Source organism: Intestinirhabdus alba (assembly GCF_009711095.1).
Lineage (GTDB): Bacteria > Pseudomonadota > Gammaproteobacteria > Enterobacterales > Enterobacteriaceae > Intestinirhabdus > Intestinirhabdus alba.
On sequence record NZ_WMJZ01000034.1, the window covers coordinates 1 to 40543 of the forward strand.

Here is a 40543-nt window from a genome sequence, read left to right on the forward strand (position 1 = left end):
CCGCCGCCTTCACGATAAAATGCCCCTGCGTGCCGTGCTCTTTTCCGCTGCCGTTCAGCTTCAGGTACGAGCCGCCGCCGGGCAGGTGACGGTGATATCGTACTGCCAGGGCTGGCTGAGCGACTCGCGGCCGCGAAAGCGCAGCACGTCAAGAAACCAGGGGCACTCATGCACGCGGAGTCCGTAGCGCGACTGGCTCAACTGCTGCTGCGCCAGCGCCCCGGTCCTCAGGATAAGGGCATCACTCATTTTGTCTCTCCTTCAGGGCGAGCTTGTGAAGCAAAAATTGCGCTAAGCGCTTGTGTTGCGCAGTTTTCCCTCCGGGCAACCTTTTCGGTGCCCTTCGCCCCCGCCCGAAAAATTTTCCCGGTCAAAAACAGATTTAATACAACCTCTTTTATTTCTGCCCCCCCTGATAAATTCTTTGGTTTTATTCTGCGTTCGCTTTCATTCAGATAAATATTCAGGTGCCAGAGCCAATTGTTTTCATCCTGTCGGTGTACCCTTACCGCATTTCCCGATCCTTGCGCACTTAAAGCGCATGGACTCATATAATAACGGATGCACATTCTATTTTGCCTTTCATCATATCTGTTCTTGCTAAGTGATAATATTTTATATATACCCGTCATACTTCAGGCTGCATGAGTATCGGCCAAACCGTATTCATTCCGTTCACATAGTTCGCCATGCTCCCGGATATGTGCACGCTTGCCGCGTGATTCGGATCTGAGGGTCTCTCCCTACTGGGCCAACGCTACAGCTGTTCAAAATGCGCTGCGTTTTGTCCTGCGGCTCGAAATATTCAGGATACAAGTTTAATAAAATAAAGGTAAATCAATCTGTTTACGTTTTACCATAGCAATATTTTCCACTCATTAACCCCCTCCGTTCCAATCCTTGGTTGAATAACACCGCTATTAATATTTCAATGAATTATCTACAGGAGAGAAGCACGCATAAATAACCCCTCTGGAAGTTATTTTATATTATTTAAAGCATTAACCATCGTTAATCGCAACCCGCCAATGATTCAATTAAGCGGATATATTTGTTTCCGTTAAAATTAAATATAACGGTTTTACAAACAGGAGCCTCCTCCGTTTTATTCATTGCTGGTATGGATTGCCCGGTTATCGCAATCATTGAACTATTTTTAAAGGCGTCCATTTGAAATGGCAACCCTGTCGGGGTACCATTATCAGCGATGTCAGCATAAATACTACTTCCATTATCATCAGCAGGAAGTGTTGCAACAACTTTACCCGTTTGTTTATCAAGGACCCAGCCACATACCCAATTATCGTTTTTGCATTCTTCACCATGCCCACCAAAGATAGTATAGATTCTGTAATGTCCGGCAAAGTTAACAGATCTGGTTAATTGTTCTTGTGTTTTATTTTTCCAGTATAAAGAATATTTGCCCTGTAATTTTGTCAAATGAAGTTTTTCTTCAAACGGTCCTTGACTTACAGGGACCTGGTAATCAGAGAATTGAGGATTGGGAATATTGTTAGCAGAGGACTTAGACGATAAAATCAGAGCTAACATAAAAAATGGAAATTTATTTAGTATTTTATTATATTTCATTTTTAGAATCCTCTAAAGACTTCACCATTTCATCAGGTAATATGTGTGCTTTGTTCAACCCATCACCAGCATAGTAAGACTCACCTTCAACCTTAGCCTTTCTGGGGATAATTTTATACTTCTTTTTGCCATTTTCATAAACTGGACGACCTTTTTCATCCAGAACCGCCACTTTTTTAGGGCTTATTGGTTTCCCTTTTCGCACACCGGCTGAAGCGAACTCTTTTGCCCATTCATAAATGGCATCTTCGACACTTCCATTGCCTTCAAGATAATTATTAATCGCAGGTCTCTTTATTTTAATCAGATAATCCTCAAAAATTTTATCCTGCATTTCAGCATCATAAAGCGCTGTTTTATCTAGTTCAAGTATTTTTACAGCACTTTTAAGCGTACCAGGGATAATCTGGAACCGCCCAGTTGCAAACATTTGTCTTTCTTTTTGAGCATCCATAACTTCCTGTAATGTCATATTTGTGAGATTGGTTTTGTAATGTGGGACAGATGCACCTGTCTTAGTGACATTATAGGCTGAATAATCATTTTTTGACTCTACTTTCCCTAAAAGATTTGCAAATGGACTATGTGCCCAACCGGTTCTTTTCCTCCTGAACGTGGACAGAAACATAATAGGATGCATATGCCATAATGATGGCCCCAATTTTTCTGTTGTCACCTCTCTCATCCAGGTCATTTTTTCGATAAACTCTTCACTGTACCTCTTCCATTCCGGAGCTTCTTTCTTCAGAGCATCCAGAAATGATTGCCAGATGGTATCTTCTTTTTTGAAGTACCAATCGCTTGGATGTTTGACAATAGTTTTGAGTATGACATCGCGATAGTCAGGATTGTGAAACGCACTTCCATATTCCAGAGATGAATAGTTAGCACTTTCACTGTCAACTTTTTTCAATAGACGTTGATAGTTATGTTTTACCAGCGCATGACTGGTACGGTTATCTTCCTTTGCTGCATTGTAAAGCCATTCCATTACACTGCGGAAAAAACCAACAGGTTGGGTTTTGCCATTCAGATAATCAAAACTTGACGGTTCTGAAATTTCAGTTCTGAACCCCTGTTTCGCCAGATCGTACTGAGACAAAAGTTCAGGTTGAGCCAGACCTTTTGGCACATAAGCATTTTCTGACCTGAGCAGCCAGTATTCCTGCTTTGTTGATTTATCTATTTCTGTCGGGACATGGCTTAGCGTCAGAAGTCCTGCCCGGGTCGTCACCCTTGTATCCTTGACAAAGGTTTTCGTCGCGACATCTTTTTTATACAACTCAAGGCCAGGAGAATACTTCAGCCAGAGCGGATTATTTTTACCCACGTTTTCCGGATTGGTTAGAAATTTCTCCAGATTATCATCCATACTTATACACTCTATGTGTACCTGATAGCGGGCTTCATAGCCACCGTCTTTTGCTGCCTGATAATACCCTAAATGACCTACTGAGTCTCCGGCACTAATAGCATAGGGAGTCGGGCATACGACCTCGTTAAATTTCATGACATCTTTCGCCGGAGGCATAAGCTTTCTCCACCACGACGGGCCAATATCGGGGGCTGGTTTAATATTATTATTATCTATCACCACCCAATAACGTTCACCAATATTTAATGTGGTTAACTTCTTATCATTCTTATCGCCTTTGTCTATATCTGGTAAGCCTTTAAGCGTCACAAGACCATATCGCCGCTTATTGAACCCCATCGAAGTAAGACTGGTATCAGATGCGTTCCATTCAATTCTTGCTCCCTCAGGCATATTTCCTACAGACTGAGGTTGTAACTTTTCTGAAGTCAGCTTTGCCATGAGCCAGTCTATCTCGGAATACGCCTTAAGCGTATCTTTAGTAATCCATTGATTTTCCATTGCTAATTCATAAGCTGAATACGGAGCCAGATGCATATACAGCGTATAGAAATGCAAACCGCTTTCTTTACCCTCACCCGGCTGAATATAGTGCTTCACCAGCACGAATGAACCGGACACACTTAGCGGACCTATTTCCCACGGCAATTCTATATAATCTTTACAGATACGGTATGCAACGACTTCCCCGTCGGCCATACAACGTACTGACTGCTCACCTTTATACGCTATCGGAAAATCAATGATTTCAGATGCTGCTTTACCACTCAAAGCGCACCACGGGGTTGTGGCATTTGTAATATGGATACCACCGTGCCACATACCGTTTCGACCAATCATATAAAGTCCGGTTGATTCCCCTCTCAGGTGAGAAAGAATCTCGTCCCGGTTTGCAAACTCCCTTCCCCGGTTATTGGCAGGGATCGGCCAGACAATGTTGATAAGATGATTATTGCCCTTGGCATTTCCTTCAGAAGCATCAGGCTCTGAATAACGATAGAGGGTATAAGCAGGCTTTACGCTTCTGTATTTTTTCCCCGGATAAAAACCTTTTAACTGTATAAAGTCAGAAACCCAATTGGTTCCATTAAATAAAGCAATATGTCCATGTGGATGACCATCAATGGGTTGGATTACAACAATATCTCCTGTTTGTTGCCCAGGAATAGCTGCAGTATCGGTAGCGCCGGTTCCTGGATAGGTATAGATGGCTTTAAAGCCAACGGATTCAAATGAAGATCCATAATCACATGCTGAAGCTGAATTCCCTATTCTTGGGCGAGGAATCCGGATTTTTACCCCACCTGCCTCCACCGCTCTTCTTACATAATTAGCACATTTGCCAATACTTTTTGGCTCCACATGAGAATTTATATAACTTACCGCTTCATCTTTATTCCACATAATTATAGCCTTCTCAATCCGTTACGCTTTTAATTTTCCATTGTCCATCTATTTTTTCCAGAGAAACTGTTAGTGGGGATGTAACCTCTTCACCCTCACCCAAAACCACGGCAATGACAGACTCGTACTCTTCTTGTTTAACGATACTGGTTTTTATACTGCCCCTCCAGGAAGGATATGTATCTTGTGACTTCGTAAAATAGTTTACATCGGTTTCTATTCCGATACCGTACCAGTCGCAAATATAATTTCCTTTATATTCTTTGCATTCGCGCTTTGCAGAGCATATTTTCTCCGTTTCACCATCAGAAGCGGAAATAACAGTGTCGTAATTGCATATAGTAGAATCCTGAATGCTTTTCAAGAGGTTTCCGGACACATATTCCTCGATCACTTCGCTCATTTTTTCTGTATCTGAATTTAAAAGAGCTTTATAAAAGCCCACAACAGTGTTTGTAGGTGTTACTAATTCAGTACAGAAGCCACTTTGTGAAAATATGAACAAAAGGACATACAAGAAATTATTGCAAATCCTGGCTACTAATGATTTCATGCTCTTACCTCAGTCGTTAAGTGATTTACTGATGATGCGATTCTGCAAGGTAATATCAGTCAAATCAAAATTTGGTGCTTCAATTGGCATGTCAGCCCCGCTCCCCGGCACCAGGTAATCCGCCGCCTTCACAATAAAATGCCCCTGCGTGCCGTGCTCTGTTCCGCTGCCGTTCAGCTTCAGGTACGAGCCGCCGCCGTTCAGCGTCAGCGTTTTCGGCGTGCTGATGACTATCTCGTCTTCGCTGCTGGTTATCGTCAGCGCCTGCTGCGCATACAGCGACAGCCTGTTGTGCTGCGCCTGGAGCTCCACCTCTCCCTGATTCGCCACCACCCTCGCCTCGCCTTTATGCACAAACAGCCCCAGCCCCTTCTCCACCGCCACCGTCAGGCTCTTCATCGCCCCGATGTCCAGCTGCTGACCCGCATTCACCATCGTGTTCTTCGCGCTGCTCAGCTGCAGATGCTCTCCTGACGTCAGCGCTATCCCCTGCGGCGCACTTGCCAGCAGCACCGCCGAGCGCAGATTTTTCAGCCGCTCCGTCAGCAGATTTATCTGCTCGCTGATATCGCTGACCAGCGCCCCCGCCGCTTCCGCCGCCCCGTTCAGCGCCTCCATCTGCCCGTTCGCCTGACTCAGCCGCTGCTCCGCCGCGCGCATCTCCGGCACCTCGCCCTGCGCCTTCGCCTGCCGGTCCGCGCTCAGGAACAGCCCTTTTCCCGCCCGCAGCGCCCCGTGCTCGTCGGTGCGCAGCTCAAAACCGCTCCCCCGCTGCTGCCGCTGCGCATCCACCAGATGCCCCAGGTTCAGCTGACTCTTCCCGTACTCCGTCGCCAGCTTGATATGCTCCTCCTGCCGCCGGTCCTCCATCCGCAGCTTGTTGTTCGCCGGCGTGCGCAGCACGTTGCGCGTGTGATTGTCCCGCGTCACCGGGTCCGGGTGCTCTGAGTCATGCTGCGCATACGCAATATACGGCCTGTCCGGATCCCCGCCGTCGAACATCACCGACACCTCCGTGCCGTCCGGCAGCGGCGCGTGCCAGCCATACGTCTCCCCGGCGTAGGGCTTCGCCATCCGCAGCCACAGGTACGCATGGCCCTGCCCGCTTTCGCTGCGGTCGAAGTCCAGCCTCACCCGGTAACGGCCGTACTCGTCCAGCCAGGCGTAGCGGTCACCCTTCTGCACGCTCTCCACCCGCGCCGGCAGCGAGCCGCTGATGACCGGTCGCTCCGTCAGCGGCGGCCGGTAGCAGACGCTTTCGCTGTACGGGATACCCTCAAACTCCAGCCGGAAGCTGCTCCGCCGCGAACCGCTGCTCTGCACCCCGGTGATGACAATCCCCTCCCTGACCGTCTCCGGCAGCCCGCCGTCGCTCTCCAGCACCTGCCCGGGGGTCAGCAGCGGGCTGGTGGCGCGCCCGCTGACCCTGTGCTGCCCGTTGAGCAGCCGCTCGTGCCGCAGACGGGCATAAAACGCCCCGCTCTCCGGCGTCTCTGTCTCCCCCGCCGTCAGAAACGGCTCCGCATAGTGATACACCTCCCCGGTGGTGAGCCCTTCTCCGGCGTCAGCCCCCACGCTGCTCTCCTGCGGCGTCAGGGCCTGACGGTAGTTGTAGTCCCGGGTGGTGACGCTCCCCGCCACCACGCTGCTGACGGTGCGGATATCCCAGATACTCTCCTGACCGCCGTCGCTCATCCCCGACGGATGGCGCAGCGGCAGCCTGACCGCCGCCGGGTACTGCGCCTGCGTGTCCTGGAAAATGACTATGTCCCGCTCAAGACGGGTGTCCATCTCATAGCGCCAGAATATCCCCACCTCCGCCAGCAGCCGCTGCACAAACGCCAGGTCCGTTTCCCGCCACCGGGTTATCAGCTCCCGGGGCGGATAGTCGCGGGAGAGGCGAAACTCAAAGTCCGGCCCCTCCAGCCCGTGCCGGCGCAGTATCTGCTCCACCACCTCCGTCACCGACTGGTTCAGCCAGACGTCGCAGCCGCGGGTATGCTTCAGCAGCGCCATGCGCGGCACCAGCCGCAGGGCATAGCAGGTCTCGTCGGCAGAGCCGGAGATGCGCCGGAACGACTCAATTACGCCGTATACCGTGCGCAGCGGCAGGGCGGGCGCGCCGCTGAACGTCGGGGTAAGGAAGGTAAAGGCGGCGGGCTTCAGCAGCAGCGACCCGCCGCTGAGGTCCGCCGCCGGGCAGGTGACGGTGATATCGTACTGCCAGGGCTGGCTGAGCGACTCGCGGCCGCGAAAGCGCAGCACGTCAAGAAACCAGGGGCACTCATGCACGCGGAGACCGTAGCGCGACTGGCTCAGCTGCTGCTGCGCCAGCGCCCCGGCCGTCCGTATAAGGGCATCACTCATTTTGTCTCTCCTTCGTAACCGTCATTAAAGTTCATCCCGATCCCGGTCTCTCTTGTCAGTAACTGGCCCCTGCCGCCATTAGCTTCTGTAGAAGCTGCTGGCACAACAGGCTGCCGGCGCGGCGTCGCAGCCCCTGACCACCAGAAGATGGTGGCTGTGGCTGAACAAGAGTGGTGTCAGACTGGCTGTCATGTGTTTCCCTGATTAATTATCCGTAAAATACTTTCCGCACTTTTCATTCGGGGCAAAAAGTTCAGGCTGTCGTTATTCTGGCGTCGGAAGAGACAATATCGTTTTTAACCTGATACCGTACCTTAATACATATACCGACAGGAAATCACGAAACTTCAAACTAAAAAAAAGACTTTTTAAAATGAAAAATACTAAGCAACGCCACCAGACAACAGCGCTATTTAGTGAGTAATAAAATGATAATTACAATTGTTATACTCGTCATACTGCAGATTGCAGAACAACACGCAGCGTGGTTTAAATCGCCCCAGGGCTGGCCCCAATGAGCCGGGTAAAACCGACGCACAGGTAGCCTGAAATATAACGGCCATAGTCCTGCAATATCCATTATGCTTCAGATCTAACCCTATATTAACCGTCTTATGCGAAGCTGTCTAAAATAGCGCAGGAGGCAGCACATCATATTATTCAATCATTCGCCGGCGGCAATCGTTAATTATTACCAGATAGTGTAATAATAACGTCTCTACAGGAGAGATACCGATCCAACGGCTAATTTATACCCAAAATAATTCAAGTTGCATGAAGGCGGCAAGCGAATGAATCCCCGGGAGCATAGCGAACTATGTGACCGGAGTGAGTGACAAATCTGTCGGGAGCAGATTTGAACGCCGCGCAGCGGCGGCCCGGGGGCTGTTCAAAACGCACCAGGTGTTGTCATGTAACTCGAATTATTTAGGGTATAGAGACTCAAACGTCCGGCTTCAGACTCCTCTCCGGTGAAACCAGTTTGTGCCGCCGAAACCGCCTGTCATACAGGCTCCGCGCGGTTATCCCCAGACCTGGACCTTATTTAACATTTGTCAAGAGTCGTAACGAAACTTTTCGGCTCATCATGACACTTTCTTGACAGCCATTGATTTTATATAACCATCTGAAAATAAGAGAATATTTTCTTGAGACGGCTTTCGCGTCAATTCAGCCGCAGGCCGCGTATTCTCTCGCTTGCCCCACGTTTTCTAACTCTAATGCACAAGGTTATCCACAGGAATAGTGGATAACTGTCTGCAGCCCCTATGGCGTGCCGCCTGGCTAAATCGCCTTTTTGTCGGCGGGCGAAGCGTGAAAAAAAATTTATCGCTTAATTTTGCTTTTTGATGCCTGCCGAAGCGCGGGCCGCAAAGGCGATCCGGCCCGCCGCTTCTACAGATTTAGCCACCGTTCAACAGGGAGAGTTCGAGATATTGTTCTGTTCCCTCCCCCATCGCTCCCCCTTCCAGCCAGGGGATCTCCCCCAGCAGCGGTGCCGGGACGACGCGCCTCAGCGTCGCCAGATACTCCTGATGGCGTTCTCCCGGCGGCACCACGCCATTGGCCACCCACCCGGCCAGCCGCAGCCCCGCCTGACGCACCGCCAGGGCGGTCAGCATGGCATGGTTGATGCAGCCCAGCTTCACGCCCACCACCAGGATCACCGGCAGCCCCTCGGCCTGCACCCAGTCGGCGAAGGTCAGCGTCGCGGAAAGGGGGGTAAACCAGCCTCCCGCCCCCTCCACCAGCACCCAATCGGCCTGCGCCTCCAGCGCTCGCAGCCCGGCGGAAAGCGCCGCCCCGTGGATCGGTCTCCCCTCGGCGGCGCTGGCGATATGCGGCGAGGTCGGCTCGGCGAAGGTAAAGGGATTTACGGCTCCGTAGGGGAGCGCCAGGCTGGCGCTGCGCCGCAGGGCCAGCGCGTCGCCGTTGCGCAGCCCCCGCGCCGTCATTTCGCTGCCGGAGGCGACGGGCTTGTAGCCCGCCGTCCGGTAGCCCCGCCGCGTCGCCGCCCGCAGCAGCGCGCAGCTGGCGACGGTTTTACCCACTTCGGTGTCGGTGCCGGTCACAAAATAGCGTTCAGTCACGTTCAATCACTCCTGAAAAGATATGCCAGGTCAGCGGATATTTACCCTGCCGTCGGGGCCAGGCCAGCCGCAGCTGCTGCAGCTGGCCGCGCGTCAGCCCCCGCGCAGTGCGCCCCGCGTGCAGGTGGGTGGCTCCGGTTCCCTTCAGGGAGCGCATGGCGCTGAGCGGATCGTCAAACCACAGGGTGAAGGTTTCCAGACATCCCGCGCCGCGCCGGACGGTGGTTGCTTCCCGCAGCGCCTCCTCCGTTAAAAAACGGTTAACGTGCGGCCGATCGTCCACCGCCCGCCAGGCCTGGCGCAGCTCCGGCAGCGATCCGCAGGCCAGGGTGCTAAAGGCCACCGTGCCGCCGGAGCGCGCCACCCGGCACAGCTCCCCCAGCGCCGCCTGCAGGTCGTCGCACCACTGCACGGCCAGGCTGCTCCAGACAAGATCGAAGCTCCCGGTTGCCAACGGCAGTGCCTCGATATCCCCCATAACGTAGCGGTGGGCGGCCTGTTGCCGTCGCGCCTCGTCGAGCATCGCCGCCGACAGATCCAGCGCGGTAACCCGGCTGCCGCGCTCGCGCCAGTAGCGGCTCATACGCCCCGGCCCGCAGCCTGCGTCCAGCACCTGCGGAAACGGGCCATCCGGCAGCCGCGACAGCAGCGTCCCGGCGCTCAGGTGCTGCAGCGCGGCGTGCCGCTCATAGCGGGCGGCAGCGCGGCCAAAGGCGGTGGCGATGGCCCGCTTATTGACCGGCGTCATGCAGCGCCTCCAGCAGGCGGTCAATATCCTCTGTCCGCTGGGAGCAGGTGAGGGTCAGACGCAGCCGGGCCGTGCCGGCGGGCACCGTGGGCGGGCGGATCGCCGTCACCCAGCAGCCCCGATCGCGCAGCGCCTGGGCCAGCGCCAGGGCGCGAAGGTTATCACCCACCCACAGCGGCTGAATGGCGCTGTGCGAGGCCGTCGGCGCAAAGCCCGCCCTGCGGACGCCGGCGCGAAAACGCGCCACCCGCGCGGCCAGCGCGGCCCGTCGCTCATCCCCTTCCGCGCTGCGCAGGATCGCCAGCGAAGCCCGCAGCGCCTGCGCCTGGGCGGGCGGCATACTGGTGCTGTAGATCAGATGCCGGGCAAACTGCAGCAGGTACTCCGCCACGTCGTCAGCGCAGAGGATCGCCGCTCCGCTGACGCCGAAGCCTTTGCCAAAGGTGACCACCAGCAGCTCCGGCTTCACCCGCTGGTGCCAGCAGCTGCCGCGCCCCTGCTCGCCGGTAACGCCGATGCCGTGGGCGTCATCCACCAGCAGCCAGGCGTCACCGTCGCGGGCCGCCCGGGCAATCTCCGCCAGCGGCGCGCCGTCGCCGTCCATACTGAACACCCCTTCGGTCACCACCAGCCGCCGCCCCGGGCAGGGCTGGTCAAGCAGGCGCGCCAGATGCCCCACGTCGTTATGGGCGAAGCGGCGAAGCGACGCCGGGTTAAGGCTGGCGGCCTCCTGCAGCGAGGCGTGGCTGAGCCGGTCGGCAATGATCCGATCCTCTTTCGTCATCAGCGCGGCAATCAGCGCCTGATTGGCCGCAAAGCCGGAAATAAACAGCAGCGCCCTGGCGTAGCCCAGCCAGTCGGCCAGCGCCGCTTCCAGCGCCCGGTGCGCGGTGGTGTAGCCGCTGACGTGGCCCGATCCGCCGCTGCCGACGCCATAGCGCTCCGCCCCCTGCTGCCAGGCGCGGACAACCTGTGGATGCTGGCTTAAGCCGAGATAGTCATTGCTGGAGAAGTTGAGGTAGCGACGCCCGCTAAACGTCAGCCAGCGCCCGGTGCCCTGGTCCACCGTCGTCCGGCGGCGCAGGGCGTTGGCCGAACGGCGCGCCGCCAGCGCCGCGTCAATTTTTTGCTGCCAGCTCATTGTGCCGCCGCGTTGTAGTAAGCGTCGGTATCCGGTGTCGCCAGCACCTGCTCCAGCCGCCGCTGCTGTTCACTGTTGCCGGCCGCCACCGCCGTCTGCTGCGGATTCAGCCCCAGCCGGCGGAACAGGTGTAAATCCTTATCCTCCCCGGGGTTCGGCGTAGTCAGCAGCCGACAGCCGTAAAAGACAGAGTTGGCCCCGGCCATAAAGCACATCGCCTGGGTCTGCTCGTTCATCTGCTCGCGCCCGGCGGAGAGGCGTATCCAGGAGGTCGGCATGACGATCCGCGCCGCGGCGATAGTGCGGATAAAATCAAAGGCGTCCACGTCATCATTGTCCGCCAGCGGCGTCCCTTTTACCTTCACCAGCATATTGATCGGCACACTCTCCGGCGGCGTCGGCAGGTTTGCCAGCTGCAGCAGCAGCCCGGCGCGATCTTTCGCCGTCTCCCCAAGGCCGACAATACCGCCGGAGCAGACCTTAATCCCGGCGTCGCGCACCTTCTCCAGAGTCTCCAGGCGCTCCTGATACGAGCGGGTGGTAATGATGTTGCCGTAGAACTCCGGCGAGGTGTCGAGGTTGTGGTTGTAGTAGTCCAGCCCTGCACGGGCCAGCCGCTGCGCCTGGGATTCGCTGAGCGCGCCAAGGGTCATACAGGCCTCCAGCCCCATCGCCTTCACGCCCGCAACCATCTGCTCAAGGAGCGGCATATCGCGCTCATGGGGATTTTTCCACGCCGCGCCCATGCAGAAGCGGGTGGAGCCAGCGGCCTTCGCCCGCCTGGCGGACTCCAGCACCTGCTGTACCGCCATCAGCTTTTCCGCCCGCAGCCCGGTGCTGTAGCGGGCGCTCTGGGGGCAGTATTTACAATCTTCCGGACAGGCTCCGGTTTTGATCGACAGCAGCGTGCTGACCTGCACCTGGCGCGGATCGAAGTGACGACGGTGGATCTGCTGTGCCTCAAACAGCAGCTCCAGCAGCGGTTTTTCAAAAAGTTCGGTAACTTGCGACAGTGTCCAGCGAGAAGAAAGAGCCATAGGGGTATATGCTTCATTATCAGTTCGTGTAGACTCGTAAACCTAAATACTTTTAATTTGGTTTACAAGTCAATTATGAACGCGGATGATCTCGCCTTTGACCAGCGCCATATCTGGCACCCTTATACCTCCATGACCACCCCGCTGCCGGTTTACCCGGTCGCCCGCGCCGAGGGGTGCGAGCTGACGTTGACCAGTGGCGAGCGGCTGGTGGACGGCATGTCCTCATGGTGGGCCGCCATTCACGGCTACGGGCATCCGCAGATCGGCGCGGCGATGAAGGCGCAGATCGACACCCTGCCGCACGTCATGTTCGGCGGTCTGACCCACGCGCCGGCGGTGGATCTCTGCCGCAAACTGGTGGCGATGACTCCTGCGCCGCTGGAGTGCGTGTTCCTGGCCGACTCCGGCTCGGTGGCGGTGGAGGTGGCGATGAAAATGGCGCTCCAGTACTGGCAGGCCAGGGGCGAGAGCCGCCGCCGCTTTCTCACCTTTCGCCACGGCTATCATGGCGATACCTTCGGCGCAATGTCGGTCTGCGATCCGGACAATGCCATGCATGCCCTGTGGCAGGGCTATCTGCCGGAAAACCTCTTCGCTCCCGCGCCCCGGAGCCGTTTTGACGGCGAGTGGGACGAGCGGGACATGGCGGGCTTTGCCCGCCTGATGGCGGCCTGCCGCCGTGAGATCGCGGCGGTGATCCTGGAGCCAATCGTGCAGGGGGCGGGCGGGATGCGCTTCTATCATCCCGAGTGGCTGCGGCGTATCCGCAAAATGTGCGATCGGGAGGGTATTCTGCTTATCGCCGATGAGATAGCCACCGGCTTTGGCCGCACCGGCAGGCTGTTCGCCTGCGAGCACGCCGGGATCGCCCCAGATATACTCTGTCTCGGCAAGGCGCTGACCGGCGGGACGATGACCCTCTCCGCCACCCTCACCTCCCGCCGGGTGGCGGAGACTATCAGCAACGGCGAGGCGGGCTGCTTTATGCACGGCCCGACCTTTATGGGCAATCCGTTGGCCTGCGCCGCCGCCTCCGCCAGCCTGAGCCTGCTGGAGAGCGGCGAATGGCGTCGGCAGGTCGCAGCCATTGAGGCGCAGCTGCGCGCGGAGCTGGCCCCGGCAGGCGAGGCCGGGCGGGTGGCGGAGGTGCGGGTGCTGGGGGCCATCGGCGTCGTCGAAACCACCCATCCGGTGAATATGGCGGCGCTGCAGCGCTTCTTTGTGGCGCAGGGCGTGTGGCTGCGCCCGTTCGGCAGGCTAATTTACCTGATGCCGCCCTATATTATCTCCCCGGCACAGCTGCGTCGCCTGACCCGGGCGGTGAACGACGCCGTGCGCAACGACGCCTTTTTTACTGTCTGAACGGTGGTATTCTGCTTACACTTTTTCAGCAACAGAGGAGCCATCATGAAACTGATCAGCAGCGATCTGCGCGACGGGGAAAAACTGCCCCATCGTCACGTTTTCAACGGCATGGGCTATGACGGGGATAACCTCTCTCCGCAGCTGGCCTGGGACGACGTGCCCGCAGGCACCAAAAGCTTTGTCGTCACCTGCTTCGACCCCGACGCCCCCACCGGCTCCGGCTGGTGGCACTGGGTGGTGGTCAATCTGCCCGCCGATACCCGCGTGCTACCCCAGGGCTTCGGCTCCGGGCTGGTGGCCATACCGGAGGGCGTTATCCAGACCCGCACCGACTTTGGCAAGGCGGGCTACGGGGGCGCTGCGCCGCCGAAAGGGGAAACCCACCGCTATATCTTTACCGTGCACGCCCTCGACGTGGCGCGGCTGGAGGTTGACGAACAGGCCAGCGGCGCGATGGTGGGCTTTAACGTCCATTTCCACTCCCTCGCCAGCGCCTCGATTACCGCCCTGTTCAGCTGACGCGCGCTGCCGGACGCCTCCCGTCCGGCAGCGATTCACCGCCGCGCAGGCCCGCGCGGGTCTATAAATGAACTTTTTGCCATTGTCGCTTCCCGTTTCGCTCAACTTAGTATAAAAAGCAGGTCTCAACGGATTTTTATTTAACTTTCAATGCCCGGAGCAACCTGTGAGCACATTCTCAGTTTCCCGTCTGGCGCTGGCACTGGCTTTTGGCGTGACGCTGACCGCCTGCAGTTCAACGCCGCCCGATCGGATCCCCTCCGATCAAAAAGCGCCCGGCACCCCGTCACGGCCGATCCTGTCGGCCAGCGAGGCGCAGAACTTTACCACAGCGCACTATTTTTCCTCCCTGACCCCCGGGCGCGAGCCGTGGCAGCCGTCGGCCATCGCAACGCCCGCGCAGCCTGACTTCGTCGTCGGCCCGGCGGGCACGCCGGGCGTCACCCATACCACCATTCAGGCGGCGGTCGACGCCGCCATCGGCACCCGCACCAGCCGTCGCCAGTACATCGCCATTTTGCCGGGCGACTATAAGGGGACGGTCTATATTCCCGCCGCGCCGGGCAGCCTGACCCTGTACGGCACCGGGGCGAATGCCATCGACGTAAAAATCGGCCTTGCGCTGGACGGCGTGATGAGCGTCGCCGACTGGCGTCGCACCGTCAATCCGGGCGGCAAATATATGCCGGGCAAACCGGCATGGTATATGTTCGACAGCTGTCAGAATAGACGTGGTGCCGGGATCGGGATGCTCTGCTCCGCCGTATTCTGGTCGCAGAACAGCGGTCTGCAGCTGAAGAACCTGACCATTGAGAACAACCTGGGCGACAGCGTGGACGCGGGCAACCACCCGGCGGTGGCGCTGCGCAGCGACGGTGATAAGGTGCAGATCGATGAAGTGAATATCCTGGGCCGCCAGAACACCTTCTTCGTCAGCAACAGCGGCGTGCAGAACCGTCTACAAAACGATCGTCAGACGCGCACCCTGGTGACCAACAGCTATATCGAAGGTGACGTCGATATGGTGGTCGGCCGCGGAGCCGTGGTCTTTGATAACAGCGAATTCCAGGTGGTTAACGCCCGCACCCGGCAGGAGGCGTATGTCTTCGCGCCGGCCACCCAGGCAAATATCCCCTGGGGGTTCCTGGCTATCAACAGCCAGTTTAACGCCGCCGGCAGCGGCGTGGCGCAGCTGGGCCGCTCGCTGGACGTCGACGGCAACGTCAACGGCCAGGTGGTGATTCGCGACAGCGTTATTAACGAAGGCTTTAACGCGGCGCAGCCGTGGGCCGACGCGGCGGTCTCAAAGCGCCCGTTCACCGGTAATACCGGCGTGCTGGATGATAATAAGCAGGTGCAGCGCAACCTGAACGACGTCCGCTTCAACCGGCTGTGGGAGTATAATAACCGCGGTCCGGGCAGCAGAGTGGTCGCCGAACCCGCGCCTTCGCGCTGAATGATAATAGGGTCGCCAGGCGACCCTTTGAGACTGATGACAAACCCCAGGCCGAACTCGTTCGGCCATAATCACCACAAAAATAAACAAGGAAAATCAATTGATTGATTTTCGGCTGCTAACCACAAAGAGGGAAAAACCACGTTTTCCTTCTTTGTCATCAACCTGAAAAGGGTCGCCAGACGACCCTTTTTTAACGCCCGCCGGCTAACGCCGTGGCTTATCCCGCCTGCCGGGCCTTGTTGAAGTTAATCAGGCTGCCTGCCTTAATAATTTCACGCTCTTCGGCGGTCAGATTCTCCATATAGAGGGCGATCTCCTCAACCTCTCCCGACGCGCGAATCACCCAGGCGGCAATCGGCTCGCCGCAGCGGTCCAGCGCCGCGCGGATACCGGGAATATAGATATGGTCGCCTACCTCGAAGGTCGGATCGTCCACCATCTGCAGCGGCAGCATTCCCCAGTTGATCACGTTAGAGCGGTAGCGCTTGGTGGCGTACTGGCGGGCGATATTCGCCAGGCCGCCGATGACGCGCTGGCAGCTTGCCGCCTGTTCGCGCGCCGAGCCGTCGCCGGGTTTGATGGCGTAAATCATACTGCCAATTTCTGTCTTCAGCGGATCAACCTGCTGCTGACCGGGGATCTGGCGGATACGCTCAAAAACCGGTGCCAGCTCGCTCACCTCGCCGGCCTGCCGCTTTTTCTCCAGCGCGGCGACGGCTTTGCTTCTGCCAACGTAGCCCGGATCCCGGCGCGAAAGGGTAAACTCCGCCAGCCCCAGCGGGTTAGAACGGTATGAAGAGGTTTCGCCGGAGGGGATCAGCTCATCGGTGGTGGTAACCTCATCAAGAATTTTTGACGAGACGCTGAGCAGGATATTTTCGGTCAGCGCGCCCAGCTCCGGCCAGTCGCGGATGTTGGGGCCGTAAATCAGCGCCTGCTGCGTCGCCCCCTTCACGTAGCCCTGGTAAACGCGGTGGCGATAGGAGGTCGGGTCGAAGGCGTAGTCAGGCACCCGCTCCTCGGCGGTCGCCGCCGTAAGGTAGCCGCCGTTCGCCGCTGTGGCGGCAATTGAGCGGGCGTCCATCAGCGCCACGGCGGACATCTGTCCGTTACCCGGCTTCGAGCCTTCGCGGTTAGGGAAGTTGCGGGTGGTGTGGCGGATGCTCAGCCCGTTGTTGACCGGGGTATCGCCAGCGCCGAAGCACGGCCCGCAGAACGCCGTTCTGACAATCGCCCCCGCGCCGATCAGATCCGCTATCGCCCCCTGCTGCGTTAAGTTCATAAACACCGGCTGTGACGAGGGATAGACCGCCAGCGAGAAGACGTCGTCGCCGCAGGATTTACCGCGCAGCGCGTTGGCGGCGGCGATCACGTTCTCATAGTTACCGCCGGAGCAGCCGGCAATAATGCCCTGCTGGACCTTTAAGCGCCCGTTTTCAACTTTATCCAGCAGGGAGAGGCGGGCCTGGCCGTGGCCGATGCGCTCGGACTCTTTTTCAACTTCGCGCAGAATATCGGTCAGGTTCTCGTACAGGGCGTCGATGGTATAGACATTGCCCGGATGGAACGGCAGCGCGATCATCGGCTTAATGGCGCTGAGATCGACATAAACGCAGCCGTCGTACCAGGCCAGCGGCTGCGGGCTAAGGGCGCGATAATCCGCTTCCCGGCCGTGCAGCGCCAGCCAGCTGCGGGTCTCGTCGTCCGTCTGCCAGATGGAGCTAAGGCAGGTGGTCTCGGTGGTCATCACGTCAATGCTGTTGCGGTAGTCGGTGGAGAGGTTTGCGATGCCCGGTCCGACAAACTCCATCACTTTATTTTTGACGTAGCCGTTTTTAAACACCGCGCCCACGATGGCCAGCGCCACGTCGTGTGGGCCAACGCCCGGAGCGGGCTTGCCGGTCAGATAGACCGCTACTACGTCCGGATAGTCGATATCCCAGCTGTCGTTCAGCAGCTGTTTCACCAGCTCGCCGCCCCCTTCGCCGACGGCCATCGTTCCCAGCGCACCGTAGCGGGTATGGCTGTCGGAGCCGAGGATCATCTTGCCGCCGCCGGCCATCATTTCGCGCATGTACTGGTGAATAACCGCAATATGCGGCGGCACAAAAATACCGCCGTAGCGCTTCGCGGCGGACAGGCCAAAAATATGGTCGTCGCTGTTAATCGTTCCGCCGACGGCGCACAGCGAGTTATGGCAGTTGGTTAACACGTAGGGTAAAGGAAAGCGCTCCATGCCGGAGGCTTTGGCGGTCTGAATAATGCCCACATAGGTAATATCGTGCGAGGTTAAGGCATCAAATTTTATTTTAAGCTTATCCATATTACCGGAGGTATTATGCGCGGCGAGAACCGACCATGAAATAGTGCCTTTTTTCGCCGCCTCTTTTTGCCCGCTATCCGCAAAATCTTCCCCGGCAATAATCTCTTTTCCTGCACGAAGATAAACGCCATTCTCATAAAGCTTAATCATCAGAAACTCCATCTATGCCGCGCGCTAACCGACGCGGGCGACCAGTAAAAATAGTCTTGTTATCTACCCGACCTGCCGCAGGCTATTCGACTTGTCTGTATGCCTGGAGCCGGGGTTGTGCAGGCGCTGTTGAAAAGCGCCCGCGGGGTTGTGCGCCTTATATCCGTAATAGCAGGGATTAAGGCGCGAATAGCGTGTTACAGCAGATTCCAGTTAATTAACATCTTCCACCACCAGACGCCGACGGTAATATGAATCAGGAAGGTCACCAGCGTCAGCACCGCCCCGACCGTCCACCAGGATTTAATATCGTTATAGCCCACGCCGAAAATAACCGGGCCGGCCGCCCCGCCGTAGTGGGTCACCATGCCGCCGTAGGAGTTGGAGAACAGCAGCGCCAGCGCGGTTAACATCAGCGGCGCGCCGGAGACGTTTGCCAGCATGGCGAATACCGGCATCATCGCCACAATATAGGCACTGCCGGAGGCAAAGAAGTAGCGAATAATAATGCTGAGGAACAGGATTACGAAAAAGGCGACGTTGCTGTGGTTGCCAAAAGAGATATTATTTCTGAACAGCTGCGCCAGCCAGTCGAAGAATTCCACTTTCGACAGCAGCGAGCTCAGGCCGATAATCCCGCCGTACCAGATTAAGGTATTCCAGCCGCCCTTGTTTTTAACCACGTCGTCCCAGGTGACAACCCCGAGCAGCAGCATGGCCCCCATGACCACGATAGCCACCGTGGACTCGTTGATCCCAAGGCTGCTGCTGAAGATCCAGCCCAACAGCGCCAGAACAAAGATCCCCAGCAGCATCTTTTCCCGGCCCTTCATCGGCCCCAGATCCTCAAGCCCGGCTTTGGCGATGATTTTATTGTCCACCTTTTTAATTTCCGGCGGATACATAATGTAGATGGTCAGCGGTACCAGCAGCAGCATGATCAGCCCCGGCGCGCTCGCCGCCAGCGCCCAGCCGCCCCAGCTCAGCTGCAGGTGGCAGATATCGTTGATCATCTTCAGCGCCAGAATATTTCCCGCCATTGCGGTGAAGAACATATAGCTGGTGGTTTTGGTCACCATGTAGACCGTTATCATTAAATAGCGGCCGACGCGGCGCGGGCTTTTTTCCGGCTCGGAGCCGAGCGCCACCGCCACGCTGTTGATGATGGGCAGGACGATGCCGCCCGCCCGCGCCGTGTTCGACGGAGTCGCCGGGGCGAGGATCAGATCGAGAAACGCGGTGACGTAGCCCAGCCCGAGGGTGGTGCTGCCGATTTTACCAATCAGAATGTAGGCGATGCGCTTGCCCAGCCCGGTGGTGACAAACGCGGCGCTGAGGGTAAAGGCGGAAAACACCAGCCACGTGGTCCCTGAGGCGTAGCCGCTCAGCACGCTGGTCGTTTTAAACGCGCCGTCGGAGAGGTTGCCCACCACTACCATCGAGGCGGCAACCGCGACGAGCAGTACCACCGGCTCAGGGAAGGGCTTGATCACCAGGCCGACAATCGCCGCCAGATAGATACCAAACAGCACCCAGGCCAGCTGGCTTAATCCGGCGGGTGCCGGTATGACGCCGATAATACAGGGGATCGCTAATATAGCGATGAGTTTCCATAACGCTTTTTTATTCATTTTTTTATTCCGTTTGTCCGTATGTTGTCATCCTTCACTTCTGCATTTATCGCGCAGAGGCGATGAACCGGCTCAGGGCAGATAAACCTCTCCGGAAAAAATCTTTCTGGCAGTGCGAATAACGGAGGCGCGCAGAGCGGCGGGATCGGTTCCCTGGCGAGCCAGCGCGATGTCCAGGCTGCCGCCGGGATGCTCAATAGTGATTTTGTCCCCCCCTTTTGGCCGCGCCACAGGCTGGCTCACCGTGCCCTCAATGGCACAGCTGCTGGCGATCGCGATGGCACCGGTGATCGCCAGCGCTTTATGGCAGGCGTGGGGCATAAAGTAGCGGGCGCAGATCGAGCCGCCGTCGGCGGGCGGGGAGATCAGCACCGGCTTCGGAATCACGCTGTTGCGCACGTCGCCCAGTCCCATGGCTTCGCCGGCCTGCAGACGAATGGACTCAAGGCGACGCAGGAATTCCGCATCGCCGTCCAGCTCGGCCGGTTTTTCATAGCCGCTTTTGCCCAGCGACTGCGCCGGGATCAGCACGACCGGCATCGCCATATCGATGCAGGTCACCTCCACGCCGTCAAAGCAGTCGATACGCCGACCGGTGGGAAAAATATGCCCGGTTTTCGCCCCGGCAGCGTTCAGAAAGGTCAACCCGACCGGGGCGGCGGTTCCCGGCACGCCGTCAATTCTGGCCTCGCCGTCATAGGTCACCGCGCCGTCCGGCGTCTGGACGTCGGCTTCAATATAGGTATTGGTGTTTACGTTACGGATGCGCACCCGGGTAACCGGAGCGGTGGCATTGACCAGGCCGTGCTCGATGGCGAACGACCCGACGGCGGAGAGCATATTGCCGCAGTTGGGCGTGGTATCAACCCGCTGCTCATGCACCAGCACCTGGGCGAACAGGTAGTCGACGTCGGCGGCGGGGTCCGCCGAGCGGTCAACAATCGCCACCTTGCTGGTCAGCGGATTGCCGCCGCCGATGCCGTCTATTTCCAGCTCGTTGCCCGATCCCATAATCGCCATCAGGACGTTATCGCGCTGGCGCGGCTCCTGGGGCAGGTGCTGCGCCAATAAAAACGCGCCGCGGGAGGTGCCTCCTCGCATCATGACACAAGGTATTTTTTTCATCGCCATTCCCTCAATATTAAAAGCTTATTTTTATTGGGGTTATAGTTGCACGCCGCCAAAAAGGAGACTAATGACTTCAGGGCAGAAACTGATAACTTAAGAGCATTAATCTGCGCTTCACGCCGGTAATAGGGTTAGTATGCTTTTACAGGGAAACGCGATCGCTGAGTGGAGAAGTAATGAAAAATGAACTTTCGGGTATGAAGGCCTTTGTTACGCTGGCCGACGCCTCTTCTTTTAACAATGCCGCTAAATTACTTAATATTACGCAACCTGCATTAACACGTAAAATAAAAAAGATGGAGGATGATTTACATGTTCAGCTATTCGAAAGAACAACCAGAAAGGTAACATTAACAAAAGCGGGAAAAATGTTATTGCCCGAAGCCAGGGAGCTGGTCAGAAAACTGGAAGAAACGCTGTTTACTATTCGCGAACTCAATACTTATCACCACGGCATCATTACGCTGTCATGTATTCCCACCGCCGTGTTCTATTTTTTACCGGCCGCCATTGGAAAATTTAATCAGCTCTATCCCAATATAAAAATACGAATTATTGAGCAAGGTACCAATGACTGCATGGAATCGGTCCTCTGCAACGAGGCTGACTTCGGCATAAATATGAACAACGTCACAAATTCCGCTATTAACTTCACCCCGCTGGTCAATGAACCCTTCGTTCTCGCCTGCCGACGGGATCATCCGCTGGCCCATAAACAGCTGGTGGAGTGGCAGGAACTGCTGAATTACACGCTGATTGGAGTTCGTTCATCCAGCGGCAACCGGCTGCTTATTGAACAAAACCTGGCGGATAAGCCGTGGAAGCTGGAGTGGTTTTACGAGGTGCGTCACCTTTCCACCTCCCTGGGGCTGGTGGAGGCCGGGCTGGGGGTCTCCGTGCTGCCGGGGCTGGCGATGCCGCAAAGCCCGCATCCAACCCTGACGGGTATTCCGCTTATTGAGCCGGTGGTCCGCCGCACGCTGGGGATTATTCGCCGCAAGGATGCCCTGCTCTCCCCTATCGCCGAACGTTTTTTCACCCTGCTGCTCAACCTGTGGGCCGACGACGGCAACACGCTGTGGGCTCCCCTCTCTGGGGACTGCGCGGCTGCCCCGTCGGAGAGCGACTGAAACCTCACTCTTCGACGGGAAAGATCCGGCCTAATCCGGCAGGGCGTTGATGGTTACCCACATCGGCCCCTGCCCCACCGCATAGCGGCCTTTTTCACTCAGCAGCCCCTGGGCACCGGTGATTTCATAGACCGCAATATGGTGTGATTTCTGCCCGGTGGCAATCAGATATTTACCGCTGTGGTCAATATTGAAGCCGCGTGGCTGAGTTTCCGTCGGCTGGAAGCCCTCCACGCTCAGCACGCTGCCGTCTTCTGAAACGCTGAAAAGGGTAATCAGGCTGGCGGTGCGGTCGCAGGCGTACAGGTGGCGACCGTCCGGCGTAATATGGATATCCGCCGCCCAGCGGGTATCGGCGAAATCGGCGGGCATCATATCCAGGGTCTGCACCCGCTCAATATGGCCGTGGGCATCCCGTAGCGCCCAGACGTCCACCGAGCCGTTAAGCTCGTTAACGCAGTAGGCGAACGGCTGATTCGGATGAAAGACCATATGACGCGGACCGGCCCCCTCAACGGTGGTCACCTCCGCCGGCGTTCTGGCGCGCAGCGTGCCGTCTTCGCCAGGGGTAAACAGGCAGATGCGATCCTGCTTCAGGGCCGGCACCCACAGGGTGCGGTTATCCGGCGAGATATTGGCGGAGTGGCAGCCTTCCAGCCCTTCCACCACCTCCACGACGCCAACCGGCAGGCCCTCCTCCAGGCGGGTGACGCTAACGCTCCCGGCATTATAGGAGCTGACGAACAGAAAACGCCCGTCACGATCGGTAGAGATATGGGTCGGGCTGCCCGGCAGGGCGGATTCGGCGGCCAGGGTCAGCGTGCCGTCCTCCGGCGCAATGCGCCAGGCCAGCACGCGAAACGCCGGCCGTACGCCGACGTACAAATAGCGCTTATCCGGGCTGACCACCATCGGCTGAACCTGCCCCGGCACGTCAACCACCTGCCGCAGCGCCAGCTCCCCCTGCTGGCTCAGGCTCCAGACGTGGATCTGCTGACTTTCCGGGCTGGCGATATATACTGTCTGTTTCATGTTTGCTCCTCTGCTTTCGGCGAACGGCGGTAACCATCGCACAGCTTAATGTAGTCGCGTTTAACGGTGAATGCGGTAAGTTATGCGGAGACGTTTTCCCGACCGCCCGGTCGGTGTACCATTCCGACGGCCCCTTCAACGTTAATTCGGAAATCGTTATGACCACCCGCGTGATTGCCCTTGATTTAGACGGTACGCTGCTTACGCCCAAAAAGACCCTGCTCCCCTCCTCCCTTGAGGCGCTCTCCCGCGTCAGGGAAGCCGGCTATCGGCTGGTCATCGTCACGGGCCGCCATCACGTTGCTATCCACCCTTTTTATCAGGCGCTGGCGCTGGATACACCTGCAATCTGCTGCAACGGCGTCTACTTGTATGATTATCAGGCGAAAACCGTCCTGGAATCCGATCCCATGCCGGTGGATAAAGCGCTACAGCTGATCGCGCAGCTCGAAGAGCAGCAGATCCACGGTCTGATGTACGTGGATAACGCCATGCTCTATGAGCGCCCGACCGGCCACGTGATCCGCACCGCGGGCTGGGCGCAAACCCTGCCACCGGAGCAGCGCCCGACCTTTATCCAGGTGCCCTCGCTGGCGCAGGCGGCGCGCGAAGCGGACGCCGTGTGGAAGTTTGCCCTTACCGACGAGGATCTGCCTAAGCTGCGGCAGTTTGCCCGGCGCGCCGGGCAGCAGCTCGACCTGGCGTGCGAATGGTCATGGCACGATCAGGTGGATATCGCCCGCGCGGGCTGCAGCAAAGGGAAGCGCCTGAGCCAGTGGATCGCCGCGCAAGGAGGCTCAATGGAGGACGTCATCGCCTTTGGCGACAACTATAACGATATCAGCATGCTGGAGGCGGCGGGCGTCGGCGTGGCGATGGGCAACGCCGACGACGCGGTGAAGGCGCGGGCAAACGTCGTGATCGGCGATAACACCAGCGACAGCATCGCGAAGTTTATCTACGGCCATCTGCTGTGATCAGGCGGTGATCGACACGCTTTTGATCTGCGCGTAGAGCCACAGGCCAGGCCTGATATTCAGCTCATCCCTGGCCCAGGGGCTGATGCGCGCCCACAGGGTTTTGCCGCCTACCTCAAGCCGCACCTCGACCTGGCCGTTATCATCATAGCACTCGGCCACCTTCCCCCGCAGCACGTTGCGGATGCTGCTCTGCTGCGGCGGCTGCAGTACCAGCGATACGTCGGAGGACTGAATGCGAATGCGCAGCGCGGCCTGCAGCGGCTCCTCCAGCCGGTTCACCCACAGATGCTGATCGCCGAGGGCCAGCGCGGTCATCGCGTAGTGCGGATGGTGTTCCAGCACGCTGACCTTCAGGATGCTGCTCTGCTGCTCTCTCGGCAGCCACGGATGCATTACGCTGCTGCTCCACACCTCCTCCAGCGGCCCGAACGCTCTGACCTGGCCGTTTTCCAGCACCATCACGCTATCCGCCAGGTGCAGGATTTCGTCGAGCGAGTGGCTGACGTAGAGCATGGGAACGTTGATTTCGCGCGCCAGGCGCTGCAGCCAGGGCAGCAGTTCACGCTTGCGCGGGATGTCCAGCGAGGCGAGCGGCTCGTCGAGCAGCAGCAGCTCCGGCGCGGTCAGTAGCGCCCGGCCTATCGCCACGCGCTGTTTTTCACCGCCGGAGAGGTTCCCCGGCAGGCGGTCAAGCAGCGGTTCAATGCCGAGCAGGGCCACCAGTTTATCAAACTGCCCGGCCATGCTTTTCGCCATGCCGTAGCGCAGATTGCCGCGTACCTTGTAGTGGGGGAAGAGGCGCGCATCCTGAAAAACGTAGCCGACGCGGCGCTTTTCCGGCGGCAGGCAGAGGCCCTTTTCCGCGTCGCTAAGCGTCCGGCCGTTGAGCACAATGCGCCCTTTCTGCGGCCGCGTCAGCCCGCTGATGGCGTTGATAAGCGAGGTTTTTCCTGCCCCGGAGACGCCAAAAATGGCGGTGATCCCGCTGGCGGCCAGGGTTTCGTTAAGGGTCAGGCAGTGGCTGCCCAGGGTCTGGGTAAAGTTAAGTTCCAGCACGATCAGCCCCCCATCCGTCGACGGCTGAGGCGCGCCAGCCATTCAGAAATCAGCAGAGAAATCAGCGCCAGCACGATGGAGATAACGCACAGCCGCGCCGCCGCCCCTTCGCCGCCCGGCGTCTGGATCAGGGTATACATCGCCGACGGAATGGTGCGGGTTTCACCGGGAATATTCGACACAAAGGTAATGGTCGCGCCGAATTCACCAAGCGATCGGGCGAAGGCCAGCACCGTACCGACGATAATGCCCGGCAGGGTCAACGGCAGGGTAATGGTAAAGAAGACCCGCCAGCGGCCCGCGCCCAGGGTTCTGGCGGCCTGCTCCAGCCTGACGTCCACCCCCTCCAGCGCCAGGCGGATCGCCCGCACCATCAGGGGGAAGGACATCACCGCCGCCGCCAGCACGGCCCCCCGCCAGCTGAAGGCGAAGGTAATGCCGAACACATCATATAGCCACTGGCCGATAACGCCGCGCCGCCCCATGGCCACCAGCAGCAGATAGCCGACCACCACCGGAGGCAGCACCAGCGGCAGGTGCAGCGCGCTGTCGAGCAGGGCTTTGCCTGGAAAGGTGCAGCGCACCAAAAGCCAGGCAAAGAAGATCCCAAACGGCAGGCTGAACAGCACGGCCAGGGAAGAGACTTTCAGGCTGAGCAGAACCGCCTGCCATTCTGGATCGGTGAATATCATTACCTGGTCGTAAATCCGTAACGTTTAAAGATTTCCGCGGCCTGCGGTCCCTTCAGATAGTCATAGAAGGCTTCAACCGTGGCGTTTTTATGCCCGTCAACAATCGCAACCGGGTACTCTACTTTTTTATGGGAATCTTCCGGGAAGGTTGCCACCACCTTTACGCCCTTGCCGGCGACGGCGTCAGAGCCGTAAACAATGCCCAGCGGCGCTTCGCTGCGCTCTACCAGCGCCAGCGCGCTGCGCACATCCTCCGCAGGGGCCAGCTTCGGCGAGAGGGTATCCCATGCGCCAAGCTTTTGCAGCGCCTCTTTAGCGTAGATGCCCGCCGGAACGTGCTGCGGATCGCCGACCGCCAGACGGCCGCCGTTCAGCAGCGGGAGCCAGTTCGTCTTCGCGTCGATCGTGAACGCCTTCTGTTCGCTGGCCTTCGGTGCCACCACCACCAGGCTGTTGCCAAGCAGCGTACTGCGCGTGGCGGTGTCTATCGCTTTTTTATCTACCGCGTAGTCCATCCACTTCTGGTCGGCGGAGATAAACAGATCCGCAGGCGCGCCCGCTTCAATCTGGCGGGCAAGCGTTGAAGAAGAGGCAAAAGAGGAGACCACCTCAACGTTTTTCTCTTTTTTCCACGCGGCGGCGATATCCTGCATCGCGTTGGTCAGCGAAGCGGCTGCAAATACGGTAATTTTGCTTTCATCTGCCAGCGCCTGCCCGGCCAGCGTGAAGGTTAATGTCGCCCCTGCGACCAGGCGTAACCATGTACGTGCCATTTGTAACTCCTTTGAATAGCGTTATGCAGGCGCAAATATAACGATAAAACGCGGCGATGCCCAGCGGGAATTGCCTGTCTTTAGCAGTGGTACAAAAAAATATCGGCAGGCAGGGGAAGATCTTGAGAAAAACAAAAACGCCCGGCTTACCGGGCGTTTGAGACTGATGATAAACCTCAGGCCGAGCTCGTTCGGCCAATCACCACAAAAATAAACAAGGAAAATCAATTCATTGATTTTCGGCTGCTAACCACAAAGAGGGAAAAACCACGTTTTTTCCCTCTTTGTCATCAACCTGAAACGCCCGGCTTACCGGGCGTTTGGGAAAATCAATCAGCGCTGCTGTCCGGGCTGTTTTTTCTGGCTGCTGGCGGAAAAAGCGTTAAACACTTCGCCCAGGCCATAAATCAGCCCGAGAATAACGACCATCACCACGGGAACCATGATTACGGCAAATCCCAGACTTTTCAATAACTCTAACATGGTCAACTCCAGTTTTAATCCATTAGGCTGTGTCCCTTAGCGTTGCCCGATTATGGGACATAGCTTGACTATTTTAACGCTATCCTCCAGAAAAACACGCCCCTTTTGTGCGGTCGACTTTGCGGCGGCGCGCTTTTCCGTCACAATAGCCCTTTTGCCAGGAGCCTATTATGCAGGCCGAAATCCTCCTTACTCTGAAACTTCAGCAGAAGCTGTTTGCCGATCCGCGTCGCATCTCTCTGCTGAAGCATATCGCGCTTTCCGGCTCTATCAGCCAGGGGGCAAAAGATGCGGGCATCAGCTACAAAAGCGCCTGGGACGCCATCAACGACATGAATCTGCTCAGCGAGCATACGCTGGTAGAGCGTGCCACCGGCGGCAAGGGCGGCGGCGGCGCGGTGCTGACCCGCTACGGCCAGCGGCTGATTGAGCTTTACGATCTGCTGGCGCAGATCCAACAGAAGGCGTTTGACGTACTAAGCGACGACGATGCGCTGCCGCTTAACAGCCTGCTGGCGGCCATCTCCCGCTTCTCGCTGCAGACCAGCGCCCGCAACCAGTGGTTCGGCACGATTACCGCCCGCGATTGCGATGGGGTACAGCAGCACGTAGAGGTACTGCTGGCCGACGGCGAAACGCGGCTGAAGGCGGCGATCACCGCCCAGAGCGGGGAGCGCCTCGGCCTTGAGGAAGGCAAAGAGGTGCTGATCCTGCTGAAAGCCCCGTGGGTGGGCGTCACCCGCGACGCCAGCAGGGCGCAGAGTGCCGATAACCAGCTGCAGGGCACCATCGGCCATATCGCGCGCGGCGCGGAGCAGTGTGAGGTGTTAATGACCCTGCCGGACGGCCAGACCCTGTGCGCAACCGTGCCGCTCAGCGAGGCTGAATCGCTGGAAGAAGGGGCCAGCGTCACGGCTTACTTTAATGCCGATCGGGTGATTATCGCCACCCTGTGCTGAGCCGATTGACAACCGCCGCTGAAACACGTATCCCTGTTATTTATCGCTGCAATAAACGGGATATAAAATGGCATCGTTGCATATTTCGCAAGGCACGTTTCGTCTGAGCGACACCAAAACGCTCCGGCTCGATACGCTGTCCCTGAACGCCGGCGAGAGCTGGGCGTTTGTGGGCGCTAACGGCAGCGGGAAATCCGCGCTGGCCCGCGCGCTGGCCGGAGAGCTGCCGCTACTGAATGGCGAACGCCGCTGCGGCTTTACCCGCATCACCCGCCTCTCATTCGAGCAGCTGCAAAAGCTGGTCAGCGAAGAGTGGCAGCGCAATAACACCGACCTGCTCGGCCCGGGCGAAGAAGATACCGGACGCACCGCCGCTGACATCATCCAGGACGACGTGCGCGCTCCACAGCGCTGCGCCGGGCTGGCGCAGCGGTTCGGCATCACCGCCCTGCTCGATCGGCGCTTCAAATATCTTTCCACCGGCGAGACGCGAAAAACCCTGCTCTGCCGGGCGCTGATGGCCGGGCCTGATTTATTAATACTCGACGAACCTTTTGACGGGCTGGACGTTGCCTCACGCCACCAGCTGGCGGCGCTGCTCGCCGACCTGCACCGCTCCGGCATAACCCTGGTGCTGGTACTGAACCGCTTTGATGAGATCCCCGATTTCGTCCAGTTCGCCGGCGTCCTCGCCGACTGTACCCTGAGCGAAACCGGCACCCGAACCGGGCTGCTGCGGCAGGCGCTAATCGCCCAGCTGGCCCACAGCGAACGGCTTGAGGGCCTCCGGCTGCCGGAGCCGGACGAACCGCCCGCCTGCCGCGCGTTAACCGACGGCGAACCGCGTATCATCCTCAACGACGCGGTGGTGTCGTACAGCGATCGTCCGATCCTTAATCACCTGAGCTGGCGGGTCAATCCCGGTGAACACTGGCAGATCGTCGGCCCCAACGGCGCGGGAAAATCCACGCTGCTCAGCCTGATTACCGGCGATCACCCGCAGGGCTACAGCAACGACCTGACGCTGTTTGGCCGCCGTCGCGGCAGTGGCGAAACCATCTGGGACATCAAAAAACACATCGGCTACGTCAGCAGCAGCCTGCACCTTGACTATCGCGTCAGCACCACCCTGCGCAACGTTATTCTTTCCGGCTACTTTGACTCCATCGGCATTTACCAGGCGGTATCTGACCGGCAGCGGAAGCTGACCCAGCGGTGGCTGGCAACGCTGGGAGTGGACGACCGCACCGCCGACGCGCCGTTTCACAGCCTTTCCTGGGGGCAGCAGCGGCTGGCGCTGATCGTCCGCGCGCTGGTTAAGCATCCGACGCTGTTAATCCTCGACGAGCCGCTGCAGGGGCTGGACCCGCTCAACCGCCAGCTGGTTCGCCGCTTTATCGATGTGCTGATTGGTGAAGAAGAGACCCAGCTCTTGTTCGTTTCCCACCACCCGGAAGACGCGCCGGCCTGCATTACGCACCGGCTGGAGTTTATTGTGGACGGCGAAAGCTACAGGTACGTTTCCGGGCCTTGCAATGCTTAAACTTTTTTCAGAATGGCCCGAACCTCCCTTTCTGGAAAAATAACGCGCGGTTTTTGAAATAGTTTCTCAAAATCAGTTCGCAGGTATGCCGCCGCGTAAAGCTATTCCCGCGGCGTTGGCCAACCGGAGCGGCATGTTATAAATCCACCATCGTTTTCAGGCGCGGCATGTGCCCTTTTTTAGGTTCATCACAGATTAGCGTGGACCTTTTTTAAAGCCGCTATCCAGGCCGGGATCGCGGAGTTACCGCCGGTGTAAACGATTCCACTAATTTCGGACATATCACACTTTGTGCCTCTTTGTTATGCTATGTTTATTTCATACCTCAGGCTTAATGGAGCGAACTATGAGAGTTCTGGTTACAGGTGGTAGCGGTTACATAGGCAGCCATACCTGCGTACAGCTGCTGCAAAACGGCCATGACGTGGTCATCCTGGATAATCTTTGCAACAGTAAGCGCAGCGTACTGCCGGTGATTGCACGTCTCGCCGGCCGCCATCCAACCTTTGTCGAGGGCGACATCCGCAATGAGGCGCTGCTGGCCGAAATCCTGCACGATCGTGCCATCGACACCGTGATCCACTTTGCCGGGCTGAAGGCGGTGGGCGAATCGGTCGCGAAGCCGCTGGAATACTATGACAATAACGTTAACGGCACCCTGCGGCTGATCGCCGCGATGCGCGCCGCCGGCGTTAACAATCTGATCTTCAGCTCCTCCGCCACGGTCTACGGCGACCAGCCAAACATTCCCTATGTTGAAAGCTTCCCCACCGGCACGCCGCAAAGCCCGTACGGCAAAAGCAAGCTGATGGTGGAGCAGATCCTCACCGATCTGCAAAAGGCCCAGCCAGAGTGGAGTATCGCCCTGCTGCGCTACTTCAATCCGGTTGGCGCGCATCCGTCGGGCGATATGGGGGAAGATCCACAGGGTATTCCCAACAACCTGATGCCCTATATCGCCCAGGTTGCCGTGGGCCGCCGCGAGTCGCTGGCCATCTTCGGCAACGACTACCCGACGAAAGACGGCACCGGAGTGCGCGATTACATCCACGTCATGGATCTGGCCGACGGCCACGTCGCGGCGATGGAAAAGCTGGCGGGCAAAGAGGGCGTACATATTTATAACCTCGGCGCTGGCGTCGGCAGCAGCGTGCTGGACGTGGTCAACGCCTTCAGCAAAGCCTGCGGCAAGCCGGTCAGCTACCATTTCGCGCCGCGTCGCGAAGGTGACCTTCCCGCCTACTGGGCGGACGCCGGCAAGGCTGACCGCGAGCTGAACTGGCGCGTAACCCGCACGCTGGACGAAATGGCCGCGGATACCTGGCGCTGGCAGTCGCGCCACCCGCAGGGCTACCCGGATTAAGGAGCAACCATGAGTCACTTTAACCCCGTCGACCATCCGCACCGCCGCTTTAACCCGCTGACCGGTCAGTGGGTGCTGGTTTCGCCCCATCGCGCCAAGCGCCCCTGGCAGGGGGCGCAGGAGACACCGTCCCAGGAGGCGCTGCCCGCCCACGATCCTGACTGCTTTCTCTGCGCGGGCAACACCCGCGTCACCGGCGATAAAAACCCCGATTACAAAGGCACCTGGGTCTTTACCAACGACTTCGCCGCGCTGATGGCCGACACGCCGGAGTCGGCGGACGATAGCGACCCGCTGATGCGCTGCCAGAGCGCGCGCGGCACCAGCCGGGTGATCTGCTTCTCGCCCGATCACAGTAAAACCCTGCCGGAGCTAAGCCTGCCGGCCCTGACGGAAATCGTCAAAACCTGGCAGGCACAGACCGCCGAGCTGGGACAGCGCTATCCCTGGGTGCAGATTTTTGAGAACAAAGGCGCGGCGATGGGCTGCTCCAACCCGCATCCCCACGGCCAGGTCTGGGCTAACAGCTTCCTGCCGAACGAGGCCGAGCGCGAGGATCGTCTGCAAAAAGCCTGGTTCGCGGAGCAGGGATCGCCGATGCTTCTCGACTACGTTCGCCGCGAAATGGCGGACGGCAGCCGCACCGTTGTAGAGACCGAACACTGGCTGGCGGTGGTTCCCTGGTGGGCGGCCTGGCCGTTTGAAACGCTGCTGCTGCCAAAGGCGCACGTGCTGCGTATGACCGATCTAAGCGACGACCAGCGCGCCGACCTGGCGCTGGCGCTGAAGAAGCTGACCAGCCGCTACGACAACCTGTTCCGCTGCGCGTTCCCCTACTCAATGGGCTGGCACGGCGCGCCGTTTAACGGCGAAGAGAACGGGCACTGGCAGCTGCACGCGCACTTTTACCCGCCGCTGCTGCGCTCCGCCACCGTGCGTAAATTTATGGTCGGCTATGAAATGCTGGCGGAAACCCAGCGCGATCTGACCCCGGAGCAGGCGGCAGAGCGTCTGCGTGCGGTCAGCGATATCCATTTTCGCGAATCCGGAGAGTGACATGAGTCTGAAAGAGAAAACGCACGCGCTGTTTGCCGATACGTTCGGCTATCCGGCCACCCACACCGTCCAGGCCCCGGGGCGCGTCAATCTGATCGGCGAACATACCGACTACAACGACGGCTTCGTGCTGCCCTGCGCCATTGATTACCAGACCATTATTTCCTGCGCCGCCCGCGACGATCGGCTGGTACGGGTTATCGCCGCCGACTACGACAACCAGTCGGACACCTTCTCCCTCGACGCCCCAATCGTTGCCCACGACGGCCAGCAGTGGTCCAACTATGTGCGCGGGGTGGTTAAACATCTGCAGCAGCGCGACGACAGCTTCGGCGGCGCGGACATGGTAATAAGCGGCAACGTGCCTCAGGGCGCGGGGCTGAGTTCCTCCGCATCGCTGGAGGTGGCGGTGGGCACCGTCTTTCAGCAGCTTTATCACCTGCCGCTGGACGGCGCGCAGATCGCCCTTAACGGCCAGCAGGCGGAAAACCAGTTTGTCGGCTGCAACTGCGGCATCATGGATCAGCTGATTTCGGCGCTGGGGAAAAAGGACCACGCCCTGCTGATCGACTGCCGTACGCTCGGTACAAAAGCGGTGTCGATGCCGGAAGGCGTGGCGGTGGTGATTATTAACAGCAACTTTAAGCGCACCCTGGTGGGCAGCGAATATAACGCCCGCCGCGAGCAGTGCGAAATCGGTGCACGCTTCTTCCAGCAGCCCGCCCTGCGCGACGTCAGCCTTGAGGCTTTCAACGCCGTCGCCCACGAGCTGGATCCGGTGGTGGCCAGCCGCGTTCGCCACGTGCTGACCGAAAACGCGCGCACCGTTGAGGCGGCCAGCGCCCTGGAAAAAGGCGATCTGCGACGGATGGGCGAGCTGATGGCGGAGTCCCACGCTTCGATGCGCGATGATTTCGGGATCACCGTACCGCAGATCGACACGCTGGTGGAGATCGTTAAGGCCACCATCGGCGACGGCGGCGGCGTGCGCATGACCGGCGGCGGCTTCGGCGGCTGCGTGGTGGCGCTGCTGCCTGAGGCGCTGGTCCCCGCCGTCAGGCAGGCCGTAGCCGAACAGTACGAGGCCAGAACCGGTATTAAAGAAACTTTCTACGTGTGCAAACCTTCACAAGGAGCAGGACTGTGCTGAATGAAACGCCCGCCCAGGCACCCGACGGCCAGCCGTACCGCCTGTTAACCCTGCGCAACGACGCGGGGATGGTGGTCACGCTGATGGACTGGGGTGCCACGCTACTCTCCGCCCGCATTCCGCTGTCCGACGGCAGCGTGCGCGAAGCGCTGCTGGGCTGCGCCAGCCCGGAGCAGTATCACGAGCAAACCGCCTTTCTCGGCGCGTCAATTGGCCGCTACGCCAACCGCATCGCCAACGGCCGCTACGCGCTCGCCGGCAAAACCGTCAGCCTGACGCCGAACCAGGAGACACACCAGCTGCACGGCGGGCCGGAGGGCTTCGACAAGCGCCGCTGGCAGATAGTCAGCCAGAACGACCGTCAGGTGCTGTTCGCCCTCTCCTCCGACGACGGCGACCAGGGCTTTCCCGGCAACCTCAGCGCCACCGCCCAGTACCGCCTGACCGACGATAACCGGATCGCCATTACCCTGCGCGCGACGGTGGACAAGCCCTGCCCGGTCAATCTGACTAACCATGCCTATTTCAACCTCGACGGCGAGCAGTCGGACGTGCGCCGGCATAAGCTGCAGATCCTCGCCGATGACTATCTGCCGGTTGACGAGAGCGGCATCCCGCGCGGGGGGCTGAAGGCCGTCTCCGGCACCGCGTTTGATTTCCGCCATGCAAAAACCATCGCCGACGGCTTCCTCGCGGACGACGATCAGCGCAGGGTCAACGGCTACGATCACGCTTTCCTGCTGCAGGCGAAAGGCGATACCCAAAAGCCGGTCGCCAGGCTCTGGTCGGAGGATGAAAAGCTGCAGATGGAGGTCTACACCTCCGCTCCGGCGCTACAGTTCTATTCCGGCAACTTCCTGGTCGGAACCCCCTCCCGCGGCCCTCAGCCCTACGCCGACTGGCAGGGGCTGGCGCTGGAAAGCGGTTTTCTGCCGGACAGCCCGAACCATCCGCAGTGGCCGCAGCCGGACTGCATCCTGCACCCCGGCGAAGAGTACGCCAGCCTGACGGAATACCGTTTTATTCCCACCTGACGCGCGGCCTGCGCTCCTCTATGGCACGCGGTGCGTTGAGGAGCGCGGCCTTCAGGAGCGGATATCTGCCGCCCCTCCGGCGGACAGCAGCAAAACCGCAACCCTTAATTCACAACTACCTTACACTGTATCGCTATTTTCGCTATGGTTAAGCGTAAGCGTTGCCGCCGTGGCCCGGCGGCAATACAATGAGAATGATTATTATTTAACAAACACAGGCACGAAATCCTTCCGGCGGCATGACGACAATAGCAAAGCGAGGCTCCAACAGGTTCGGGGGCCGGCAAAAAGCGCGTTGCCAGCGCCGCCTGTCGGGTGACGTGTACAGAGGAGTAAGAGTATGGCCGTAACTAAGCTGGTTCTGGTACGCCACGGCGAAAGCCAGTGGAATAAAGAAAACCGTTTCACCGGTTGGTACGACGTCGACCTGTCTGAAAAAGGCGTTGATGAAGCCAAATCCGCAGGCAGGCTGCTCAAAGAGGAGGGCTACAGCTTTGACTTTGCCTACACCTCGGTGCTGAAGCGCGCCATCCACACCCTGTGGAACGTGCTGGACGAGCTGGATCAGGCCTGGCTGCCGGTAGAGAAGTCCTGGAAGCTGAATGAGCGCCACTACGGGGCGCTGCAGGGGCTGAACAAAGCGGAGACCGCAGAGAAATATGGCGATGAGCAGGTGAAACAGTGGCGTCGCGGCTTTGCCGTCACGCCTCCGGAGCTGACTAAAGACGACGAACGCTATCCGGGCCACGATCCGCGCTACGCGAAGCTTACCGAACGGGAGCTGCCGCTGACCGAAAGCCTGGCGCTGACCATCGATCGCGTGATCCCCTACTGGAACGAAACCATTCTGCCGCGCATGAAGCGCGGCGAGCGGGTGATCGTCGCCGCTCACGGCAACTCCCTGCGCGCGCTGGTGAAGTACCTGGACAACATGAGCGAGGAGGCGATCCTGGAGCTGAACATCCCGACCGGGGTGCCGCTGGTCTATGAGTTTGACGAAAACTTCAGGCCGGTCAAACACTACTACCTGGGCAACGCCGACGAGATCGCCGCCAAAGCCGCCGCCGTAGCGAACCAGGGGAAAGCGAAGTAATAAACCTCATGCCGCTCCCTCTGAGAACCGGGGGAGCGGTTTTTCGTCAGTGGCGCTTATACGCCAATCACCCCATCGAGCACCACCTGCGCCCTGCCCTGAGAACAACGCTCCACCCGACCGCGCACGTTATAGACCTCCGCCAGGCTTTCTGCGGTGATAACCTCCTCCGGCGCGCCGCTGGCCACCAGCTGCCCCTCTTTGAGCATCAGCACATATTCACCGTGGCGCAGCGCAATGTTGATATCATGCACCACCACCACCGTGACCCTATTCCGCGCCCGGGTATCCCGGCGAACCAGGTCCATGACGTGGAACTGATAGTTCAGATCCAGCGCGCTCAGAGGTTCATCCAGCAGCAGCAGCTCAGGTTGGCGAATCAGCGACTGCGCCAGACCCACCAGCTGCCGCTGGCCCCCGGAGAGCCGGTCGAGGTAGTGCAGCGCCAGGTGGGCGATGCCGAGCTGCTCAAGGATGGAAAACACCTGCGCCCGGCTCTCGGCGCTTTCCCGCCTCCCCGAGGCCCGCTGCGCCACGACGATCGACTCCAGAACGTGCAGATGCACGCCCTGCGGCAGCGACTGCGGTAAAAACACCACCTTATCCGCCCGCCGGGCAAACGGCAGGGCCAACAGGTCCTCGCCGTCGAGAAGCGCTTCGCCGCTGGCTCTGTTCAGCCCCGCCAGCGAGCGCAGCAGGGTCGATTTCCCGCAGCCGTTCGGCCCCAGCAGCACGGTGATCTTGCCGCGCGGCAGCCCGGAAACGTTAAGCCCACAAATCACCGGACGATGCGGATAGCCGGCGCTCACATTGCGCAGAACCAGCCCGCTCATGACAGATTCCCCCGGTGACGCATAATGATGCTCAGAAAGAAGGGAACGCCCACCAGCGAAGTGACGATGCCGACCGGAATAATCACCCCCGGCAGGCAGTTTTTTGAAGCGATGGAGGCCAGCGACAGCACCAGTCCGCCAGTCAGCACGCTGCCCGGCAGGTAAAAGCGGTGATCCTCGCCAAACAGCAGGCGCGCGATGTGCGGCGCGACCAGGCCGATAAAGCCGATAGGGCCGACAAAGGCCACCGACAGGGCCGACAGCAGGCTGATACGCAGCAGCGACGACAGCCGCAGGCGTCGGACGTCAATGCCGAAGCTCATCGCCCGATCCTCCCCAAGACGCAGGGCGGTGAGCGACCAGGCTCTGCTCATCGACCAGAGCAGTACCCCGGCAAACGCCGCCGCCAGCACGCCCAGTTTTTCCCACGAGGCCCGGCTGAGGCTGCCCATCGTCCAGAACACCAGCCCCTGCAGCGTATCTTCATCGGCGACAAACTGCATGATTGACACCAGCGCATTAAAGGTAAACACCAGCGCGATGCCAAACAGCACCACGCCGGAGGTGGCCACGCGGGTCCAGCGGGTGATGGCGTCGAGCAGAAGCGCGGAGAACAGCGCAAAGATAAAAGCGTTGGCCGGAATAAACCACGCCGCCGGCACGCCGGGAATGCCGATCCCCAGCACGATCGCCAGCGCGGCACCAAAGGCCGCCGCCGAAGAAACGCCGAGGGTAAACGGACTGGCCAGCGGGTTGCCGAGGATAGTTTGCATCTCTGCTCCCGCCAGCCCCAGCGCCATGCCCACCAGCAGCGCCATCAGCGCCCAGGGCAGGCGGATATCCCAGACAATCACCCGGGTTCCGGCGTTGACGCTCGCCGGATGGATCAGCGTTTGCCAGAGTTCACCCGGCGACAGGCCCGAAGGCCCCAACGTGATGTCCAGTACCAGCGAGGCGAGGATCGCCAGTGTGACAACCGCCGCCAGCATCAGCCGCTGGCGGAGAATCAGACGATAGCGGGAGTCAACGGACCCCGCCGTTTGCTCACAGGCAGAAAGCGACATACCCTTCCTTAAACAATGATCTTACTTCGACGGATTAAGCACTTCGCTAATCTGCGCGTCGCTGAGCGCCAGGTTAAAAAAGCGCTGATAAAAGCGACGGGTCTCTTCACGCATGTCCACATCGCCAAAGCGCTGCGGATAGAGCGTTTTGGCCAGCCAGAGGAACTGCAGCGCCTCTTCGCTGGTCTCCCGGCACCACCAGAACATTCCTTTTGGATTGACGTAGACGCGATGGTTGCGTACCGCATCTACCTGCGCCCAGCGGGGCGAGGCCAGAATCTCATCGGCATCGCGTCTGTTCATGGTGACAATGACCGCCGGATTGGCAGCCACCACCTGCTCCAGCGCCACCTCCCCCGCCCGGTTTGGCTTGCCGGCAAACCAGCGCTCGGCAATATTTTTTGCGCCGGCCAGATCCATCCAGTCCTGATTAAGCGACGGCCTGCCGGTGGTGGTTAGCGGATTGCCCATGCTGTGGTAGAGCGAAACGCGCCGGGAGGCCGGCAGATCCTTAAGGCGCTCCGTTACCAGCGCCACGTTATGGTCAAAATAGCGCTGATACTCCCGGGCCTTTTCCTGGGCATCCGGCCCCAGAACCGCCGCCGTTTTGTGCACCCGCGCGGTAAGCGCCTGCATAGCGTTCGCCTCAAAGGCCAGCACGCGCACGCCGGCCTTCTCAAGCAGCGGCTTACCCGGCACGATCGTGGATTTTGGCACAAACAGCAGTTGGGTGCCCAGCGAGATAATTTGCTCCGTATCCAGCTCATGGCCGCTGTTGACGCTCACCACCGCCACGCGATCAATATGCGGAAGGCTCTGGCGAAAAAGCGGGATTTTTTTCGCCACCAGCGACGTTCCGACAAGATTCCCACCATAGCCCAGCATGGCGATAATGGTATTTTGCGCCGGCCACGGGGAGGCGATGCGCACATCGCTGTCCGGCTGCGCGGCAAACAGGCTCCCCGCCACCAGCCAGGCCAGCGCGGGCAAAAAGCGGGTTAGCTTCATCACGCCTTCCTCAGAAGTCAAGGGTTACGGAGGCGCGAACCTCGCGGCCGCTGCCGATAAAGGCGCTCGGCGAACCGTTGTTGCCGTCAGTACCCGACGGAAAAATTGACGCCCAGTAGTGCTTGTCAAATACGTTATTGACCACCACGCGGAAGGTCGTCGGCACCTTGCCGACATTCGTGGTGTAGCGGGTGCCCAGATCCCACGTGGTGTAGCTGCCGGCCCACGCGGTGTTGGTGTCGTTGGCGGCGCGCCTGCCGGTATAGTGTACGTTGGCGCTGTACACCCACTGTGGCATCGACGGCAGGCTGTACTCCGCCAGCAGGTTGGCCTGCACTTTCGGCACCCCGACCACCTGTTTATTGCTGGTTGAAGCGTTGACGGTATCCTTCAGCTTCGGATTCAGGAACGTCACGCCGCTGTAGATATTCAGCCCCTGCCAGACGTTGCCGGAGGCGGTCAGCTCCAGCCCCTTGTTGACCTGCTCCCCCTGCTCTTTATAGACGTTATCGGCCGAATCGACCCAGGCAAACGGCCGCTCCAGGCGGAACAGCGCCGCGCCAAGGTTCATGCCGGAGACATCGGCCTTCAGGCCGATTTCATACTGTTTGCTGCGGTACGGATCGAGCGTCTGCCCGGCATTTTTTACATCGCTGTCAGTGGGAGCCGTGCCGCCCTGCTCCAGCGACTCGGCGTAGCTGATATAGGACATCACGCTGGGGGTGATTTTATACATCAGCGCCGCGGTCGGACTGAGCCCGTTTTTATCGGTCTGCTTCGTTTTATGGCCGTTTTTACCGTAGCTCTGCGACTGGAGCCAGCTCTGGCTGAGATAAAGCATCGCTGACCACTTCGGCGTAAACGTGAGGATATCACCGAGGGTAATGCTCTGCTGGCTATCCACGCCGGACTTATAGCGGTGGCCGCCGGTTCTGATTTTACCGTCACCCTGCTCATTTATGCCTGCCGGGTGATACATATTGGTGCTCTCCCAGCTGTACGAAGGGCCATTGGTCGTAGCGCTGTACCGGGACCAGACGTAGCCGGTGGTGGAAAGTGCAAGATCGTGCCCAACGGAGCCAGTGAGCACGTGGCCGTTCAGCGTAGTGGTATTGCTCAACACCCGGAAACGCCCCGCGGCGGTGGAGTCCTTCATGGAGCGGTTAATATCACCCTGATTATTAATGATTTTACTCGATACGCTGCGCATCGCGCGATCCGCCTGCTGCCAGCCCACGCCCGTGGTCAGCGACCAGTCGTCGTTAAGGTAGTGGATCAGCCGCGTGCTGACGGTATCGGTCGTCAGCTCATTGCCGGCGGTGCTGAGCGCCAGATTTTTATTTTGCGGATCGGGGGCTGAGGGCAATTTAACGCCGGGGCCATAGCTGAAGCTGCCCGGATAGCCCTTCTGTATAAACTCATAGTGGCTGGCGTCCAGCTGCAGCTGCGTGCCCGGCTGAATATTCCAGTCCAGCGCGACGGCGAGCAGCCTGCGCCGCCGGGTGCTGTCGTCCAGGCTCCCCTCGCCGTCCTGATTGAGAACGTTGATGCGATAGCCAAAGCGTTTGCCATCGTCAATATGCCCTCCCAGGTCGAGCTGGCCGGTAAAAGCGCTGCGGCTCTGATAGCCGAACGTCACCTTATTCAGCGTTTCTTCCGTCGGGCGTTTAGCAACGAAGTTAAACTGCCCCGCCGGGCTTGCCGGGCCGTACAGCGCCCCGGTCAGGCTGTTGAGCACGTCCATACGCTCCAGCATTTCAACCGGGAAAGCGGTCGTTGCGACAATATTCAGACCGTCCAGGCGGCTGTTCGCCACCACGCTGCCCTGCATTCCCCGGCTCTGGGGCCGGCCGACATCCATTCCGCCGCGCGCCTGCATCTGGGTGCTGGGAGAGTACTTTAACAGGTCGCTCACGCTTTGGGCCTGCTGGTTTTCAACCACCTCTTTTTGGACGGTAGTGGTGGAATAGGGCGTATCAACCCAGGCCCGGTTTCCCAGGGGGCCTGGGTCGATATCGTTGGTTTTGAATCCCGCTCCGGAGGCGGCGTGCGTGGTGTCGCCGGAAGGCTGGCCGGTAACAATGATTTCCTCTTCGGTGCCGGCGGCCTGAGCGCCGGACGCTGTCAGCGCAATAACTAATGGCAACAGGGGAACCAGCTGACTGTGCTTTTCCATTTGGGTGACCAATCGATATATAAAATAATATATTACGATCGACAAAGCTGAATTTATTAGATCTGAATCACAAGATGTGGATCAAAAAATTGATTTTCCCGGTTACCATACTACGCACTTTCATAACAGGTCTAAGGGTTAGCCCCAGTGACAGGGACGAAACCCCGTCCCTGTCACTGAGTTTTACCCGCTGAGAGCCGTCAGAAGCTGAAGCGGTAGCCCCCGTTCACCTGCT

34 protein-coding genes are annotated in these 40543 nt (G+C 58.9%); 12 read left to right on the top strand and 22 right to left on the bottom strand.

Annotated elements, in window-relative coordinates; genetic code table 11:
* Positions 1-60 precede the first annotated feature (60 nt).
* From GJV78_RS18945 to bioB, 10 genes are all read right to left on the bottom strand, one after another.
* Positions 61-249, bottom strand: a complete 189-nt coding sequence (locus GJV78_RS18945; protein WP_155109773.1) for a hypothetical protein — start codon at positions 247-249, stop codon at positions 61-63.
* On the bottom strand, positions 246-632 hold the full coding sequence (locus GJV78_RS18950) for a hypothetical protein (protein ID WP_155109774.1): 387 nt from the start codon (positions 630-632) through the stop codon (positions 246-248). The genes GJV78_RS18945 and GJV78_RS18950 overlap by 4 nt, the downstream gene beginning before the upstream one ends.
* A gap of 379 nt (positions 633-1011) precedes the next feature.
* A complete protein-coding gene (locus GJV78_RS18955; RefSeq protein ID WP_155109775.1) occupies positions 1012-1590 on the bottom strand; it encodes a hypothetical protein in 579 nt (192 codons plus the stop codon).
* Positions 1580-4369, bottom strand: a complete 2790-nt coding sequence (locus GJV78_RS18960) for a hypothetical protein (protein ID WP_230979187.1) — start codon at positions 4367-4369, stop codon at positions 1580-1582. The genes GJV78_RS18955 and GJV78_RS18960 overlap by 11 nt, the downstream gene beginning before the upstream one ends.
* 13 nt (positions 4370-4382) lie before the next feature.
* Positions 4383-4922 (bottom strand): DUF3828 domain-containing protein, encoded by a 540-nt coding sequence (locus GJV78_RS18965; protein ID WP_155109776.1) that lies wholly within the window; start codon positions 4920-4922, stop codon positions 4383-4385.
* Between the two features lie 9 nt (positions 4923-4931).
* Entirely contained in the window at positions 4932-7289 is a 2358-nt protein-coding gene (locus GJV78_RS18970; RefSeq protein WP_155109777.1) for a type VI secretion system Vgr family protein, read from the bottom strand.
* A 1403-nt stretch (positions 7290-8692) separates the two neighbouring features.
* On the bottom strand, positions 8693-9379 hold the full coding sequence (gene bioD / locus GJV78_RS18975) for a dethiobiotin synthase (protein WP_167519652.1): 687 nt from the start codon (positions 9377-9379) through the stop codon (positions 8693-8695).
* Positions 9372-10127, bottom strand: a complete 756-nt coding sequence (gene bioC / locus GJV78_RS18980; protein ID WP_155109779.1) for a malonyl-ACP O-methyltransferase BioC — start codon at positions 10125-10127, stop codon at positions 9372-9374. Before bioC ends, bioD begins: the two co-directional genes overlap by 8 nt.
* On the bottom strand, positions 10111-11268 hold the full coding sequence (gene bioF / locus GJV78_RS18985; protein ID WP_155109780.1) for an 8-amino-7-oxononanoate synthase: 1158 nt from the start codon (positions 11266-11268) through the stop codon (positions 10111-10113). Before bioF ends, bioC begins: the two co-directional genes overlap by 17 nt.
* Positions 11265-12305 (bottom strand): biotin synthase BioB, encoded by a 1041-nt coding sequence (bioB, locus tag GJV78_RS18990; RefSeq protein WP_155109781.1) that lies wholly within the window; start codon positions 12303-12305, stop codon positions 11265-11267. The genes bioF and bioB overlap by 4 nt, the downstream gene beginning before the upstream one ends.
* A 75-nt stretch (positions 12306-12380) precedes the next feature.
* Here bioB and bioA point away from each other — a divergent pair, with 75 nt between their 5' ends.
* The 3 genes from bioA to GJV78_RS19005 all read left to right on the top strand — a co-directional run bounded on the left by bioA (position 12381) and on the right by GJV78_RS19005 (position 15648).
* On the top strand, positions 12381-13670 hold the full coding sequence (gene bioA, locus GJV78_RS18995) for an adenosylmethionine--8-amino-7-oxononanoate transaminase (protein WP_155109782.1): 1290 nt from the start codon (positions 12381-12383) through the stop codon (positions 13668-13670).
* 45 nt (positions 13671-13715) lie between these two features.
* On the top strand, positions 13716-14192 hold the full coding sequence (locus tag GJV78_RS19000; protein WP_155109783.1) for a kinase inhibitor: 477 nt from the start codon (positions 13716-13718) through the stop codon (positions 14190-14192).
* A gap of 166 nt (positions 14193-14358) precedes the next feature.
* The gene (locus tag GJV78_RS19005; protein ID WP_167519653.1) at positions 14359-15648 is read left to right on the top strand and encodes a putative acyl-CoA thioester hydrolase; all 1290 of its coding nucleotides are present in this window, start codon (positions 14359-14361) and stop codon (positions 15646-15648) included.
* Between the two features lie 220 nt (positions 15649-15868).
* Here the strand turns inward: GJV78_RS19005 and GJV78_RS19010 are convergent, their stop codons facing one another.
* The 3 genes from GJV78_RS19010 to GJV78_RS19020 form a co-directional block, all read right to left on the bottom strand.
* Positions 15869-18124 carry a hydratase gene (locus GJV78_RS19010; RefSeq protein WP_155109784.1) on the bottom strand — a complete coding sequence of 752 codons (2256 nt, stop codon included), beginning with the start codon at positions 18122-18124 and terminating at the stop codon, positions 15869-15871.
* 197 nt (positions 18125-18321) lie between these two features.
* Complete coding sequence (locus GJV78_RS19015; RefSeq protein WP_155109785.1) at positions 18322-19755, bottom strand: anion permease; 1434 nt, start codon at positions 19753-19755, stop codon at positions 18322-18324.
* Between the two features lie 72 nt (positions 19756-19827).
* The gene (locus tag GJV78_RS19020) at positions 19828-20880 is read right to left on the bottom strand and encodes a 4-oxalomesaconate tautomerase (protein ID WP_155109786.1); all 1053 of its coding nucleotides are present in this window, start codon (positions 20878-20880) and stop codon (positions 19828-19830) included.
* Positions 20881-21059: 179 nt separating this feature from the next.
* Between GJV78_RS19020 and GJV78_RS19025 the strand changes: the two genes are divergently transcribed.
* Entirely contained in the window at positions 21060-22013 is a 954-nt protein-coding gene (locus GJV78_RS19025) for a LysR family transcriptional regulator (protein ID WP_155109787.1), read from the top strand.
* Between the two features lie 30 nt (positions 22014-22043).
* Here the strand turns inward: GJV78_RS19025 and pgl are convergent, their stop codons facing one another.
* A complete protein-coding gene (gene pgl, locus GJV78_RS19030; RefSeq protein WP_155109788.1) occupies positions 22044-23045 on the bottom strand; it encodes a 6-phosphogluconolactonase in 1002 nt (333 codons plus the stop codon).
* Positions 23046-23203: 158 nt separating this feature from the next.
* On the opposite strand from pgl, the gene GJV78_RS19035 reads away from it, so the two are divergent.
* Positions 23204-24022: a pyridoxal phosphatase gene (locus GJV78_RS19035; protein ID WP_155109789.1), complete on the top strand. Its 819-nt coding sequence runs from the start codon at positions 23204-23206 to the stop codon at positions 24020-24022.
* Here GJV78_RS19035 and modC read toward each other — a convergent pair whose 3' ends face one another.
* The 4 genes from modC to GJV78_RS19055 all read right to left on the bottom strand — a co-directional run bounded on the left by modC (position 24023) and on the right by GJV78_RS19055 (position 27029).
* Positions 24023-25081 (bottom strand): molybdenum ABC transporter ATP-binding protein ModC, encoded by a 1059-nt coding sequence (gene modC / locus GJV78_RS19040; protein WP_167519655.1) that lies wholly within the window; start codon positions 25079-25081, stop codon positions 24023-24025.
* A 2-nt stretch (positions 25082-25083) separates the two neighbouring features.
* Positions 25084-25773 carry a molybdate ABC transporter permease subunit gene (gene modB, locus GJV78_RS19045; protein WP_155109791.1) on the bottom strand — a complete coding sequence of 230 codons (690 nt, stop codon included), beginning with the start codon at positions 25771-25773 and terminating at the stop codon, positions 25084-25086.
* Positions 25773-26546 (bottom strand): molybdate ABC transporter substrate-binding protein, encoded by a 774-nt coding sequence (modA, locus tag GJV78_RS19050; RefSeq protein WP_155109792.1) that lies wholly within the window; start codon positions 26544-26546, stop codon positions 25773-25775. The genes modB and modA overlap by 1 nt, the downstream gene beginning before the upstream one ends.
* Positions 26547-26879: 333 nt before the next feature.
* Entirely contained in the window at positions 26880-27029 is a 150-nt protein-coding gene (locus GJV78_RS19055; RefSeq protein ID WP_155109793.1) for an AcrZ family multidrug efflux pump-associated protein, read from the bottom strand.
* A gap of 170 nt (positions 27030-27199) precedes the next feature.
* Here GJV78_RS19055 and modE point away from each other — a divergent pair, with 170 nt between their 5' ends.
* From modE to gpmA, 7 genes are all read left to right on the top strand, one after another.
* On the top strand, positions 27200-27988 hold the full coding sequence (modE, locus tag GJV78_RS19060; RefSeq protein WP_155109794.1) for a molybdenum-dependent transcriptional regulator: 789 nt from the start codon (positions 27200-27202) through the stop codon (positions 27986-27988).
* A gap of 67 nt (positions 27989-28055) precedes the next feature.
* Positions 28056-29531: a molybdate ABC transporter ATP-binding protein ModF gene (gene modF / locus GJV78_RS19065; RefSeq protein WP_155109795.1), complete on the top strand. Its 1476-nt coding sequence runs from the start codon at positions 28056-28058 to the stop codon at positions 29529-29531.
* Positions 29532-29877: 346 nt separating this feature from the next.
* On the top strand, positions 29878-30894 hold the full coding sequence (gene galE, locus GJV78_RS19070) for a UDP-glucose 4-epimerase GalE (protein ID WP_155109796.1): 1017 nt from the start codon (positions 29878-29880) through the stop codon (positions 30892-30894).
* A 9-nt stretch (positions 30895-30903) separates the two neighbouring features.
* Positions 30904-31950, top strand: coding sequence for a galactose-1-phosphate uridylyltransferase (gene galT / locus GJV78_RS19075; protein WP_155109797.1), 1047 nt, complete (start codon positions 30904-30906; stop codon positions 31948-31950).
* Position 31951: 1 nt separating this feature from the next.
* The gene (galK, locus tag GJV78_RS19080) at positions 31952-33100 is read left to right on the top strand and encodes a galactokinase (protein WP_155109798.1); all 1149 of its coding nucleotides are present in this window, start codon (positions 31952-31954) and stop codon (positions 33098-33100) included.
* Positions 33094-34134 (top strand): galactose-1-epimerase, encoded by a 1041-nt coding sequence (gene galM, locus GJV78_RS19085; protein WP_167519654.1) that lies wholly within the window; start codon positions 33094-33096, stop codon positions 34132-34134. Before galK ends, galM begins: the two co-directional genes overlap by 7 nt.
* A gap of 340 nt (positions 34135-34474) precedes the next feature.
* Complete coding sequence (gene gpmA, locus GJV78_RS19090; protein WP_155109799.1) at positions 34475-35227, top strand: 2,3-diphosphoglycerate-dependent phosphoglycerate mutase; 753 nt, start codon at positions 34475-34477, stop codon at positions 35225-35227.
* A 56-nt stretch (positions 35228-35283) separates the two neighbouring features.
* Here the strand turns inward: gpmA and GJV78_RS19095 are convergent, their stop codons facing one another.
* From GJV78_RS19095 to GJV78_RS19110, 4 genes are read right to left on the bottom strand one after another with little or no spacing between them, the layout of a single operon-like run.
* Positions 35284-36060 carry an ABC transporter ATP-binding protein gene (locus tag GJV78_RS19095; RefSeq protein ID WP_155109800.1) on the bottom strand — a complete coding sequence of 259 codons (777 nt, stop codon included), beginning with the start codon at positions 36058-36060 and terminating at the stop codon, positions 35284-35286.
* Positions 36057-37124, bottom strand: a complete 1068-nt coding sequence (locus GJV78_RS19100; protein ID WP_155109801.1) for a FecCD family ABC transporter permease — start codon at positions 37122-37124, stop codon at positions 36057-36059. Before GJV78_RS19100 ends, GJV78_RS19095 begins: the two co-directional genes overlap by 4 nt.
* 21 nt (positions 37125-37145) lie before the next feature.
* Complete coding sequence (locus tag GJV78_RS19105; RefSeq protein ID WP_155109802.1) at positions 37146-38132, bottom strand: ABC transporter substrate-binding protein; 987 nt, start codon at positions 38130-38132, stop codon at positions 37146-37148.
* Positions 38133-38142: 10 nt separating this feature from the next.
* Positions 38143-40308 (bottom strand): TonB-dependent receptor, encoded by a 2166-nt coding sequence (locus GJV78_RS19110; protein ID WP_155109803.1) that lies wholly within the window; start codon positions 40306-40308, stop codon positions 38143-38145.
* Positions 40309-40543 lie beyond the last annotated feature (235 nt).

Excerpts from the sequence above, each read along its gene's own strand:
- GJV78_RS18945 (WP_155109773.1), bottom strand. The coding sequence starts at position 249 with ATGAGTGATGCCCTTATCCTGAGGACCGGGGCGCTGGCGCAGCAGCAG.
- GJV78_RS18950 (WP_155109774.1), bottom strand. The coding sequence starts at position 632 with ATGACGGGTATATATAAAATATTATCACTTAGCAAGAACAGATATGAT.
- GJV78_RS18955 (WP_155109775.1), bottom strand. The coding sequence starts at position 1,590 with ATGAAATATAATAAAATACTAAATAAATTTCCATTTTTTATGTTAGCT.
- GJV78_RS18960 (WP_230979187.1), bottom strand. The coding sequence starts at position 4,369 with ATGTGGAATAAAGATGAAGCGGTAAGTTATATAAATTCTCATGTGGAG.
- GJV78_RS18965 (WP_155109776.1), bottom strand. The coding sequence starts at position 4,922 with ATGAAATCATTAGTAGCCAGGATTTGCAATAATTTCTTGTATGTCCTT.
- GJV78_RS18970 (WP_155109777.1), bottom strand. The coding sequence starts at position 7,289 with ATGAGTGATGCCCTTATACGGACGGCCGGGGCGCTGGCGCAGCAGCAG.
- bioC (WP_155109779.1), bottom strand. The coding sequence starts at position 10,127 with ATGACGCCGGTCAATAAGCGGGCCATCGCCACCGCCTTTGGCCGCGCT.
- bioF (WP_155109780.1), bottom strand. The coding sequence starts at position 11,268 with ATGAGCTGGCAGCAAAAAATTGACGCGGCGCTGGCGGCGCGCCGTTCG.
- bioB (WP_155109781.1), bottom strand. The coding sequence starts at position 12,305 with ATGGCTCTTTCTTCTCGCTGGACACTGTCGCAAGTTACCGAACTTTTT.
- bioA (WP_155109782.1), top strand. The coding sequence starts at position 12,381 with ATGAACGCGGATGATCTCGCCTTTGACCAGCGCCATATCTGGCACCCT.
- GJV78_RS19000 (WP_155109783.1), top strand. The coding sequence starts at position 13,716 with ATGAAACTGATCAGCAGCGATCTGCGCGACGGGGAAAAACTGCCCCAT.
- GJV78_RS19010 (WP_155109784.1), bottom strand. The coding sequence starts at position 18,124 with ATGATTAAGCTTTATGAGAATGGCGTTTATCTTCGTGCAGGAAAAGAG.
- GJV78_RS19015 (WP_155109785.1), bottom strand. The coding sequence starts at position 19,755 with ATGAATAAAAAAGCGTTATGGAAACTCATCGCTATATTAGCGATCCCC.
- GJV78_RS19020 (WP_155109786.1), bottom strand. The coding sequence starts at position 20,880 with ATGAAAAAAATACCTTGTGTCATGATGCGAGGAGGCACCTCCCGCGGC.
- GJV78_RS19025 (WP_155109787.1), top strand. The coding sequence starts at position 21,060 with ATGAAAAATGAACTTTCGGGTATGAAGGCCTTTGTTACGCTGGCCGAC.
- pgl (WP_155109788.1), bottom strand. The coding sequence starts at position 23,045 with ATGAAACAGACAGTATATATCGCCAGCCCGGAAAGTCAGCAGATCCAC.
- GJV78_RS19035 (WP_155109789.1), top strand. The coding sequence starts at position 23,204 with ATGACCACCCGCGTGATTGCCCTTGATTTAGACGGTACGCTGCTTACG.
- modB (WP_155109791.1), bottom strand. The coding sequence starts at position 25,773 with ATGATATTCACCGATCCAGAATGGCAGGCGGTTCTGCTCAGCCTGAAA.
- modA (WP_155109792.1), bottom strand. The coding sequence starts at position 26,546 with ATGGCACGTACATGGTTACGCCTGGTCGCAGGGGCGACATTAACCTTC.
- GJV78_RS19055 (WP_155109793.1), bottom strand. The coding sequence starts at position 27,029 with ATGTTAGAGTTATTGAAAAGTCTGGGATTTGCCGTAATCATGGTTCCC.
- modE (WP_155109794.1), top strand. The coding sequence starts at position 27,200 with ATGCAGGCCGAAATCCTCCTTACTCTGAAACTTCAGCAGAAGCTGTTT.
- modF (WP_155109795.1), top strand. The coding sequence starts at position 28,056 with ATGGCATCGTTGCATATTTCGCAAGGCACGTTTCGTCTGAGCGACACC.
- galE (WP_155109796.1), top strand. The coding sequence starts at position 29,878 with ATGAGAGTTCTGGTTACAGGTGGTAGCGGTTACATAGGCAGCCATACC.
- galT (WP_155109797.1), top strand. The coding sequence starts at position 30,904 with ATGAGTCACTTTAACCCCGTCGACCATCCGCACCGCCGCTTTAACCCG.
- galK (WP_155109798.1), top strand. The coding sequence starts at position 31,952 with ATGAGTCTGAAAGAGAAAACGCACGCGCTGTTTGCCGATACGTTCGGC.
- gpmA (WP_155109799.1), top strand. The coding sequence starts at position 34,475 with ATGGCCGTAACTAAGCTGGTTCTGGTACGCCACGGCGAAAGCCAGTGG.
- GJV78_RS19095 (WP_155109800.1), bottom strand. The coding sequence starts at position 36,060 with ATGAGCGGGCTGGTTCTGCGCAATGTGAGCGCCGGCTATCCGCATCGT.
- GJV78_RS19100 (WP_155109801.1), bottom strand. The coding sequence starts at position 37,124 with ATGTCGCTTTCTGCCTGTGAGCAAACGGCGGGGTCCGTTGACTCCCGC.
- GJV78_RS19105 (WP_155109802.1), bottom strand. The coding sequence starts at position 38,132 with ATGAAGCTAACCCGCTTTTTGCCCGCGCTGGCCTGGCTGGTGGCGGGG.
- GJV78_RS19110 (WP_155109803.1), bottom strand. The coding sequence starts at position 40,308 with ATGGAAAAGCACAGTCAGCTGGTTCCCCTGTTGCCATTAGTTATTGCG.